Origin of the sequence: Prevotella sp. DNF00663 (assembly GCF_001553265.1) — a bacterium.
Lineage (GTDB): Bacteria > Bacteroidota > Bacteroidia > Bacteroidales > Bacteroidaceae > Prevotella.
The window spans coordinates 100,981-155,142 of sequence record NZ_KQ960610.1; the positions used below are offsets into that span (position 1 = coordinate 100,981).

Below are 54,162 nucleotides of genomic sequence, written 5' to 3' on the forward strand. Positions count from 1 at the left end.
AGATGGTTTTAAGTGGATAAGTAGACGAGTTTTGGTTTTAGTTTGTAAGTCTTTGAGTTGATAAGTCCTTTAATTGTGGGACGGGAAAGGTTCTTTTCTTTCTCCCTCCCCTCTATGGGGAGGGTTGAGGTGGGGCTTCTGTCCTTAATAAAAAAAGGTGTGCCCAAACAGACACACCCTTGTATATACTCATTCTTAAATCTTATCGAGCGCTTGCTTGATGTCATCGAGCAAGTCGTCGGCATCTTCTATACCCACAGAGAGGCGGATGAGGTCGTGAGCGATGCCTGCCTCGCGCAGCTGTTCGTCGGAAAGTTGACGGTGGGTATGACTAGCCGGGTGGAGCACACAGGTGCGGGCGTCGGCCACATGGGTCACGATGGCGATGAGTTGTAGTGAGTCCATGAACTTAATAGCAGTCTCACGGTCGCCTTTCAGACCGAATGCCATAACACCACAAGAACCATTAGGCAGGTATTTCTGGGCTTTGGCATGGTTCGGGTCGGTGGGTAATCCGGCGTAATGTACCCATGCCACACGGTTGTCGGCAGACAAGAATTCGGCTATACGCTGCGCATTGCGACAGTGTTGAGGCATACGTAGATGGAGCGTTTCAAGTCCTAGGTTGAGCAAGAACGAGTTCTGAGGACCGGGGATAGACCCAAGGTCGCGCATCAACTGTGCTACTAGTTTGGTGATATAGCCCATCTTACCGAACGCTTTGGTATAGGTGAGTCCGTGATATGACTCGTCGGGTGTACACAGTCCGGGGAATTTATCGGCATGGGCATCCCAATCGAAGTTGCCACTATCGACTACTACACCGCCCACTTGGGTGGCATGGCCGTCCATATACTTTGTCGTAGAGTGGGTGACGATGTCGCATCCCCATTCAAACGGACGGCAGTTGACGGGCGTAGCAAAGGTATTATCCACTACGAGAGGAACGCCATGAGCATGCGCAACACGTGCAAATTTCTCTATATCCAGCACATTACAGCCGGGATTAGAGATGGTTTCACCGAACATGAGTTTGGTGTTGGGGCGGAAAGCTGCACTCAATTCCTCTTCGGTAGCGTCTTGATTGACGAACGTACATTCGATACCGAGTTTCTTCAGCGTTACTCCAAAGAGGTTGTAGGTGCCACCGTAGATTTCGTTGGAAGCCACTACGTGATCGCCGGCCTCACATATATTGAAGATGGCGAAGAAGTTGGCCGCCTGTCCGCTCGATGTAAGTACAGCACCGATACCACCCTCAAGTGTGGCAATCTTCTTGGCTACGGCATCGTTAGTGGGGTTTTGTAGGCGGCTATAGAAATATCCCTCTTTCTTCAAATCGAAGAGTTGAGCCATTTCTTCAGTGTTGTCGTACTTGAAAGTGGTACTCTGTACGATGGGCAACACGCGTGGCTCACCGTTTTTGGGCTCCCATCCTGCTTGCACGCAGAGGGTAGATGTCTTCAAATTTTTCTTCATAATACAAATGATTTATAATAGTCTCTATCGATGTATGTTGCAAAGTTACAAAACAATTTGAGCCACACAACTAAATACTACCGATTTGTTTGGCATTCCGATAGACTTATGTTATTTTTGTAAACACAATCTATATCAATCAAAAACAATGAAAACCATGATTCAATCTATCCAAACATTGACACTAACCTCAATTCTATTACTAGGTTCCATGAGCTTACAAGCGTGCACTAAAGCCGCTATTGTTCCTGAAGAGAAAGGACAAAAGGGTGATAAAACATTATTTGTGGAGAATTTCGACGGTGTATCCAAGCGACCCGACCCGGCTGTATGGATGCTCTGTAAATACTCAGATACGGTATGGGGGCGCTACTTCGAGCATGCACAGAACTATGAAAACGTGCGTGTGGAGGGCGGTTATCTGAAGTTGAAAGCCGATAAACGCGACGGAATTTACCGCAATGGAGGCATCAGAACCATCAAAGGGTTCCCATGTAATACACGCGTTGAAGTGAAGGCGCGGTTCACTCATCAGGTCAAGGGAGGTTTCCCGGCCATTTGGCAGATGCCAATTAAGGGTAAAAACTGGCCTCAAAGTGGCGAGATAGATATCATGGAATGGATACAAAGCACACCCGGAGAAATCTATCAGACGGTGCATACGTCGTACAATCGAGAGCATTTGGGGCGCACCGGAGCCACCAATACACAGCCTAATCGCAACCTCGACATCACGAAAGACCACGTGTATGCGGTCGAGAGAACCGAGAAAGCACTCATATTCTATCTCGATGGATGTGAGACATGGCGCTATGAGAATCGACAAACTACCGATGAGAAAGGGAATATACAGTATCCGTTTGCCGATTACGACTTCGATATTATCTTGAATTTCTCACTCGGTGGCAAGTTCAAGGGTGAGGAAACGTGGCCCGGTGACATTGATGATGCCGATTTACCCGGTGAGATGTGGATAGACTGGGTGAAAGTTTCAAAACTCTAAATCAAGTTTTAGGTTCGTTTAAAAACAAATCTTGAAGACCGTGAGGCCGTTGCTTTCGGTCTTCAAGGAAAAACTGAAGCCATGACGGGTGAGCACTTCGCGTACGAAGATAAGGCCGATGCCTTGTCCGTTGGGCTTCGATGAATAGAACGGGGTGAAGAGATGCGACTCTGTTTCAGCAGTGATAGGGTCGCCATCATCGCTGATTTCAATGCTGTGTGAAGTGGTTGTAAGAGTTATTGTACCCTTGCCATCTATGCTTTCTATCGCATTTTTGATGATGTTTACAAACAACTGTTCCATCAAGATAGGGTCGGCTTGGAGGATGAGCGGCTCATATTGTCGACGGATGGTGATATCTTGGCAGAGTGTTTCCATCGACCTGAGACAAGTATCTAGATGCTCGCATACATCCATAGACTGTAAAGTGGGTTCTGGAATCTTCACCACATCGGCAAAACGTGTGATGAATCGACTCATGGCATAGCTACGGTCGATACACACGCGCATCAATTCCGCGATGTCGGTATCGGCTTTTAATTCCTCTGAAATACTCTCAAGACTCGACGTAATGCCTGCCACGGTGTTGTTTACCTCGTGGGCTATCATACGGACAACTTGTTTATAAGCCTTGTTCTCGGCCTTTCTCACCTCATCGGTCATCGATTCTATAAGTACGAAAGGATGCTGAAAACCATGGTCGATAAACGAAAGTCGTGCTAAACGGTAGATATGACTGTCGCTCAAATGGAGTGTAACGGTCTCTCCTTCTTGCAAGGTGGCGATGCGTTGGACTAGTTCTTGGTTGGCAAGGAAGTGCCGGGCAGCAGGATTTAGCGACGTGGTGTGGCCCTCGAAGTCCATCTGTACCACGCCCATGGGAGACGCCTCGATGAGCAAATCAAGGAAATGATTCTGCTCACGGACGCGCAATCGGTTCTCTTTCAACTGCTCCATCATGCGGTTGAAGATGTCTATGATGCGGTCGGCATCTTTTTGTCCCACGTGTCGAAGACGCGAATTGAAGTCTTGAGCCGACAGTAAATCCATGCCACTCTCAATGATTCGTCGTGGTTTGACGACGTAACGATGATAAAGACCTGCCAAGATGAGAGCCGTGAGAAGAGCTGTTGCTGCGTAAATCATGCCTTGTTGTATTTTTCTAGTCGGCGGTATAAGGCTTGCCGAGTGATGCCTAAGTGGGCTGCCACACGCGTAATGTTACCACCAAATAGCTGCATAGCCTGTTCGATACGGGCACGCTCGGCATCGGCCAGCGTACCGTTGGATTCTGAAGAGAATATCCTGTCGCCATGTTTCAGCCCCAGTTGGAAATCATTGGCGGTGAGATAGTCTTTGTCACTGATGATAATGGTGCGCTCCACAAGATTCTTCAGTTCTCTGATGTTACCCGAATAATTTTGCTCAGACAGCATATCCATTGCTTCTGGGGCAATGTCTACCGAACGAACTTGGGCTGCAAAATGGTTCACGAGTAATGGTATGTCTTCGCGACGTTCGCTGAGTGAGGGTAGATGGATGGTGATTAAGTTGATACGATAGAACAAATCTTCGCGGAATCTACGCTCGTTGATGCGGCTTGGCAAGTCGGCATTGGTGGCCGACACTACACGTATATCAACCTTACGAGGCCTACTGTCGCCCAATGGTTCGAAAGTTTGGTCTTGCAATACACGCAATAGCTTCACCTGTGAAGCCATGTCCAAGTCGCCTATCTCGTCGAGGAAGATGGTTCCTTTGTCTGCCATTTCGAATCGACCGATGCGATCTGACTGTGCATCGGTGAACGCTCCCTTGCGGTGACCGAACATTTCGCTCTCGAAAAGCGATTGTGATATGCCGCCTAGATTGACTTTGACAAAGGGCTTCTTGGTTCTACTGCTATTGCGATGGATGGCTTCTGCAATGAGTTCCTTACCTGTTCCGCTCTCTCCGGTAATCAATACGGATGCCTGAGTTTTGGCCACTCGCGCCACCATATCAAGACATTCTCTGAGCGCCCGACTCTTTCCGATGATTTCAGGAAAGTCGTTTGGTGCCTCCGTTTGTGGTATGTCGTTCATTTGTAGAGCCGTCTCAATGCGCTGTAATAGACTGGCATTGTTCCAAGGCTTGGTGATAAAGTCGAACGCTCCGGCCCTCATACCTTTCACAGCAAGGTCTATACTGCCCCAAGCTGTCATGAGTATGATCGGGATATGAGGCAAAAACAACTTCACTTGGCGTAATAATGTCAAGCCTTCGTCGCCCGATGTGGAGAGCGAGAAGTTCATATCCATGAGTATCAGTTGCAGTCTTGCCCCTTGACTCCGTATCATATCCATGGCTTCCGTGGCGTTGCTGACGGCCAATGGCGTCATTCCTGCTCGCTTCAGCATGAAATTAAGCGATGAACGTATGGTGATGTCGTCGTCAATTATCAGTATCATAACACAAAGCTATATATTTTCATGGCTTCTCACAAATTATTGCTTCAAAATCAGCATCAATGCTATTGTTTGTCGAGAAATCCCATAATGTGAGGCTACGAAGTTGATAATAGTAGTGCCAAAAGAGGTAAGTCTCGTTGATATATTGTTGTCGTGCCTCGTCTTTTCGGATTTGTGCATCGTTCAAATCAAGCGTGTTAATCTTGCCCATGACAAATGTTTCGATACTCGTTTGGTAACGCCGACGGGCTATACTGTCGGCTTCGACGGCGATAGAGAGCTGTCGTCGCTGGTTGTTGAAGTTTTCTACAAGTAGGAATATGTTCTGGTTGAAGGCTTGTTGTTGCTGACGTAGTCGGCTCTCGGTGACCTTTCGGTTGCTTTCGGCCATGCGTAATGTACCGCGACGCTTCCCCCAATCCAACAGCGGAATGGCCACACCTACTCGCACGATGGCATTATCGCGCAGGTCGCGATAGGCATTTTGCAATCGGTCGTTGGCTATTCCGCTCCATCCCATCGTCACGTTGAGCGATATATCTCGTAGGTTTCCGCGTGCTTGCGCCACCGCATAGTCGGCTTCCAATTGGCTTCTTCGGATACTTTGAACGAATGAATTACGAGTTAAAGCCTTGTCTAAGACGTCGACATAAGCAAGTTGGGGTGTGCCGGTAAGTACTTGTTGGGGTGGTGATACTACTTGTAAATCGGCCGAATCGGGCATATCGAGGAAGGCACGCAGCCTGAACAGGCTACTGTTCTTGCTGCTTTCGGCTCGCGCCAATGTCGCTTCGGCTTTGAGCAAGGATAGTTTTAGTTGCATGACATCGCTCTCGCTGACGTGCCCCATACGCCTTCTTTCGCGGGCAATATCGTATAGTCGCTGTGCATTTTCCTTGTTTTGACGGGCTATATTCACGTTTTCGTTGGCCAAAAGTAGGTCAAAGAAATATTGGATAGTCTTCATGGTGACCTCTTCGGTGGCCGAGATGAAAGCGGCTTTTGCCTCGTTATACTTCACCGGTTCAATGCGTCGGTGCCACTTATGATGGTTTACGCCGAAGAGAGGTTGCTCCAATGTGAGACTCAAAGGTACCGACATGAAGTTCCGATTGTTGGTGTCGTGGATGTAATCGAGCGATGATGTGAGCGATAACCGGCCGCCCGTGAGCCATATATTCTGCTTAATGTTGAGTGCACTCGCTAGCGATGTGGTCTCATTGCGCACATACTTATATGTTCCGTCGGCCTGTTGATAGGCGCTATAGCTTTGGTTGAACTGCGGAAGAGTGCCCACCAATGACAACTCCGGAAGCATATCGGCTCGGTAAGCACGATACTCCCAATAGGCAGCAAGCAACGAATTGCGAGCCACAGCAGCATCCAAGCTCTGCCGACGAGCCATGGCGATGGCGTCGGGGAGCGATAGTTGCAGCGTATCGGCGGCCGCAACGTACTGGCAAATGGTTGTCAAGAGCAGTAAAAACAATCGTCTCATAGTTCTCGAAGGGCTTCTGATGGTAATTCACGCGCGGCTTTTCTCACAGGAATCAAGGTGGCTAAAGTACTGATAAGTACTAAGATGACGTAGGTGATGAGCGTTGTTATACAAAGCAACCGGATGGGGTGATACATCAAATACGAGTAGTATTCTGCCAAAGATTCTTGTCTTGGACTGATATGGAACATTCCCATGGGTTGTAAGATGCTTATTGCTGCCACCCAAGCAAGACAGAATGCGAGTGTTGTGAGCATGGTAGACTCCAGTAAGTATTGCTTCATGATGCTGCGAGTGTCGGCTCCCATCGCCTTTTGTACGCCTATTTCGTCGCGTCGGTCGGCTGTTCTTAACCAGAAAGTTCCTAATATTCCAAGGAATATACAAGCCAAAAGGAAAAGCATAAAGATGCCGGCTATGCGTACAGCACTCATCAAACCGTATACTTCTAACTGGTCTTTCTGTCGTTCGATATCGTTTTTGAGCGATACGGAATAGATATTTCCGGTGCGTAATTTGGGGACAACGGTGGTTTGAAACCATTGTTTGAATGTCTCCACATCGGTATCCTCACGCAGTCGCAACGCAATATTAGTCTTGTCCCATTGGTCTTTCATATCGAAGTTGAGATTCCGGAACACCAGCAGGTTACCGTCGTTCACTTGCATAGTCTGCATGCTGACGTCGTCGAATACCCCAGCAATGGTATAAGCTGTATGTGCATCATCGCTGTATAGTATCTTCTTGCCGATGGCATTGCGTCCGGAGAAGTAGGTTTCAGCAATGTATTTGGAAATATAGACCGTGTGCGGCGAAGTGATACCATGCTCTCCCGGCTTTAACAGATGGATGGGGCGACCCGTATAGGCATCGCGAAACCGATAGAGATGGAGTTGATCTCCACCTGCCATAGGGACGATATGGAAGAATCGTGCAGGTATTTTTCTAGCAGTATCGCCTTGTACCAAGAATTGACTTACAGTTAAATTATTTCCGTAAGGAGTCGATTCTCCCGTGCCAATTACGCATTCTTCCACGTCTTGATGCTTTTGAATGAGCTGTAAAGCGTGGCGTAGCTCCTGCTCATATACACTGTCATTAGCGCATGTTTCTTTCCATCCTTCATCTTGATTGGTGTACCTATTTAACTCCACGGTATATAGATGGCGACTGTCATAGCCCTTGTCCGATTGAAACGCTGGCCATTGGAATAAGCCAAAATAAACAATAAAGAAAAGGAAGAAAGCCACAAGTGCCAGTTCAATAAACAGCCAACTGTTTTTACTACGTTGATTCCAAAGGGTTTTAAAGATAATTCTTAGCATACGGTTTTACTTTTTAAGGTTCAACGAATCTACAATATTGCGACGCAAAGAGAGGCATCCGGGGACCACGGCTGCCAATATGTTGACTGTCAAGCATACCAAGATAGTGAACAATATAATCCATGAATTGAACAGCATTTCAATAGTGATGATGGGATCGTCGCCTGTTTGGGTGAGCATCGACCGTAAGGCCGAGGCATTGGAAACCACAAGTACATAGGCCAACAAGAGGCCGATGAGCGACCCGATAGCTGTGAGTAGCACGTTCTCTACCATCACTTGCCACAGCAATGTGGACCTTCGCGCACCGAAAGCCTTTCGTATGCCCATTTCGGGAAGGCGTTTTTCCATACGACTGGAGATGAGACTGCTCAGGTTAAGCGACGGAATGACAAGTAGTCCGACTACTAATATTCCCAAAAGAATCAATGTTGCATAGTTGAATTCGTCTCCCGTCATCTCAAAATTGGCCGATTCTGCCAACATTCTTAAGTCGACTTGAAATTCTTTTTGAGAGGTATTCAAGCGTTTGAAGAAGTCGGCAATGGATTGTTGGGCTTGCTTTTTATCGCTCGTCAGTAGGTAGACATCCCATGTACCAAATAGTTTTTCGCTTGCTTTCGTGGCTTTGTTTTGGAGCATCTGTGGCGAAGCTGGCAGCCAAACTTCAGCATACGGTTCGCTAACAAAGGCCGATACGTCGGCTACTACGCCTGCTACGCGGCGCAACATGCCATTGAAGAGTATCTGTCGGCCGGCAATTTCGCTCGCTCCAAACATGCGTTTAGCCAGTGATTCACTGATAACAATGTCGCTTGATGCCCTGAGTATGTCGGCTTCTCCATAGGCTTTACCACTCAAGAACTTGAATTTGAACACGTCCCAAAAGCCTGCATCGGTGTAGACATAGGTTGCCGTGGTGGCTTGTAGATTGTTGGGAAGACTGAGTTGCCCTTTGTTCGGCTTGGTCTTGGTACCTATATAGCTCACTCCTTTCAGCGTTTTTAATCGTTCGGCAAGGCTGTAACTGAGTCTCCCCATCTGAACATTACGGTCGGCAAACTCTGCTTTGCCCGGTAATTCTATACGTAGTGAGGTCATCTCCAACATCATATTGCGTTGGTTGTAAGGGTAAAGAGGCGCCACTTTGATATAGGTTAAGATGATGACCGACATGGTTAACATCACCGAAAGAGCCGTTCCCACGATGTAAATAGTAGAGAATAGCTTATGTTGCCCTATCATTGTTCGGGCCTGACGAAGGTATATATTCATTGTCTTTTGATTTTTAATACGTTGTTTTTATACTGACCCATATCGCTCGTCACGACGGTCTCGCCCTTTTGGAGTCCGCTTTTTACTTCGACAAAGTCAAAGTTTCCAACGCCCAACTTTACCTGTCGGGCTACGAGCCTGTTCTTGCTTTCCTTTACGTATAATATATAGTCGCCTGCGCCTCGATAGAAATTACCGTTGGGAAGGCGCAGTGTGGCCGGACGAGTGGAGGTAACTACGAATACATCGGCTACCAATCCGGGACGTAGTTTCATCTTTTTCGGTTGGTTGTTGAGTTCTATCGTGAACTGTACGACGCCGTTCTGTGCCTGTGGCGTTATACTGCTAATGGTGCCGGTACATATACTTGAAGCTATCTTGATATAGGTTTTACCACCTATCATCAACTGTTCGGCGTAGTCGGCAGCTATCTCGGCGTTGATTTTAAAGTGGTTCATGTCGGCTATGACGGCTACTTGCTGCCCCTGCCCTACCTGTGCTCCCACTTGCGTTTGGATGTAAGTGAGTGTCGCCTTACGCGGAGAACGAATCTGAGCATCTTCCAATGTGCGCTTGTTTTCGGCCATAGTCTTGCCTTGCATGGCCACATCGAGCAGCTGAGCACGCATTTCTGCTTGTTGTATTCGGCGTGTATTAGCCAGTTGATGTTCCTGTTGTTGCAGTTGTAGTCGGGCTACATTGTATTCCATTCGTTTGCGTTCCACGTTGTCACGCGTACTTGAACCGATGCTGTCTAGATGTTGTTCGGCACGCAACTCTGCTTGTAGTCGATTCATTTTCATACGAGCCACGCGTATCTCCATTTCCATATTGGAGAGTGAGGTTTGTTGATTTACACGCAATTGACTAAGCCGTGCCTGTCTCATTTGTGCTTCGTCTTGTGCCCGTTGATACTCGGCTTCGGCCGCATGTAGGTCGAGTAGTAACAGCGGAGTGCCTACTTCTACTTGGTCTCCGGCTCGTTTGTAGACCTCTAAGATACGCGATGAGATGGGCGAATTGATAATTTCTTCGAACATCGGCACCACTTTGCCACCAGCCGTAACGCTTGCTACCACGTCTCCGCGGTCTACTGTAGCGAGTCTCAGCGTACTTTCGGCCACGCCGGGAGTTATCTTTGCGCGAACTATCAGCAGTGCAATGATGAGTAGAATGGATGCTCCACTCACTTTGGCAAGCCTCATCAACAGCCGACGCCGTTTCTGTTGTATGGTAATTTCTCTATCCATGAACTTCCAAATTATATAACCTGCCGGCCGTCGAAGAAGCGAATGGTGCGCGAAGTGTCGCGTGCCTGCTGCTCATTGTGTGTTACCATGACGATGGTAGTGCCGTCTTCGCGATTCAGTCGATGGAGTAGCTCCATGATATCTGCCCCCATCTTCGAGTCGAGATTACCGGTTGGTTCGTCGGCGAGGATGATTTCGGGTGCTCCGATGATGGCTCTTGCGATAGCAACACGCTGACATTGTCCACCGGAGAGTTGTGATGGCAGATGGTGCATGCGATGGGTAAGTTCCACTTTGGCCAACACCTCTTCGGCACGGTGTCTTCTTTCTTTGGCGCTCACGCCTCTATAGAGTAGCGGCATCGACACATTGTCGAGCACATCGAGCGAGTTGATGAGGTGGAACGATTGGAAAACGAAGCCCAATTTACGATTACGGAAGTCGGCCATCTGTCTGTCTCGCATGCCTACTGTGTTTATCCCGTCGATGACGATGCTACCTGTGGTGGGTGTTTCGAGCAGTCCCATAATATTGAGCAAGGTTGATTTGCCACATCCGGATGGACCCATAATACTGAGAAATTCTCCTTTTTCTACTTTGATATTGACGTTTTCCAGTGCTACGGTCTCTATATCGCCGGCACTATATACCTTACTAATGTCTGTGAGTAATATCATATTGTTTATATTATTTTTACTGTTGCGATATGAACAAGATGCATGCCAAAGTTGTAACTCGTTGATAATCAACGCTAGTTGTGTTTTGCTGGTGTACGAAAGCGGACAGTGCGTACGTTGAAAGAGGAGGAAGAGGGAGAAAGAAAAGAACCTTTCCCGTCCTACAACTAAAGAACTTATCAACTCAAAAACTTAGAAACTAAAGCCTAAACTCGTCTACTTATCCACTTAAAACCATCTCCCTCCCCTTTTGGGGAGGGCTGGGGTGGGGCTGTTGCAACGGCTTCTCAGCATCGCTGCCTCGACTTTTCAGCATTTCGGAATAGGCTTGGCAGCAAAGCTGCTGAGCCCTTGCAGTAACCTCACCTCAACCCTCTCTCAAGGAGAGGGAGATGGTTTAAAGTTGACAAGTAGACGAGTTTAGAGTAAGAAGTGAGGAGTTATGAGTGATGAGTAGGGGCGAATTGTATTCGCCCAATAACAGTTTTGATTGAGGGGGAGTACCTAAAGGCATTCAATTTTTGTATCCCTATTAGTCCGCCAGCCGTCATTTCATTCCGGCAAGCGGCTAACGCAGAGGGTAGCCATGTTGTGGCTGGTTGCTGTAGTGAGGAGTTTCTTATCCTCATTACTTGGTATTTTTCCTTAATGTGTATGTCATATATTCTTTGATATGAAGAAATGGTGTTACCTTTGTAGTTCGATTTCCTGTCGGATGAAATCTTTACAGAGGATAAAGATGCTTCTCGGACAGATGAGATGACATAACTATAGAGGTATACAGATTTTATTTTTTCACTCAATAATATTAAGGATAATGAAGAATGAATGGAGAAGTTTCGTAGGACATCAGTGGACAACCGAAGTCAATGTGCGAGATTTTATTCAAAACAATTACACAGGCTTTGACGGAAACGAAGATTTCTTGGCGGCTCCAACGGCTGCTACGGATAAGCTTTGGGGTATTTTGCAGCAGTTACAGAAAGAAGAACGTGCCAAAGGTGGTGTACTTGATATGGAGACTGAAGTCGTTTCGAGTATGACAGCTTATGGTTCGGCTTATATAGACAGCCAATTGAAAGACCTTGAAAAGGTGGTTGGACTTCAGACAGACAAACCTTTGAAGCGTGCTTTCATGCCTTATGGCGGTATTAAGATGGCAGAACAGGCTTGTACCACCTATGGCTATACACCGTCTGAGAAGTTGCATGAAATCTTTACGAAATATTGTAAGACTCATAATGATGGAGTTTTCGATGCGTATACCGACGAGATGAAGTTGGTACGCCACAATCATATTCTTACAGGATTGCCCGATACGTACGGTCGTGGACGCATTGTGGGCGACTATCGCCGTGTAGCTCTGTATGGTGTTGACTTCTTGATAGAAGAGAAGAAGAAAGATTTGAATCTCTGTGGAGACGGTACGATGACCGATAATGTCATTCGTCAGCGCGAAGAAATATCAATGCAGATAAAGGCACTCAAAGAGATGAAGGCTATGGCTGAACTCTATGGGTATGATATTTCACAACCTGCACAGAATGCTCGTGAAGCTGTTCAATGGCTTTATTTCGGTTATCTGGCTGCCATCAAGACGCAGAATGGTGCAGCAATGTCTGTAGGTCGTATTTCAACATTCCTTGATATTTATATTGAGCGCGACTTCCGTGAAGGTACTCTTACCGAAGATGAGGCTCAAGAATTGATAGATCACCTTGTGATGAAGTTCCGCATGGTGAAGTTTGCTCGCATTCCTTCATACAATCAACTATTCAGTGGAGACCCCGTATGGGCTACATTAGAGGTGGCAGGTATGGGTATGGACGGGCGTTCGATGGTGACGAAGAGCGACTTCCGCTTCCTTCACACGCTTGAGAATATGGGACCATCGCCCGAACCTAACCTCACTGTGCTCTATAGTCCGCGTTTACCCGAAGGTTTCAAGAAGTATACAGCTGCTATTTCGGTGAAGACAAGTTCTATTCAGTATGAGAACGACGAGGTGATGCGTCCGGTATGGGGTGACGACTACAGTATTTGTTGTTGCGTATCTGCTACCCAGACCGGTAAGGAAATGCAATTCTTTGGTGCTCGTGCCAACTTGGCTAAATGTCTCACTTATGCAATTAGCGGTGGTGTAGATGCTAGAACACGCGAGCAATGTGGTCCTGCTTTGCGCCCAATAGAGGGTGACGTGGTGACTTACGATGAGTTTATGCCTCGCTTCATGGATATGATGGAATGGTTGGCAGGTGTATATGTGAATACCCTCAACCTCATTCATTATATGCACGATAAATACTTTTATGAGGCAGCGGAGATGGCTCTTATTGATACCGATGTACGTAGAACATTCGCAACAGGTATTGCTGGCTTCAGCCATGTGGTCGATTCTATCAGCGCTATCAAGTATGCCAAGGTCAATATCCTGCGTGATGAGACTGGATTCCCACTCGAATTTAAGACCGAAGGCGACTTCCCCCGTTACGGAAATGATGACGATCGTGCGGATGATATTGCTGTATGGTTGCTCAAGACGTTTATCGGCATGATTAAGAAGCACCATACTTATCGTGAATCCGAACCTACTACCAGTATCCTTACCATTACTTCTAATGTGGTTTATGGTAAGTTTACCAGTAATATGCCGGATGGTCGTCCGGCCGGAACACCCCTTGCGCCTGGTGCAAATCCATCGTATGGTGCCGAGAAGAACGGATTGTTGGCATCGCTCAATTCTGTGGCTAAGTTGCCTTATGAGTATGCGCTCGATGGAATTAGCAATACACAGACTATCAGTCCCGATACATTAGGACACGATGATGAAGAACGCGCTCGTACACTTGTGGGTGTCATGGATGGTTATTTCAGTCGTGGTGCTCATCATCTCAACGTAAATGTATTTGGTGTAGATAAGTTGAAAGATGCCATGGAGCATCCTGAGAAACCTGAATATGCTAATTTTACCATTCGTGTGAGTGGTTATGCCGTGAAATTCATCGACTTAACGCGCGAGCAACAAGAAGATGTGATAGCACGTCAGGCACACGACAAGATGTAAAAACGAGAAAAACTGTAGCTTACTCTATATCAAATGAGGGAGCTATGGTCATATGCTCGGATATGAAAAAGAAACGGAGCGCCTCAACAGCGCTCCGTTTCTAATTGGCAAATAGAGAGGATAAGAAATGGAAAAGAACAAGTTAAATATACAAGAACAGAAAAAATGTATGTCGGCGAATGGCGATTTGCATGGCATTCCGGATGATATGGACAGTCCGAAAGTGGGCTTTCTGCATTCTACCGAGTCGTTTGGTTCGGTAGATGGCCCCGGTATTCGCTTCGTCATCTTCTTACAGGGCTGTCCCATGCGTTGTCGCTATTGTCATAATCCGGACTCTTGGAAAAAAGAAAAGCAGCAGAGCGTTACGGCAGAAGAGTTGCTTGGCCGTGCCGAACGCTACCGAAGTTATTGGGGAAAAGACGGGGGGATTACGGTGAGTGGGGGTGAGGCGTTGCTCCAAACCGATTTTCTGATAGAACTGTTTAGCAAAGCTCATGAGCGAGGTATCAATACATGTCTTGATACTTCTGCCCAACCATTCTCTCGACAGTCGCCCTTTTATGATAAGTTTGTACACCTCATGGAGCATACCGATTTGGTGTTACTCGATATCAAGCATATTGATAGCGAGGCTCATCGTATGTTGACAGGGCATCCTAATGAGAATATTCTTGATGCAGCTCGTTGCCTTTCAGACATGGGTAAGCCTGTATGGATTCGTCATGTATTGGTTCCGGGCATTACCGATGATGAAGATGCACTTCGAAGATTGGCTGCTTTTATTCAAACATTAAGCAATGTGCAGCGTATAGAAGTGTTGCCCTACCATGCATTGGGCATTTATAAATGGGAGAATCTGGGTATTCCCTATAGCTTGAAAGATGTGTCTACGCCTGCGAAAGAGCAGGTAGAGTGGGCTGGGAAGATACTTCGTGGTGAGCAGTAAACGTAGGTTGTGGATGCTTATCGAAGGAAGTCATGAGCCAATCTTATGCTTTCTTGGAAAGCAGATTCCTGCCCTTTAACGGTAATAAACAGGTGGACGCTACCCGGTAATACTTCTCGTCGGGCATCGACGCCTAATTGTTGAATGCGCCCGACGAAGGTTTCCCCTTGAGAACATAGAATATCGCGCTCGGCAGCAACCAATAATAGTTTTGGCAATTGTGCCAGTAATGTGTCTGAAGCCATAGAGGGTGAAACCAACGGATGGCATTCCCGACCCTTGGCGTAGGCTTGGTTGAATGCTTCCATGATACTTCCGTCTAAGGCAAATCCTTTTTGATAGGCCTTCCACGATGCCGACTGATCGTTCCAAGCAGATATTACGGGATAGAAAAGGAGCAGCGAATGGAGAGGTGATGTTCCTTTTTGCAAGAAGTTTAATGTGGTGGTGAGGGCTAAATTTCCCCCTGCGCTGTCGCCACCGATCGATATTCGGCAACTATCTGCGCCCCATTCAGAGGCTTTCTCTTTTGCCATACGCACCGCATTGATACAGTCTTGCAGTCCGGCAGGGAAGGGATGTTTGGGTGCTAACCTATAGTTGAGAGCCAATACCATCACTTCGCCTTGGGCAACCAGTTGCTGACAAAAGCGAGCACAGCTGTTGATACTGCCGAATGTCCATCCACCACCGTGCAGATAGATGAGGAGTGGGAGCGTCTTTTGTTTCTTGTTACGGGGAGTATATAGACAGAGTGTATTGCTGATGTAAGATGTTATGACCTCATTACATACTTCTGGAACTTGGTTGCGTGAATTTCTAATAGCGGCAAGTGGGGCAGTATTGCCTTCTATGGCTTTACGAATAGCTGCTGTTTGTTTTACTTGTAGTCCTTCAGGCATCTGTTGCAAGAACAAATCGGCTTCTTTCTTGAAATTATATTCAGTAGTGATATTCTTTTGTTGTGCAAAAGATGGGAGGTTGGATATCATTATCAGACAGCTTATAAATAGTAAGATACGTTGCATGATGAAACTGTTTTGAACTTCGGAATGCAAAACTACAATAAAAAGAGAAGCCAGCAAAGCTTTCATATAAATTGCCTGTAAATTTCGTTATTATCTTCTATTTACGTTATCTTTGCCTATGACTAAAGTAACAATTATGAGCGGAGATACCGAGCAAAAGAAGTTTCTGAATAAGTTTTATCTCAAAGATGTGACGTTTGTCAACCTGATGATGCGTCGTATTTATAATGTTCTCATTGTGGCCAATCCCTATGATGCGTTCATGTTGGAGGACGATGGACGCGTAGAAGAGAAGATATACAATGAGTATATGCAGTTGGGATTACGTTATCCGCCTACGTTTACGCAGGTGAGTACGATAGAAGAAGCTTCAAAAGTGCTACAGACAACGAACATAGACTTGGTGATCTGTATGCCGGGTAACGCCGATAATGATGCTTTCACCGTGGCTCATGCCATCAAAGATGAATTCCCCGCTATTCATTGTATCGTACTGACGCCTTTCTCTCACGGTATTACCCGTCGCATGCAGAATGAAGATTTGAGTATCTTTGATTATGTGTTTTGCTGGTTGGGCAATACCAATCTCATCCTTTCTATCATCAAATTGATAGAAGACAAAATGAACATAGAGCACGATATACGCGAGGGTGGGGTGCAGATGATTCTCTTGGTGGAAGACAGTATCCGTTTCTATTCGTCTATTTTGCCCAATCTCTACAATTATATCTTGTTGCAGAGCCAGCGGTTCTCTACCGAAGCGTTGAACAAACACACGGCTACGTTGCGTATGCGAGGTCGTCCGAAGGTGGTATTGGCACGAACTTACGAAGAAGCGTTGGCCATGTATGAAAAATATAAGGACAATACGTTGGGCGTTATCAGCGACGTTCGTTTCCCACGAGGCGGTGTGAAGGATGGCGAGGCTGGTCTCTCATTGTTGAGAGAAATCAGAAGCCGTAACGAGTATGTGCCGCTTATCATGGAGAGTTCGGAGTCGGCAAACCGCCAAATGGCTGAGGCTGCAGGCTTCCACTTTGTAGATAAGAATTCGAAGAAGATGAGTATAGACCTCCGTCATTTGATGGAAGAGCACATGGGATTTGGAGATTTCATCTTCCGTAACCCGAAGACACATGAAGAAGTGATGCGTGTGAGCTCGCTCAAGGAACTGCAAGACAACATTTTCAAGATTCCCGATGACTCCATGCTCTACCATGTGAGTCGCAATCACATGAGTCGTTGGCTCTCGGCGCGTGCCATTTTCCCGGTATCGGCGTTCCTTAAGAATATCACTTGGCACGAGTTGCAGGATGTAGAAGCACACCGTCAGATTATATTCGACGCCATTGTGCAGTATCGACACATGAAGAACATCGGTGTGGTAGCCGTGTTCGACCGTATGAAGTTCGACCGTTACGCCCATTTCGCACGTATTGGTGAAGGCTCGTTGGGCGGTAAAGGGCGCGGACTTGCATTCTTGGACAATGTTGTGAAGATGCATCCGGAGTTTAATGCCTACGAGAATATAAAGGTACAGATACCCAAGACGGTGGTATTGTGCACCGATGTGTTCGACCAATTCATGGAGCAGAACAACCTATACCAAATAGCTTTGAGCGATGCAACGGACGAAGTGATACTTCAACACTTCTTGCGAGCGCAGTTGCCCGACTCGTTGATAGCCGATTTCTTCACATTCTTCGAGGCTACGAAACGCCCTATTGCTATTCGTTCGAGTTCGTTGTTGGAGGATAGTCACTATCAACCATTTGCCGGAATCTACAGTACTTACATGATACCTTACTTGGATGACAAGTATGCCATGCTGCATATGTTGGCCGCAGCCATCAAGAGTGTGTATGCATCTGTGTACTATCGCGATTCTAAAGCGTACATGACGGCCACCAGCAACGTGATAGACCAAGAGAAGATGGCCGTGATATTACAGGAAGTAGTGGGAAAACAATACGGTACTCACTATTATCCGAATATCAGTGGAGTGCTGCGTTCGCTCAATTATTATCCCATTGGCGACGAAACGGCCGAAGAAGGAATCGCCTCTTTGGCTCTCGGACTGGGTAAGTATATCGTGGATGGAGGGCAGACTTTACGTGTATCTCCTTATCATCCCGACCAAGTGTTGCAGATGAGTGAATTGGAAATAGCCCTGCGTGAGACGCAGACGCAGTTCTATGCACTTGATATGGCGCACGTAAGCGACGACTTCAATGTAGACGATGGGTTCAATATCAGTCGTCGGAAAGTGAAAGAAGCCGACAAAGATGGCTCGCTTTACCTGATAGCATCGACCTTTGATCCCTACGATCAAGTGATACGTGACGGGCTATATGAGGGTGGACGAAAAATCATTTCGTTTGCCGGTGTATTGCAACAAGGAGTGATTCCGTTTGCCGAAGTGATGCAAATGTCGATGAAGTATGGCTCTGAAGCCATGCGAAGGCCGGTAGAAATAGAGTTCGCCTGCAATATTTCGGAAGATAATGCTGCCGAATTCAACCTGTTACAGGTACGTCCAATCGTCGACGCCAAGCAAATGTTGGATGAGGATGTGTGTGGTATTACCGATGAGGAATGCCTGTTGCGCTCGCATCACTCGTTGGGACATGGTATTTCGGAAGATGTTGTCGACGTGGTATACGTGAAGTACGACGACACGTTCTCGGCCATGAACAATTATTATGTGGCCGACGATATAGAGCGAATCAACCGCAAGTTCCTGACAGAAGGGAAGAACTACATCCTTGTAGGCCCCGGTAGGTGGGGTTCAAGCGACCACTATCTAGGCGTACCGGTGAAGTGGCCGCATATCAGTGCAGCCCGTGTTATTGTGGAAGTGGCGCTCAAAGATTATCGGGTAGATCCTAGTCAGGGTACCCATTTCTTCCAAAATCTGACAAGTTTCGGCGTAGGCTATTTTACCATAGATATGAATACAGAGGATGGCGGACTCATTCGGAAGGAGTTATTGGATAGCTTGCCTGCCGTGGAAGAGACGCCGTATGTACGCCATGTACGCTTCGGCCATCCGCTACGCATTCTCATGGACGGTAAGAAACAAGAGGGAGTGGTGTTGAGGTAAGTAACTGTTAATAAGCCTTTTGAAGACAATAAAAAACTAAAGAAACAGACCTTTTATCACAAAATATTTGGAAGCAATTTGTTTTCATATTATCTTTGCATCGTGTTTTTCATGGTATTAGATTTAAGGTTAACAAAGGTTGGGACTCAGCGGAGCCCCTTTTTTTATGCCCTTACGTTTGTATGGCGATTTTCTAGTATCTTATTGGCTTGGTTAGGCTTGTGAATTTCAGCTTTTTTACTTACTTTTGCTGTCAATAATACAATACGGATTGTAGTATGATAATGCTGTGCTTAATCCCTCATCTACACGGATATAATGACCGATTTTGAAAGACTTTATATCACATGGTATGCTCGTGTGAAGAACTTCGCACTTGTCTATGTGAAGTGTGAAGCCGATGCGGAGGATATAGTGCAGGATGTTTTCGCGAGAATATACGAACGTGAAGACTTGTTTAATAAGGATATAAACATCACAAGTTATCTGTTTATATCGGTCAAGCATGCTTGCTTGAATCATTTGCGCGAACGATTGACGGTGTCGGAAGCTTATTCCAAGTATTACGAAACGCAACGACTGGAGATGCAACTCATGTATGACTCGTTGGAACAGTTGGATATGAACTTCTCGGACGAGTCTATAGAGACGATGTTGGAAAATGCCATTAACCATCTACCGGATAAATGTAGGCAGATATTTATCATGAGTAAGCTCAAAGGCACGAAGCAAAAAGCCATCGCACAGGAGTTAGGTGTGTCGGTAAATACGGTGGAAGTGCAGATGAGCATTGCTTATAAGAAGCTACGAGAAGAACTCAAAAACTGCATTCCTTTGTTGGCGTTCCTGTATATGATGCCTTAGAATGGTAGCCTCGTGCCTTAGTTTGAATGTCTTACTCAGATTTCATAACTTGGTAGTCAACGGATTTTGAATTTCACCAATACGCCTTTATGGTCGGTGGGCCATAGTCCTGTGGGAAGCACAAAAGAGTCTTTGGTATCTTCCTTGAGAGCTGTTGAGCGGTAGGCAGACATGTCGGGACCGAATATCTGAGCCGATATGGGCGTCACACCTTTACCTTTATAGTAGATGAAGTCGATGCGTTCGCGCTCGTCGGCCTTTGGTGCCCACGTTAATTGTTCCATCTTTACAGCCGGATTATAGCTTGGATAAGTGAAGCCGGGATGCGTGATGGCACTGGGATAAACCTCGCGATAGGCATCTCGGAAGCCGTTTTTGTAGAGCATGGTAGACACGGTCCAAGGTACGATCATGCCATGATGGTCGTAAAGGTCTTTGGTTTGGGTAGTCCAATCCAAATGAGACGGTTCGTTGAAGTCGCCTCCGAAGACTACACAATGACCTGCTTTGATGTCATGGCGAGCCTCGTTGATAAACGTCTGTACCTCATTGTCACGCCAAGAGAGGTCGTTCAACTTCAAAAGTTCGGCCACCGACTGTGGTCGTTCGCACTCCTTCCATGTGCAACCATCGTATCCGTAAACATTGTAATAAGCACAATCAAGGTAGTCTAAATGTCCTGTATAGACGCTGACCTTGCGCCCTTGCACCTCGGCTGTGAGTTTATAGATGCTCCCATGATCCTTGTTGAGGGTTGAAACGTAAACAGAATCAAGGATAGGATAGCGACTCAAAAGGCCAGAATCGTCTGTGCGGAAAGAATAATAGGTTAGTCCTTTGGCCTTCAAATCGTTGACGAGTCGGCGCGTAAAGTTTACGTTATGGTAGTTACGCACTTCACTCAGCGTGACGAAGTCGGGTTTCAGACGGCACAACTCGTTGACGATGGCATCGTAACCGCCCGGTACCACCGTGCCTTCCTGCCATATATTCCATTGCAATACGGTAATCTCAACATCCTTACGAGCCTGAACGTTGAGGCTCATCAGTACCACTAAAAGGGTAAATAAAATCTTTTTCATTTTGTTATTTCTGCTTTGTAAGTATTAGTTTCATGGTTTATGTCGAAGCAATTGTAACCCTTGCTTCGCAGATAGGATTCGATATGGAGCACGCGTTTCCTAAAGTCGGTATAGGATGACTTGGTTCCCCAAGCTGTTTCGGCAATGGCTAAGAGACGTGGATACATCATGTATTCAACGTGAGAGGGTGTTTCTATATATTCCGCCCATAGGTTTCCTTGTATTCCATCAATGTATTTCTCTACGTTGCTTCCTTTTAGTTCGGCAGGAATAGGGTCGTAAGAATAGACCTTTTCCAAAGGTGAATAACCGCCAAGAGCCTTTGGCTGTGTTTCAGGCTTATCTTGATAATGGTCTAGATAGTAGTATTTAGATGGACATACCACAACATGATGTCCCATTTTGGAGGCTTTGATGCCACCTTTTTCGCCACGCCATGACATGACAAGTGTTTGTGGCGAAAGTGTAGTACCATCGAGAATTTCGTCCCAACCTATCATTCTGCGACCGTGAGCCGTAAGGAAACTGTCGATTCTACTGATGAGATAGCCTTGTATCTGTGCCGTATCGTTCATGTTCATACGATTGTATAGTCCGATACATTTGGGACATTTCTTCCAATAACGCATCGTCGATTCATCGCCACCGATATGGATTACTTTTGAAGGGAAGACACGCATCACCTCTTGTAAGATGTCGGTAAGGAACTTAAACGTATGCCCATTGCCCACACAAAGGTCGAACCCATCACCTTGTCCGGTACAAGACAGGTCTTTAAACACCTGCATCACCTCGTAGCTATGGCCGGGCATCTCGATTTCAGGGACGATATTGATGTATCGACTGCGTGCATACGCTACGATTTCTTTTAAATCTTTTTGTGTATAATAGCCTCCGTAAGCCCCCGGTGTGTCTTTTTTACAAAACTTACGTCCTTCGTCTATCCACTGGTCGCGACTGCATTGCGTGCGATAAGCCGCCCCGTCGGTGAGTTGTGGATACTTCTTAATCTGCATTCGCCACCCTTCGCAATCGGTAAGATGCAGATGTAAGGTGTTCAATTTGAAGTAGGCTAGAGCGTCAATCTGTTTCTTGATGAAGTCTTTTGACCAAAAATGGCGCGATGTATCAAGCATGAATCCGCGATGAGCAAAGCGCGGGCTGTCGGTTATCTCGGTACATGGAATATGCTTCTGCTGCTCCATTTGGCGTAAAGTCTGTATTGCATAGAATATACCGGATGCTGTGGAAGCCTCTATCCGAATTGTATCGAGCCCCACATTCAGTTTATATCCTTCGGCGCGAAAGGCTCCTTGGGTGAGCCGAAGTACAATGACGCCTTTTGGTTGTGCTTGTGTTGTCTGTTTGGGCGTGCCCATCAACATTGCCACCTGTTCTTTAATGTACTTCGAGTCCTTACCTTTTAAGTTGCTCACTATCTTGTAATGTCTATCGACTGCAAAAGTTCCATTACCTATTTGTTGCTGTACGGGCAATGGCAGTAGCGTCTGTGCATTGAGACCAAGGCAGTAAAAGAGACCGAGATAAAATAGAAACTGTTTCATGTTAGTATATTTATTGTACGGTAGGCGGCTTACTTAAGATGCCACCCTCATTGTATTGCTGATTATTGGGGAGTCCTTGACTTCCTATCCCTTTCTTCATAAGCTGCTTTAGGAGACTGAGATACCGTGTATAAATGTCGCGTGGAAGTGCTTGATGCTGTTTGCAGAGCGATGCTGCCATTCCTACAACCTCGCCCATCATGCCCGTTGTGCGCATGACACGAACCGAACCGAGGGCTATATGTGTCACGCTGATGTCGCGACCAGCCATAAAGAGATTGTCAATATTTCTAGAATATAGGCATCGATAAGGTACGCCATAAGGATAAATTACCTTTTGTTTCGATATGGCTTTATACTCATTGCCGGGGAAATAAATGCCGTTGAGTGAGTCGGGATAATGCAAATCAATACTCCACGTGGTGGTGAACGATGCATCTTCGTGCGAAACATGTTTTATAAGATCTTGTTCACTCAGTACATAGTCGCCTAGTAGACGACGCGACTCGCGTTTTCCGGCAACATAAGCCACCCATCCCAACTGTTCTTTCTCAAACTTTTTTCTCTTTGAATATTGGTTTTTCAGGTAGCTCCAGTTAGAATATACCACCATCAGACCGTAGTCTCTGATTCGTTCAAAGTCGGTTATCTGATTTTTGTTGAGCCCTGTCTCCCATGTCCATTCGCCCTTTTTGATGGGTTCACAACTCTCTTCGGTGAATGAGATACCATAGTTGAATGGGCGGAATGTATTGGTTTTCTTCGTTGGTTGGGCATACCATTGTACCGAAGCCCCCATGGTCATCTCGTCGGCCTGCTTCGGTGCTAATGGCTCTTCGAACTCATTGTAGGCTTCACGTCCCATCTTATAGTCGGCTCCGGCTAAATATCCCACTGTAGCATCGCCCGTACAGTCGGCAAACAGTGGCGCCTTGAAGATCAGTGGTTGCGATGTCTGTGTGTTTAGGGCTATGACACAGGCTATTTTATTACCTTCCATCTGCACCTTGTTCACGTGGTAATTGGTAAAAAGAGAAATGTTTGGTTCACGCTGAACGATGTCCATCTTCTTGTGGTCGGCATAGTTTTCGGCTGGCATGGCATTGCCCTCTTCCGTTGGGCCAAACTCTTTTTGGAGTCCACCGAGGTTTGGAAACTTTCCTGTTTCGATTCTTCCACCTAGATGGACTCGCACTTCTGAACTGTTATTGCCACCCAAGATGGGGCGATCTTGCACCAAAGCTACTCGCATTCCTAGTCGGGCTGCTGATACAGCCGCGCTGATTCCGGCCACACCACCGCCTACAACAACAAAATCGAATGTTCCTGCCGAAGGGGCAACGCTAGGTAGTTGGAGCAGTCGTTGGCGCATATTGGCTAATGCTAGCGAGTCATCGGACGGTAAGTTGTTGCCAGTTGTGAGATAGATGGCATCACAGCGACCGTCAAATCCAGTTAGGTCTTTTAGTCGGAGCGTTGCTTTTCCTTTTTTCAGAGTCACCTTACCGGCCTTTTGCCACATCCATTGTGTGCCGATATTTCCAAGTGTTGGCGACAATCTCTTACCATTAATCCATAGCGAGAAAGCCCCTGCACCCTGCCCATGATGCCACGGTGATGTCCAGTTATAGGTTCTAACGAATGCATAGTATGTGCCATCGTGTGGCACGGTGATGTGGGTTGATGCGTCGGCAACAGGCACTCCCATGCCGTGGGCGATGAGATAAGGCGACCCCATTTGGTCCATAAACTGTTGGTCGACCGCCCATCCGCCTTTTACTTCAAAGCTCTCTGCCTCTACAAGTATGTCTGCGGCTAGTGCTGAAGTTGTGACGAGTAGGGGTAATAAAAGGGTTGATAGAATTTTTATCATGCGTATGTATTAGTATAATATGATTTCGTTTTTCTCGGCATTGTGGCTGATATGGAACGGATATACCTTCGAAATAAGCTGTAGAATCGACGTAACACCATCGTGTAGACGGAATTTTCCTGTGTATTCTTGTTTGGCAATATCGTCGTTTTTGATGATGATGTCGACATGGTAATACTGGTGTAGGCGTTCGGCCACTTCTTGCATGCTGGCCGACTTAAACGAGATGATGCCATCGCGCCATAGTATATCGTCTTGGTCTACGGCTAGAATCTTTTGTTGGTTGCCGGCTATAATGAGTTGCTGATGGGGCGTTAGTATTGTTCCTTGAGCTTCCTTGCTAGGTTGATAGACTCTGACCGAGCCTTCATAGAGGGATACGTCTAGTGTAGTGGGGGTATAGCAACGCACGTTGAATTCCGTACCAAGCGCTTTTACCTGTCTATTGCCTGCTTGAACAATGAATGGATGACTCTCGTCTTTGGCTACATCGAAGTAAGCTTCGCCATGCAGCAAGACGGTTCGTTCGTCCCCAAAGGTCGATGGATAAGTGATAGTAGAACCGGAGTTGACCCATACCGAGGTGCCGTCGGGAAGTGTAATCTGTGCCCGTTGTCCCTCCGGTACATTTAGTTTCTGATAAGCTATGGGTTGCTGAGAACCTATGTGGTATTTGAAGATAGCGGCTGTACCGATGATGCCAAGTATCAATATGGCTGCGTAGCGAAGCAGTTGTCGAGCCAGCAATTTCATGGTATCTCTTTTTTGAGCCTTCTGTCTCTGTAGTAGACTTTCTCTGCCGGCTTCCTCATTGGTGAGATCGGGGTGGAGAGATATCAGTGCTTTCATATTGATAGCACGGGTTAGTTCGGCCTTTAATGTTGTCGACGACTGTGCATCTTGTAATAGCTGTTCGGTATCTTGGCTATTGAGAGTTCCTTCCAAATATTGATTGATGCGTTCATCCATTTGTTCCTGTTTTTATGATATAGACAAGCAAATATAAGAAAACCACTAAACAAAAGAGCTAGAAAATGTATCTAATTTGCTATAATTTACTCTTTTGTGGGTAGATTGGGTGTTTTAGACGAATATAGTTTACCTTAGCGACATGAGATAATTGATACTTTGAGTATTTAAATGAGTCATGAGTTATCTCAAGTGTCCATCTTCTTAAATTGCTGCAAGGCTCTTGCAGTAATGTTGAATGGGCCATGCAGCATTACTGCCAAGTTGAGACAGAAATGTTGCCTAGCCTAGGCAGTAAACACAAAAAAAGAGAGACAGCGTGTCACCACGCCATCTCTCGTGTCTAATATAACCTTAACGTCGTATATTTGAGTTCAAAGAGGCATCTTCGGCAGGGTAAGGTAGGTAGATGCTCTTGTCTCCATTCCATGTCACATTATCAGGAATGAGGACGTTTTCTTTTTCCATTACACCTGTTGTAATTTCGATAGGAGCATTCTTCTTGCGATAGTTGAAGAGCGATTCCAAGCGGTTGAGACGGAACAAGTCTTGACGTCGGCAAACCAAAGCAGGCCAATATCCAGCAATTTCCCAACCATGCTCCTTCACACAAGCTTCGGCAAACTCGTTTCCTGACATGCCTGTTGGGAGATTCTCCAGACCTGCTCTGTGCCTAACTTGGTTGATACAGTCGTAAGCTAAAGCGTTGGGAGTACCCTCTGAACGGGCTTGTGATTCGGCATACCACAGCAATACTTCAGCGTAACGAACCAAGCGATGGCGATGGCTATTGGTGCTTTTGCCACCTGCTGGTTTTGTATAGTCATAGTCGGTGAAGCCGGTTCCAGTGAGTAGATTGCAGTACATGGGGTGCTTCTCCTCTACTTCCCACCAGTCTATCAGTTCTGTTTCGCCGTTTCGCCCGTTATTTTTAACTATTTTCGGACTAATGGTGGCGTCTTTACGAGCGCCTGCGGGGAAGTCTTTCCAGAACTTGTATTCGCTCCAACCATCGCCCCATCCACCGAGAGATTCAAACAAATCGCTGACAGCCATCTCGGAATCTTCGTCCCAAACATACGAGCCATTGTAGTTGATACCTACGATGGTCTCGTTGGTATAGTTGTGGCTGGGAGCATAGACCATGTTGTAGCTAGGCTCAAGCATGTATTCATACTTGCCGGCTTTTACTCCGTCGATGACAGCTTTTGCACTGGTGGCCGCTTCTTTGTAATATTCGGTCTTGTTAAGGGGCCATCCTGCCATTCCCATATAGACTGCTGCGAGTACAGATTGTGCTGCTTGCTTGGTGATATAGATATTGGCTCCATTCATCTTCCGGGGTGCTTTGGCGTAAGAGGTGGGCAATATCTCGACACAATCTTTCAAGTCTGCGACAATTTGATTATATATTTCTTCGACCGAAGCAAGAGGACGCGAATAGTCAACTTCACCGCTTAGGTTCATAGGAACGGGGCCAAATACTCTTACAAGTTTGAAGTAGCTCACGGCACGCCAAAACTTTGCTTGTCCGATAGCAATGTTTACTTCCTCTTGAGTAGTCGGAGTTTTCTCTGCATTGTTGATGAGATAGTTGGCAGCCTTAATCACTTTATATCCCGAATTCCATACAGCTGCAGCGCCTTTATTGCCGTCTGTGGGGTGGAAAGCATCTACATCAGCATACGCTTGCTTGTTGCTTCCGGGGTGTGTAGTGATGTCGTCGCCTTGCCAAGCAATGATTAATGGGTTGGTGTTGTTTTGAGAATTCATTACTTGGCGGTACAAAGCGTAGGTGCCCATGTCTAGTTCTTCTTGGGTAGAAAAGAATGTATCGGCAGTCAACCTACCCTTAGGATCTTCGTCAAGGAAGTTTTGGCATGAAGTCATCAGTGCCAAGCAGGCACTTAATCCGGCTATAATATAAGTCTTTTTCATATTGTCTGTGTCTATTAGAAGTTAACTTTCAATCCAAATGTTACGGTTCTTGATAAGGGGTAAGCACCCATATCGATACCATCATTGAGGTCGGTGCTGCCCAATTCAGAACTCATGAATGAGACACCGGCAGGATCCATACCTTTATATTTGGTAATGGTAAACAGGTTTTGAATGCTTAATGAGAGGGTGGCATCGGCAAAACGAAGCACCTTCTTGGGTAGGGCGTACGACAGAGATAGATTGTCCAACCTGAGATAATCGGCGTTCTCCAGCCATTTAGTAGATGCTGCCTCGTAGTCGTTGTCGGTGACTGTGACTGATGGGTATATGGGGTTAGCGCTCTTTCCAAATGAGTTGTAGTAGGCATCACGCAGAGTGATGAATTTAGAGTTGCCATTGAAGGAGGCTGCCGTATAGCGAATGAGGTTTAGACGCTGTACACCTATGGCTCCGGTGAAGAACGCGCTGAGAGTCCAGTTGCGCCACGTGACGGTGTTGTTCCATCCGAAACTGAAGTCGGGAGTAGCTTTGCCGGTCACAATTTTGTCGCCTTCGGAGAGCGTACCGCTGTTATCATAGTCGGCATACGTATCATGTCCATTTGCATCGATGCCTGTCCAGTCGTAAAGGAAAAACGAACCGATGGGGTAACCTACCTTTACGCGCGATACAGCTCCGACCAAACCATAGGCTGGAGTGTTTCCGGCGATGAATGGGATGTTGTCTAATGAAGTGACCTTATTCTTCAAGAAGGTGCCTGTAAAGGCTGAGTTCCATGAGAAATCTTTCGATCTGAGGATATCGGCATCAATAGTAAAGTCTAAACCACGGTTGGTTACCTCGCATGCATTGACCCAGTAAGAACCTCCACCGTCGTAGTTGGGCATGTTCTTGCGTAGCAATCCATCTTTCGTAAACTTTACAAAGTAATCGAATGTGAACTTGATGCGACTGTCAAGGATACCGAAGTCAAGACCAGCGTTGAATTGATGAGTTTTTTCCCAAGTCAAGTCGGGCGTAGGAACATTGGTTCCAGTCCAGTAACCGGTGTACTTGGAGTCGCCACCAAAAGCGATAGTGGTTTGAGACATTAAGCCTAATGTCTCGTACGGATCAATAGCCTGACTACCTACGATACCATAACTGAGTCGTAGTTTGGCATTCTGGATAACGTTCTGGTGTTGCATGAAATTCTCATTACCAAGTTGCCAAGCCAAAGCAAGAGATGGAAAATAGCCCCATTTCTGATTAGAGAACTTGGAAGAACCGTCGGCACGGAATGTTCCGGTGACCAAGTAGCGATCGTTGTAGTTGTACATCAAACGGCTCACATAAGAAAGAAGCGACCACGAAGAGTAACTGTTGTTGTCTTGACGACTTTTGGCTAGTGTAGAATTCCACCAACCTACGCTCTCTGTTAAGAGATTATCGCCTGAAATTTTCATGAATCTGGTTTTGGAGAATGAAGATTCAAAGACACCGGTAGCTGTGAGAGAATGCAGTCCCCATTGCCCATGATAAGTCAGGTTGTTGGTGGTTTGTAATGCCATTCGTTGGGTATCGGCATTCGACATACCGTTATTGATGTTGACGGAAATCTTCTTTGAGTTGAAATAATAATATTTATAGTCGTTGTAGTCTACTCCATTAGTAGAGGTGAACGTAAGGTTTGGCAGGATGGTAAACTTTAAATCTACTCGCGCATTGAGAATGTCGCGACGATTTTGCGACCTACTTTCCTTCAAAGTTGCAACAGGATTATACTCTGTAATAGCGCAATAACGGTCGGGATTGTAGCCTCCGTTGGCATCGTATATGTCTGTTACGGGAGAGTAGTTGAGCATAGCCCACAGCACATTGTTTTTAGATGCGGTGAAGTTATGGCTCTTATCAGCACTGTGAGAGAAGTTGATGTCGGTGGTAAGACTTAGCCACTTCGATACGTCGGAAGTCATATTGGCTCTGAACTGGTAGCGATTGTAGTTGTTTTCGATGACGGTGCCTGTCTGTCCTATATAGTTGGCAGAGACATAATATTGTGTCTTATCGTTGCCATTAGACAATGCTACTTTGTAATCTTGGGTGATACCGGTCTTGAAGACTGCATCTTGCCAGTCGGTTCCAGTTGTTCCGTTTTGGAAAGAAGATAGCTGGTTGCTGTCGAAAGTATTGGGATGAGCTTCGTTGTAAGCCACTGCGAACTCATAAGGACTAAGTGTATCGTAACGTTTTGCCACATTGCTGACACCCAGTTTGGCATCGAAAGTGATGAGTTGTTGGTTGGCTTTACCGGTTTTAGTTGTGATTAAGATGACACCATTGGAGCCTCTTGAACCGTAAATGGCTGTTGCCGAAGCATCTTTGAGGACTTGCATGGACTGTATATCTTCCGGATCTAGACCGGCAACACCACTCTCTCTCACGATACCATCGACTACATATAGCGGGTCGTTGCTACGATTAATGGAACTGGCACCGCGTACCCTGACTTTGATAGTGCCTCCGGGAGCGCCACTATTGGTAACCGAAACACCAGCAACACGACCTTGTAACGCATCTGTGGCATTGACAATGGGCTGATCTCTGTACGATTTGCTGTCGAGCACAGCGATAGAACCGGCCAAATCTGCTTTTTTTACGGTGCCATAACCGATGACGACGACTTCATCGAGGGCCTCTATATCGTCGGTCATTGTTATCTGCATACTTTCGCTAGCTTTGATTTCTTTATCCTTGGCACCTATATATGAGACGAGCAATGTGCTTCCTTTGGGGGCATCGATTTCAAAGTTACCATCCATATCGGTAATTGTTTTGTTCTGTGTACCTTTCTGTATGATGGTAGCACCGATGAGTGGTTCCCCTTTTTCATCTGTGATATGTCCGGTAAGTTTACTTCCTTTAGTACTTTGTTGGTGTGTTTCGACAGCCTTCTTTCTAAATACTACATATTTATTTTGTGTAATATCATAATTGAGATGAAGTTCAGAGGCGAGGTGAGAAAGGAAATATTTCAGGTTGCCCTTGGTTTGTGTAAACGTAATCTTGGCGTTTACATCGACGTCTTTATCGCTGTAGACGAGCAAAAATCCTGTGGAATGTTCGATTTGAGCAAATAGTTTACCCACAGAAAGGGTTTTGGTAGGAATCTCAAGGCTTTTGTTTTGGGCAAAAGTTTGTGGTGTTGATAAGAGTAAGAAAAGGAAGAGTAGGAGTCTCATCGGATGTAAATAAGAAGAAGGTGAGCTCTTCCGACATTTAGATAAATAACGATTCATAGGTTTTATAGTTAGAATTAATAAAGTCTTTAATGGCATATTGGTGCATCGCCCTTATTGCATGGCGTGCATAGATTGTTTCTCTGGTCATATTCTCATAGGCGTTTTTCTTATAAGTTTTGTTATTATAACACAGCAGAATAAAAAATCCACTAAGAGCAAACAGAAAAAAATAGGATATATTGCCATAAACTTTATTATTGTTTTAAATCTTTTTTGACATTGTGATTTGGCACTTATGTATAAAAACTCTATATTTGCAACATAACCAAGGGTGTTGGTTCGCCTGCCCTTTTAATCGATACTAGTTATGGAAGTAAGTAAAATCTTGAATGATTTGGAGCGAAGGCATCCGGGTGAAAAGGAGTATTTGCAAGCAGTAAGTGAAGTCCTTATGTCTATTGAAGACGTGTATAACAAGCATCCGGAGTTTGATCGCATGAAGATTATGGAACGTTTGGTGGAGCCGGAGCGCATCATTACGTTTCGTGTACCATGGGTTGACGACCGTGGAGAGGTTCATGTGAACTTGGGCTACCGCGTGCAATTCAACAGTGCCATAGGTCCTTATAAGGGTGGACTGCGCTTCCATCCGTCGGTAAACCTGTCGATTTTGAAGTTCTTAGGGTTTGAACAGACATTCAAGAATGCGCTCACCACGTTGCCAATGGGTGGCGGTAAAGGCGGAAGTGACTTCTCCATACGTGGTAAGAGTGATGCCGAAGTGATGCGATTCTGCCAATCTTTCATGCAAGAACTCTATCATTATATCGGCCCGGACGAGGATGTTCCCGCCGGCGATATAGGTGTTGGAGCCCGCGAGATAGGCTATCTCTTCGGCACATATAAGAAGCTGACGCATCGTTGGGAAGGTGTGTTGACCGGTAAAGGCGTTGAGTGGGGCGGCTCGCGTATTCGTCCTGAGGCAACTGGATTTGGTGCTTTATACTTCGTCAATCAAATGTTGCAGATCCACGATATAGACATCAAGGGCAAGACTGTGGCTATTTCGGGTTTTGGAAACGTGGCTTGGGGAGCTGCTAAGAAGGCTACTCAACTCGGTGCAAAGGTCATAACGATTAGCGGACCGGATGGATATATCTATGATCCGGACGGTATTTGCGACGAGAAGATAGCTTATATGCTTGAGCTAAGAGCCTGTGGCAACGACGTATGTCAGCCCTATGCCGATGAATTTGAGAGTGGTCGGTTCTTCGAAGGACGCAAACCTTGGGAGCAAAAAGCCGATATTTATCTGCCATGCGCTACCCAAAATGAACTTAATGGAGAAGATGCCGACCGCATATTAGCTCATAAACCGCTCTGTGTGGCAGAGGTTTCGAATATGGGATGCACTGCCGAGGCGGTGGAAAAGTTTATCCAAGCGCGACAACTATTTGCTCCCGGAAAGGCCGTAAACGCCGGTGGTGTGGCCACATCGGGACTTGAAATGACGCAAAATGGTATGCGCCTATCATGGTCGGAAGAAGAAGTAGATGCACAATTACATCGTATCATGCACTCTATACACGACCAGTGTACGCTCTATGGTAAGCAGGCCGACGGCTATATGAATTACGTGAAGGGAGCTAACATTGCTGGATTCATGAAAGTAGCCAAAGCTATGATGGCGCAAGGTGTTGTGTGATAGCATGTGGTGTTAGTAGGAGTTAATGGGAGTTAGGCTCGCGTTGCTCATTGGGGGTTAGGTCAAATGTCTATAGATGAGACAAAAAAAACAAATGGCTTTTAACTCCGAGGCTGTCGAAGATAGCCTTAACTCCTGCTAACTCCTTTTAATAACTTAATATATAACGAGTGGAATATCGAAGAAGCGTAATCCTTTTAATATGGTTATGTGCCTTTACCACGATGTTTGCACAGCAAACCGGGAAGGCATCCTACTACTCTAAGAAGGCTACAGGAACCCGTACGAGTAGTGGAGAGAGGCTACATCATGATAGCCTTACGTGTGCTCACCGTACTTATCCGTTCGGTACGTTGCTGAAGGTGAGAAACCTTAGCAACGACAAAACGGTCATTGTACGAGTTACCGATCGTGGCCCATATGGTCGCGGCCGTGTTATTGACCTATCATGGGCAGCAGCCAAAGAGCTGGGAATGCTTGCCCAAGGAGTGACCGGCGTTGTTGTTGAAGTGTATGCTGAGGCTCCTGCTATTCCTTACAAGCCCGATGAAGAGGTGTATATGCCGAGTTTAGATTTCGGAGTTGCTGAAAGTGGCTCTAGTTTTGTGAGCGATTGGGTTGAAGATGCTGCCCAAGAAGCCAAGAAACTTCCCCAGAAAGCTAAGGCTGTCAAACCTGTACGGCGTAAGCAGAAGGTGCAATATGCTCCCTCTAAGCAAGCTCCCAAGACTAATAGTTGGAAGAATATATTCAATAAATTCTTAGAGTAGAGCAAAAAACTCTACTCTTTTTTTGTGCCATCAAACAGCCTTTAAAGAGTTGGAACTAGCAATAAAAATGTCGACAGAAACCCCGCCTTCACCGTTATGGCTGTGACTCTTTAGTAAGAATCAGCTGAGTATCTGTCGACAAATATATGGAATTGTACGCTTATGTACTCTTTCCAATGTTTTTAAGACAAAGCTATCATTATTTCTGTGTGGGAATATTAAATTCGCTTACTTTTGAGATAGCTTTGTTACCCTGTACCACCGAGATACAGATTTTGGCCGTTCCTGCTTTCAACTTGTTATCAGCTTTCACTACGGCTGTATATCTTATGCCCTTTCCGGGGAGTATTTTCTCGATATGGATGCTAGGCGAAACGTAGAGATGTCGGTTTCCGTCGGCCTCCACCACCATCGGTTGAACGTCTGATATAGTTTCTTTACCACGGTTGTAAACCTCAAAGATGACTTTGCAAATTTCACCTCGACTAATCTTATTGTCTTGATTGGCATCTACAAATCGGGCATTACTAATCTCTATCGTGGGACTGTACTTATATCCATTGGCCAATTCTTCTACGCTAGAAGATAGTGGCATGTTGGTAGTAGGTTGTTGAGCGCTGTAGTTTCCTGTATAATCCGTACCGTCGAAGTCATAGATTCTGTCGTCACCACTGTTGGTTTGATCAAATCCACTGTTGTCCGATGTGTCGGAATATGGATAATCGTCAGTGCCTTGATAGTCGCGGTTGCGTATCTTATCGCGCACTCGCTCGTAGCGGTCGTGGCGCACTGGAGCGTCAGAATAGACACGTTCTTGTGCACGTTGGTCGGCCGCGTTGCCGATAGCGCCTCCTATCACGGCACCACCCACCATTCCTACGATGGTTCCTAAGTCCGAACCGCGTGGTCCATCGCTTATTCCACCAACGGCAGAACCCAGTATCGATCCCAATGTGGCGCCGGTATAAGCGCCGGTTCCTGTATAGGTGTCACAGCTACTTGCCATTATAACGGTGCTCATTGCTAATATCGTAAATCTCTTCATGACGAATTTTGCTTTTTAATCTTGTTTCTGTCGCAAAGATACGGTATTTTTCCCCGCTCTTCAAGATTGTTTCCCTACAATGTGATAGGAAAAATCCTATTTCCCCAGTTCTACCACTATATATATTAGAATTTGCATCAGTAGGTTATTACTAGGGCGAAGTTGGTTTTCGCCCTAGCTATCAGTGTGTAGTTATTTGGCATGAGCAATTCACCCATCTTGGTGAGCGAGTATTCCATGCGAGTCGATATTTCGGGATAGACGTTGCTATTTACTCAGTGGTAATGTTCCTGATTCTTCTATGTTTATGATAGCATTTTCTGTAGACAGTAGCTTCTCCATGATCGCTAAAAGATGTGATGATTGCGGAAAAATTCTTTTAAAAGGCTGTGTTCTTGAATATTTTTCGCATATTTGCACTTGTAAATCATATACGACCGAATGGATTTAAAAGCATATTATAGCAGCCATGCCGAATCATTGGCACTCGAAATAGCGCAACTTAAAAGAAAAGGAAATACATTAGTGATAGCCCAAATAGCATTCTTTGTGCTGTTTGTGGCTTTCATTGTTTTATATACGGTGGTGTCGTGGGGCTGGCCTTTATTGGTCGGTTCGGCTCTGTCGCTGTTGGCTTATGCCCTCGTGAGGCGTATAGATGGTCGAAATTCCGACTTGTTGCAGCGTAAGACTGATTTACAACAAGTGTTTTTGCACGAGCAGGCTTCTCTTGACGGCGACTTTACGGCATTCGATGATGGCCGTCGTTATGTCGATGCTCGTCATGAATACACGTTCGATTTAGACGTCTTTGGGCCGGAGTCGTTGTTCCAGCGCATGAATCGTACGGTTACATCGGGCGGTAGTGATCGACTGGCTCGGCAGTTATCGCAATTGGAATATGATGAGAAAGGAGCGGAAGCCATCGCTGAGTTGGCCGTCAAGGATGCTTGGCGAGCTGAATTTATAGCCCTCGGACAGCAGCGACGATTGGATACCAACGAGGTGATGCGGGTGGTGTCGTTGATGCGCGAGACCCGTATTCCGAGTTTTGCACAGAGTAACGGGGTGCGTATCTTGGCGTTTTTGGCCATCGTCGGCTGCTTGTGTGCTTTCGGCGCAGCCTCGTTTGGTATGGCAAGTTGGAATCTTCCGATATGGTGGGTCATCTTGCAATTCGGCCTTGTGTTCCTCTTTACGTCCGGCTCATTGAAGCGAGTAGGGAGCGTGGTAGACCGGTTGCACGAGCAGATGGGTACTTATATTAAAGTGGTAAGGCACATCGTAGACGAATCTTTTGCCACTTCGTTGAACACAGCTGACAGTAAGATGCTACGCGAAGCTATCGACTCGTTTGCCCAACTGGAGCAGATATTGGGCGGACTCGACCGTCGCGGTAACATTCTAGGGCTTTTCTTTGCCGATGGACTGGTGTGGAGCGATTTCTTCCTCTTGCGCCGTTTTGCCTTGTGGCAGCGTGATTATGCCGATGAAATGGGCGAGTGGATGGATACGGTAAGCCGTATGGATGCCCGCATATCAATGGCTACGTTCAGCTATAACCATCCCGAAGCCTGTCCGGCAGAGGTGTTGGACGATACCAAAGAGCTGGTATATGAGGCGCAAGGGCTGTTCCATCCATTCCTTGGAGCTAAGGCCGTGCGCAACGATTTCTGCATCGTAGACCACCATTATTATATTATCACTGGTGCCAACATGGCGGGTAAGAGTACTTTCCTGCGTGCGGTGGGCATCAATTATATCTTGGCCATGAACGGTATTCCTGTGTTTGCTGATGGTTATCGGGTGTCTGTGTTTCACCTATTCAGCAGCATGCGCACCACCGACGACCTAGCCCACGGCATCTCTTACTTCAATGCCGAGCTCTTACGCTTACAACAATTGCTGCAATACTGTCGCGATTGTCATCCTACACTCATTATTCTCGACGAGATATTGAAAGGTACCAACTCGCTCGATAAGCTCAATGGGTCGCGCATGTTCTTAGAGGCAATCAGTCATCTCGACGTTACCGGCATCATAGCCACCCACGATTTGGAGCTCTCGAAGATGCAAAGCGACCGATTCCATAACTATTGTTTCGAGATAGAATTGGGTGCTCATGTCACTTATTCATATAAGATTACCTCCGGTGTGGCGCGTAATCAGAATGCTACCTATCTGCTTCGCCGTATATTGGAAGGGGAATAAAAGGTGAAATACCGTTTATTCCGGTTGGGTAGAGATGGTATGTATACCGTCTCTTTTTTGTATAAGCCTTCGCAATAGAACGTTGTAGGGACGCGACATGTCGCGTCCGTAGACCGTATATATACTAAAAGAATGGCATCAAGAGATTGTAAATTCCACCGCGGACGCGGCATGCCGCGTCCCTACAGGAGTCCCACCCCGTCCATTATCTCCCTCGTTTTCTGTCGTACCGACTGAGCCGAAAGCGACTACTCGGTCGATGACCGGTGGTTCCCCAAAGGGGGAGGGCGAAAGAAATAGCCCTTCTCCGTCCCATAACTAAAGAACTTATCAACTCAAAAACTTACAAACTAAAGCCTAAACTCGTCTACTTATCCACTTAAAACCATCTCCCTCCCCTTTTGGGGAGGGCTGGGGTGGGGCTGTTGCAACGGCTTCTCAGCATCGCTGCCTCGACTTTTCAGCATTTCGGAATAGGCTTGGCAGTAGAGCTGCCGAGCCCTTGCAGTAACCTTACTCCGGCCCTCTTCCAAAGAGTGGGAGATGGTTTTAAGTTGACGAGTAGATGGATTTAGAGTGAGAAGTGATGAACTATGAGTGATGAGTAGGGGCGAATTGTATTCGTCTAATAGCAGCTTTGGGGTGAGGGGAGTACCTAAAGGTGCTCGACTCTCGTATCTCTAGCAGTCCGCCAGCCGTCGTTTCACTTCGGCAAGCGGCTAACGTGAAGGGTAGTCACGTTGTACAGTTCTTCTTAAAACGGCACGATGAATGTTCTGAAATAAAGGACGATAGGAGTAAAATATGCAAAAAAGGGTAAAGAGTAGTTGTGACCTAAAGATAATTTACTTATATTTGCGTTGTCTAACGAAACGAATCACCTCTTTTAAAAAGAGTTATATGAAAAAGTGTTTAGCAGAAATGATTGGCACGATGGTGCTGATTTTGATGGGTTGCGGCGTTGCTGTGAGCCTGAATTGTTCTTCAAATTGTGCGGATGTAGCTAATGCCGGTACGGTTATTGGTACGGCTATGGCATCCGGTTTGTCTGTTGTAGCGATGGCTTATACCATTGGTGGTATTTCCAGTTGCCACATCAATCCGGCTATTACGCTCGGTGTTTACCTCTGTGGAAGAATGAATGCCAAGGATTGCGGTATGTATATGCTGTTCCAAGTCATCGGTGCAATCATCGGTTCTGCCATCCTTTATGTGTTGACCATGAATGCACGCTCTATCGGCCCGGCTTTGTTCCAAGGTGGTACGGCGCTTGTTAACCTCTGGATCTTCATTGTAGGTCCGTTCGTAGGTGCAGCTTGTGCAGCCGGTATTTGGAAAATGATAGACCCTGCAACTAAGTAATACCATCAAAAAAATAATCAAGGGAATTGGTAGCGATACCATTTCCTTTTCTTTTGTCTGCTTGTCGACTGTGAAAATGCAGTCGGTATAAGTAATAAATGGAGGCGGGTGAATCGTGTGACGTCTCCAGAGTGTGTCATCCAATAATCTATATGAAGTAGTGAAAATTCAGCAATTTGAAAATCAGGGTGGGGAGCAAGGGGGCTTATTGACTGGTAGTCGTGCTTCGTTGACAGCGAAACAGTATGTCGTTCCGTTTATTCTGATAACGACCTTATTCTTTTTGTGGGGCTTTGCCCGCGCCATATTGGATGTGCTGAACAAGCATTTCCAAAACGAATTCAGTATCTCTATCACTCAGTCGTCGTTTATTCAGGTGACTACCTATTTGGGATATTTCTTGATGGCGATACCTGCCGGCATCTTCATCAATAAGTACGGATATCGCAAAGGAGTAGTTTTCGGACTCCTGCTTTTCGGTATTGGTGCCTTGTTGTTCATTCCCGGCTCGGCTTCGGGTACGTTCAATGCCTTTCTAGGTGCATTGTTTGTCATTGGTTGCGGGCTTGTATTTCTAGAGACTTCTGCTAATCCTTATGTTACGGAATTAGGTGATAAGTCGACAGCTACGAGCCGATTGAACCTCTCGCAGTCGTTCAATGGCTTGGGAAGTTTGTTTGCTACGTTCGTTGTAGGGCAGTTCTTATTCGGCAATTCCATTGATGGTGGCGACGTAGCCGTTCCTTATACCATACTGGGTGTGCTGGTGTTGATGATAGCAGCGGTCTTTGCCAAGGTGAGACTACCGGAAATTAACCATGGTGAGGAGCCTGCATCGGGTGGTGGATTGTGGAGCGATATACGTGGACTGTGGCAACATAAGGTCTTTGTCTTTGGGCTCATAGCTCTCTTGGCCTACGAGGTGTCAGAGATTTCCATCAATAGTTATTTTATCAACTTTGTCACCGGACAAGGGTGGATGGACGATAGCGTGGCGGCAGTGGTACTTACTTGTGCGCTGGCCTTCTTTATGGTAGGTCGGTTCTTAGGCAGTTGGATTATGCGATATGTCCGTCCGGAGCGTATGTTGTTTATTTGTGCGGTGGGCAGTGTGTCGTGTCTTTCGCTTGTATTGCTCGATATTCGTATCGTCTCTTTGGTGGCGTTGATAGGCAACTATCTGTTCGAGGCCATCATGTTTCCGACCATATTCTCACTCGCATTGACCGGTTTAGGGCGATTGACCAAGAGTGCTTCGTCGCTATTGATGATGACTCCGATAGGTGGATGCGGCTTTTTGTTGATGGGATTGATAGCCGATAACGTGAGTATTGTGGCTCCGTTCCTCGTTCCGCTCGATGGTTTCATCATCGTATTGCTCTATGCTTACAAGTTGTTGAAACACAGTTGTAAGAGTGAGGAATGATGAGTTAGGAGTTAGGAGTGAGGAGTTTTGTAATAGTATAAAACTTGCCATTTAGACTAAATTAACCCTATAGCAACTTCAAAAAAACGGAACATGTTTTCTTATTCAAAAAGAAAATGTTAATTTTGCATGCAGTAGGCGTGCCCATGTGGGCTCTCTTCGTTAGCGCCTATTTAGCTATAGGCTATTCACATATAAACATAAATAAATTATGGCAGTAGATTACAAAAAACTAGGCTTGGTAAACACTCGCGAGATGTTTAAGAAAGCCATCAATGGAGGTTATGCTATTCCGGCATTCAACTTTAACAACATGGAGCAGTTGCAGGCTATCATCAAGGCTTCTTCAGACTTGAAGTCACCTGTAATCCTTCAGGTTTCTAAGGGCGCTCGCAACTATGCTAACGCTACTTTGCTTCGCTATATGTCACAGGGTGCAGTAGAATACGCAAAGGAATTGGGTTGTAACCATCCCGAAATTGCTGTTCATTTGGATCACGGAGATTCTTTCGAGACATGTAAGAGCTGCGTAGATGCAGGTTTCTCTTCTGTAATGATCGACGGTTCTTCTCTTCCTTACGATGAGAACGTAGCTTTGACCAAGAAGGTTGTAGAATATGCACATCAGTTCGACGTAACTGTTGAAGGTGAACTTGGTGTATTGGCAGGTGTAGAGGATGATGTTGTTGCAACAGAATCTCACTATACAAAGCCTGAAGAAGTTATCGACTTCGTTACAAAGACAGGTGTTGACTCACTGGCTATCTCTATCGGTACTTCTCACGGTGCTTATAAGTTCACTCCGGAGCAGTGTACTCGTGACCCGAAGACTGGTAAGCTTGTTCCTCCTCCATTGGCATTCGACGTGCTCGATGCTATCATGGAGAAGCTCCCCGGATTCCCAATCGTGCTCCACGGTTCTTCTTCTGTACCACAGGAGTATGTTGATATGATCAACCAGTACGGTGGTAAGTTGCCTGATGCAGTAGGTATTCCTGAGGAACAACTTCGTAAGGCTTCTGCTAGTGCAGTATGTAAGATTAACATCGACTCTGACTCTCGCTTGGCATTTACTGCTGCTGTTCGCAAAGTATTTGCTGAAAAGCCGGGCGAATTCGACCCACGTAAATACTGTGGACCTGCTCGTGATTTGATGACAGAGCTTTATAAGCACAAGATTAAGGAAGTGCTGGGTTCTGACAACAAGATTGCTCAGCTCGACTAATCCGCATTAGTATATATAAATAAAGGTGGAACTCTTCGATAGAAGGGTTTCACCTTTATTCGTTTAGGGGCAGTATGAATGTTCTGTTTTTTTTGAAATTTTACATTTAAATGCAAAATTTTGTAATAAAGTTTTGCAATCTAGATTTCTTTCGTAACTTTGCATTTCTGCAAAAACTATTATTATCATGAAAACAGACAGACGTACTTTTCTCAAAACAGCAGGTGTATTGGGACTATTTACTATCGTTCCGCGCAGGGTATTGGGTGGTAATGGGTTCATAGCACCTAGTGATCAACTTACAAAAGGCATTATTGGAGTGGGAGGTATTGGTAAAACCTCTAACCATTTCACAAGCAACCAAGCTTGCCGACTCACTGCTGTTTGCGACGTAGATTCCAAACATTTACAACAAGCAGTGAATTTAGGGAAGAATAGGCTTGGTGAAGATTTGAAGACTTATCATGACTTTCGTGAATTGATTCATCAGTCAAACGTAGACATTGTGCATATTGCAACACCGCCACATTGGCATGCGCTGATGGCTGTAGAGGCCGCTAAGGCAGGGAAAGACATCTGGTGTGAGAAGCCAATGACACGTACTATCGGTGAAGGAAGAAAGGTTGTGGAAGCCGTTCAGCGTTATAAGCGTGTATTTAGACTGAACACTTGGTTCCGTTTTACCGATACATTCTATGGATTAGGGACAACTGTGACTCCATTGAAGAAACTGGTGGACAGCAAAATGTTGGGTTGGCCGCTCAAGGTTAGGGTGTCTGGCGCTACCGGTTTCACTTGGAAGTTCTACTGGGTAGGCAAAGATCATCTCAACGTACAGCCTGTTCCGCGTGAGCTTGACTATGATATGTGGCTCGGACCGGCTCCATTTAAGCCTTATAGCGCTCATCGTGTGCATCAGACATTCCGTGGCTATTGGGATTATGATGGTGGTGGACTCACCGATATGGGGCAGCATTATCTTGACCCGGTGCAATACTTGCTGGGTAAAGACAATGAATCGCCTGTCAAGGTAGAAGTGGATGCTCCTCAACAGCATTGGGATGCCGTAGGAATATGGCGTAAAATCACTTATACTTATGCCGATGGATGCCAAATAATACTTGAAGGTGAGGGTTACGAGAGCAAAGGTAAGGTTCCTTACATCGAGGGTCCTGAAGGTAAAGTGTATAAGGGATTTGAGTGTACTATCCCCGATGTGATGAACAAATTGGCCGAATTGCCCGACCCGGAACCGCAGCGTACCGACTTCTTAGATTGCGTTCGTACACGTCAGAAGTTTGCTCTGAACGAAGAAAATGGGCATTGTAGTTGTACATTGGTCAATATGGCGACAGTGGCATTACGTCTACACCGTGATGTTTTAAATTATGATCCAAAGAAAGAACAGTTTATTGATGACGATGCTGCAAACGCTTTGGTAAATCAACCTATGCGTGGTGGTTGGACATTGTAGTACTTATATAAATATAGCATACCAGATGAAAACATTGAGATATTCATATATTATATTATTATTGTGTTGTTTGTGCTTCCACACAAGTATGCGTGGGCAAGACGCACGAAACCGTGTGGCATCGACAATCATAGCCGATGGTTTGGCACAATTGCCAGCCAAGAACAGCGCGGTGTACAATGAAGTCATGGACGAGATAGCTCGTACCGGTGCAGAAGGAATGACTTCATTGGTAGGAATGCTCGTGCCGGAAGGCAAGGGCAACAACGCGCCATTTGAATATGCCATTAGTAGTGTCACGGATTATGTCACACATCCTAGCAAAGCAGGTTTGCGTGACGGTGTGAAGCAAGGACTTATCAAGGGACTTGCTGCCTGTCAAGATAACGCTAATAAGGCTTTCGTGCTGGCACAGATTCAGAAAGTGGCAACACAGGCAGACATTCAGCTCTTCATGGGATACCTTGGTGATACTTATTTGCAGTCGCATGCCCTCGCTGCATTGGCTACCGTGCCGGGCGTAGATGCTACACTTGTTGCCAAGATGGGTGGTATGAAGGTGTCGAAAGAAGGAATTGCCCATTTGATAACCATGCGTAAGCTCACAGACCCTGTCTTGGAAGAAATGCTTTTGTCGTGGATTCCCGGCGCCGATGTCGCTACTTTGAAGAGTGTTTACGATGCTTTGACCTATTGCGGTGGTTTGAAATCGATGAAGGCATTGGCTGTTGCGGCCCAGAAAACGGGTTTCAAATATGAGGGAACACAGGCTACAGACGCTTATATGAGACTATTGGAGCGTCTAGCTTCGACTCATGGCAAGAACGTAATGAAAGCATCGAAGCAACTGATAGCACAAGGTGATAGAGCCGTAAGATGCAATGGACTGGGCTTATTGTTGCAGTCGGCTGGGCCAAAGGCAGGTGCTGAGGTGCTGAAAGCGCTGAAAGATGGTGATATTCAGTATCGTAACACGGCATTAGAGATGGCTGAAAGTTGTGCCGGTGATGGTATTTACGCTCAAGTATTGCGCAGTTTTGCTAAGTTATCTCCTACAGCTCAGTGCGATGTTGTGCGTTGGTTAGGTAACAACCATGTATCGTCGGCTATCGAAACAGTGAGCAATGCGATGAATAATGCCGATGAGAACTTGGCTAAAGCAGCTATTCAGGCTGCCGGAAAGATCGGTGGTGAGCGTGCATTGGAGGCTCTTACCGGTCAGTTGAGTGGTAAATATGCCAAGGAAGCCATGAGTGCCTTACTCGCATTCAATGGAAATGTGAATACGGCAGTGGTAGGTTTGTTGGCAGATAACAATCCATCAACTTTGACACATGCACTAGGTCTTGTTTCCAAACGTCATATTTACTCTGCTTACGATGCTGTTCTGCGCTTGTTGGATAATTCTGATAATGGTGTAAAACAAGCTGCTTATGGTGCTTTGGTAGGTATTACGAGCCCCAAACAGTTTGAACAATTGAGTGATATGCTTGAGAAATCAGATGCCACAACGGCTTCCAAACTCCAGAATGCACTCCTTTTTGCATTGCATACTATGTCTCCTGACCAACAGTTCAAGCTGGTTAGTGGTCGTATGGTTGCTAGTAAGCGTCCTCAACTTTATTATCCTCTGTTGTCTCAGGCAGGTAATATGGAGGCACTTCAGTTGCTGCAAAGTGAATATAAGAAGCCTTCTACGCAGGCAGATGCCTTTGCTGCCTTGTTGAAAGTGAAGAATCCGGAAGCTATTTCTACTCTCTATGCTATAGCATCTACCGACAATAAGCGTAAAGATACAGCTCTGACGAGCATGTTGGCCTTGCTGAAAGCATCTCCGAAGAATGCAATGGGTAGATTGATGGAGTATGAGAAAGCTCTCGCTTTAAATCCTTCTGCAGCGGTAAAGAATGCTTATCTTGGCGCTGTAAGTAGTATCTATGAGTTGCCGGCATTGTCGTTGGCAGTCAAATATCTCGCGGATAACACCACATCATTTGCAGCTGCAACAGCCGTGAAGACCATTATTGGTAAGAACAGTGGCCTGCAAAAGGGCGAAATGACGCGTGGATGGTTAGAAAAAGCATTGCAAGTGTTTGCCGGTATGACCAATAATGCCGATGCAGGATATTCTGTTGATGAAGTAAAAGGCATCTTGGCGAAGTTTGGTACCGGTGGTTTTGCTCCGGCCATGAATGATGGTAAGACGCAGAAGGGTGTTAGCTTGAATGCTAAGAAGAACTATGAGAACTTTGAGTTGTACGCAGAATGGCGTGCCAACGAGAAGTCTGAATTGTGGCTGAGGTCTCAACCTGCTATCGCATTGAATAAGAATGGCGAGGTGGAAATTTTGGCAACAACTTCAAAGGTAGCCACTCCTGTTGTCCAAAGTGCTGCTCCCGGAGAGTGGAATGTGCTTTATGCAAAGTTGGTTAACGACCGTTTGATGGTGGTTTCTAACGGTGTTGTATTGAACGATAATGCCGTATTTGCTCCGCAAGATAGTAAGAAAGCAGCGACTGTTAGTGGACTTATTAAGTTTGTTGGTGCTGCAGATGGACTTGAAGTTCGTAACTGTTACGTGAACGAATTGCCTTCAACACCTGTCTTTACGCTATCTAAGGAAGAGAAAGCACAGGGGTTTGAAGTGCTCTTCGATGGTAGATCGCTCGACAAATGGCAAGGTAATTTCAACAACTATGTGCCTGAAGATGGTAGTATTTATGTGAAAGCACACTTTGGAGTGGGTGGTAATCTCTATTCAAAGAAGACCTATAGCGACTTCGTATATCGTTTTGAGTTCTGCTTTGTCAATCCCGGTGTAAACAATGGTATCGGTATTCGTACCAAACTTAACACCAATGCGGCTTACGAAGGCATGGAGATTCAAGTGTTAGACCATGATGATCCTATTTATAAGGGACTTCAAGACTATCAGCAGCATGGCTCTGTTTACGGCATCATTGTACCCAAACACGTGAAGTTTGGAAAGCTTGGTACTTGGAATACCGAGGAGATTAGAGCCGTAGGCGACCGCATCACGGTTACAGTAAATGGTGAAGTAATCCTCGATGGCAATATCAGAGAGGCATGCCAAGGCCATAATATTGCCCCTGATGGTGGTAAAGACAATCCTTATACGGTTGACCATAGAAACCATCCCGGCTTGTTTAATAAGGAAGGCCACATCAGTTTCTGCGGACATGGTGAGGGTGTGAAGTTTAGAAACCTGCGAATCCTTGATTTAAGTAAGAAGAAAGGCCGTAAATAGTTCGTCTGTTCAGTTATACAATGCTTTTGTAAGCATATCATTATTAATTGCATTTGGTGGGTCGGTTTATACCGGCCTGCCAAATGTTTTTTAATGGTTTTGTTGTCGGAAGAGGCATCTCTATCAAAAAACAAGATAATGTTTGCTATTGTCAGTCAATTCCATTACTTTTGCATGTAGAATCAAATACATTATTAATATGTCAGCACTCATTGCATTTATATTGTTCGTTGTCGTGGCATTGGTAGGCTGGGGCATTGCCGAACTGAAGAATAAGAGTTGTACTTACACACATTCCGAAGAGGAACGTGAAGAAGCTGAGGTGCTTCACAAGATTTTGGAAGACCGCAACTTCAAGGAGTTGAACCTGAAAGACTTGTTGGCTCACAACAGTACGAAAGGTTACGATGCAGTATAAGTAGACCGCTTATAAGCAAAAAGCCAAGGCAGAAGCAATCTGTCTTGGCTTTTTCTGTATATGAAGGCTGGGTTATTTCAGTTCAAATGTAGCCTTCAAAGGTAAATTGTCAGAGGCATTTCCTACGAGCGCTTCAAACTTTCCGGGCTCTGCTTTCCAGTCTCGCGACTGCTCATCGTAGAATGATAAAGCGCGTTTGTCGATGCTTATCTCTACATCGCGACTCTCTCCCGGCTTGAGATTTACCTTTGCAAAGCCTTTAAGCTCTTTATAAGGACGGTCTACAGACGACTTTATGTCGTGTATATAGAGCTGTACCACTTCGCTACCTGTGCGACTTCCAGTATTCTTAACGTTCACGGTGAAGGTCAAAGTACCGTCAGCCGACATGCTATTGGCGGAGCTTCTAAGGTTTGAAATCTTGAATGTTGTATAGCTTAAACCGTGTCCGAAGGCAAAGACCGGTTTCGTTTTCTCACGGTCAGCCCAGCGGTATCCCACGTAGATACCTTCTTTATATTCTATGTCAATGATGTCTTTCTTGGGGCGCCATGTACCGGGATAAGTGTTAAGAGCATGTGCACCAACGTCTTGAAGACTAGCCACCCATGTGAAAGGAAGTTTACCTGAGGGGTTGGTATCGCCTACAAGTACCGAAGCCAACGCTTCTCCTGCCACGCTTCCGATGTACCATCCTTGTACGATGGCAGGTACCTTGTCTTTCCAAGGCATGGATACGGAGTTACCGGAGATATTGACAAACACAAGATTGGGATTCACCTTGGCCAGTGCTTCTATCACTTTATTCTGATGATAGGGTAGATCGTAGGTTTTACGGTCGTGGCTTTCGCAGTCTTGATAGTCGCTCTTGTTGAGTCCACCGAAGAAGATGACGTAGTCGGCCTTGCGTGCTTTCTCCACTGCATCAGCGATGAGTTGTTCCTCACTGCGCTTATCTGCCAAGTCTTGCCCAGTGGTAACACCGTTGTAAGCACCTGTGATGTCGCCCACATATCCACGTTCGTATTCCACGTTGATGCCCGGAACGCGCTGTTCTAACAGTTTTTTGAGTCCATCGAGTGGTAGTGTTTCGCGTTGTGCTTTCAGCGAAGAGCTACCTCCCCCCACTGTCATCATCTTGATGGCATTCTCGCCTACAACCAATATACGGCGTGCTTTATTGAGATTGATGGGCAGTATATTGCGCTTATTTTGTAGCAATACGATACCCTCGGCGGCGATTTGGCGAGCTGCATCATAATGAGCTTCCGAGCACATGCTGCCTTTCTTTCTGTCAGTCATGGTTGTTCTGAAGAACAAACGAAGTATGCGGCGCACCTTATCGTCTAATTCCTTGGTGGTATATTTTCCTTCTTGGATGCCTTTCAGGTACGGTCTAGCTAGAAAATATTGTTCGTATGCATTGCCTGCACCACTGTGTAGCCCATCAGTCCATGTGCCAAATTCAAGGTCAAGTCCGTTCTTTACCGCCTCATCTGTGTCGTGGGTAGCTCCCCAGTCGGATACGACGACACCGTCAAATCCCCATTCTCCCTTCAAAATTTTGTTGATAAGAATGTCGTTGTGACTGCTATGTTGGTTCTTATAGAGGTTGTATGCCCCCATGATACCCCATGCATGGCCTTCTTTTACGGCCGCTTCAAAGGCCGGTAAATAGATTTCGCGCATGGCTCGGTCGCTGATGATGATATTGTCTTCGCTACGGTTTTCCTCGTCGTTGTTCATGGCATAGTGCTTCACACAAGCAGCTACTCCATTGCTTTGCAGACCTTGAACATAAGGTACTACCATCTTTGAAGCCAAGAATGGGTCCTCGCCCATATATTCAAAGTTACGACCATTGAGCGGTGTGCGGTATATATTCACACCTGGACCGAGCACCATGTCCTTGCGCCTGTACAGTGCTTCCTCTCCAAGATTCTTTCCGTAGAGCATCGCCATTTTAGGATTCCACGACGATGCAAGGCAAGTGAGTGCCGGGAAGGCCGTACAAGAGTCGTTGGATTGGCCTGCCTGATCCCATTGATCCCACAATACTTCGGGGCGAATACCATGAGGACCGTCGTCAGTCCAGAAGTCGGGGAAGCCCAATCGGGGTACTCCAGCCGAAGAGAATTTGCTCTGTGCGTGTAGAACTCTGATTTTTTCTTGCAGCGTCATGCGGTTCAATGCATCCTCAATGCGTTGCTCAATGGGTTTACTCTCGTCCAGATAGACCGGTACTTGGGCGTAGCTGCCCAGTGTTGTGAGCAAGGCTATCCCCATGACGATTGTTTTTCTGATTTTCATGTTTAGGTATTATTCGTTTGTTTAATATCATACAAGAACTTAATTCTTGTATGATGCAAAGTTAATAAAAACGAGCTAGATGGAAGTTTAAATATAAATAAACATGGTGGAAATCTTGTTTTAAGTGGTAATTGTGTGTAGATAAAAGAAATTCCCATTCAACATATTGATTGTTGAATGGGAATTTTTCATCAATATATGGCCTAGCCTATACCGTCTTATTACCCTAACGTGGGTACCACGGCAAGATAGACGACGTCGTGGTCGGTGCAGTTTTCAAACCAATGCTTGTGCCCTTCCGGACAATAATGCATCTGTCCGATACGTGCAACCTCCGTATGACCATCGTAATGCACTGTCAGTTCACCACTAATCACATACATTACCTCAAACGAACCACGATGTTCGTGCTCGCCACTACTGGCTCCCGGTCGTAGGGTGGAATACATAATACGGGCTTTGTCGTCGACGACGGCACGCATATCCAGTTTCCCTTCTCCGCCTTTAAAACCTTCGATATGCTCTTCTTTGAGCTTGTCAAAATCGATAATCATAATGTTTGATGTTGTTAAATGGCCGAACGCTATTACTTCTTGAGGTCGAATCCCATACGCATGCCGTCGTAGTTCTTGCACAATGTGCTGATGGTTTGCAGGCTGCTGTTGCCACTAAGCTGTGCACCGGTTTGGAAAAGTTTCAGCAATTTGGTCGACTCGAAGAGCAAACTCAGCCCCGATGTCGACTTCTGTACGTAACAAGGGAGGCTTACCAAGGCAGTCTTCAACGTCAGTTTAGACGTTCCGGGGTCGTAAGTATAGGTACCGCTGAGGCTTTTCCCACGCAGTTTTCCGGTGAAAGTCTTATCATTATTGAAAGTAAACTGGGTGTTGCTGCCCTGAATACCCACTTTGCTGAAACTGCTTTTCAGTTTCGATTTAGCCGTACTGGCAGCCACTTGACCGCCAGCTTTAGCCAATACGTTCTTGCTAGTGAATGCTACCCCCGGCTGATTGTACTTCCATGTGCCCACCAAGTCGCTTTCGCTAGCTTTGTTGGTACCCAATACGCTCGACAGGATATTGCCCGCTGCGTCACCGGTAGTGCTGCTGGTGGCAGCACTCTTTGCCTTGCTTAAGATTTTATCGAACTGTGGTGTGGCAGCCGATGCTGTCAATGTCATGGCTGCAAAAGCCATACTCAATATACTCATCTTTCTCATTTGGTTCTCTCTAATTGATTAAATGTTTCTATTTCTTTATGTTATGCTCCGTGGAACAGATACTCTGTCTGTATGTCTTGAGCCAATCTCGTGAAGAGTTCGTCCTGTAATTCCTCGGCCACAACCAAAGCTTCGGTCAGTACTTTGTCCGAGAATGCCTGCAATAATTCTTGTGCATGCATGGGCTGAGTCTTGTAAATGGCAAGATATTGCTCCTCCATCTCGCGCTGATATTGTGCGGTTTCGGCCTCGAAACGGGCGTAACGCTCTTGGATAATGGGCGCATAACGGTTGAAATTGACCATACCCAGTGTCATTACCTTGCGGAATTTCCAATAAGCTGAATCCTTGTCGGCGTGGTCGTTACCCACGGTGTAGGCTTTCGGATAGCTCTTGACACCTTGATACAAGGGCACGAACACGCCTAGCGCAGCCATACCTTCGGCCATATAGTCTACACGCCCGATGGCTGTAGGCAACTCCGGACGTACGTGCAAGATGTGGGTCTGCGTGGTACGGAAGATGGATACAGGGCGGAAACGCTCCTTGGGATTGTTATTTAAGTATGGGTCGTGTTCCGTACCATTATAGTGGAAGCGGAATGCGCGACGCATATCGTCGAGCGATAGTGGATGCTCTGCCTTGGCAAACACGGGGAATGTATTCTGTGTTACATCGTTTTTGATGGCCGGACTGAATAAGCCTTGCAAGCCCCATACGCGAGGATAGTTGTATGTGGTATCTAGTTCCACGTCGCGAGCGTATGCCTCGTGGAAGTCGAATGGTTCTCCCTTGTTTGGATCGTACAATCCGTTGGCCACTGCATGTTCTATCAAATCGGCCGAAGCCATGTAGTTTTCGGTGTCCTGAGGGTCGTAGGTACGGAACCGACTCTGGTTTCCCGTCACGAAATATTGGTCGTCGGGGATGCGTGTAGCCAACCAACGATGACCACCGGCGTTCTCTAAATACCATGACTCTTGGCTGTCTACGAGTCCGATGGCGAATCCTTCGGCTGAGCCATATTCTTCTATCAGCTTGCCGATACGAGCCACACCTTCGCGTGCAGTGCTCACATAGGGCAACACAATATTATATATACAGTTCTCGGCCACGCCGGTTTCTACGAGTGGATCGGCCGCCAACGCCTTGTCATTGGTGAATATTGTCTCCGTTGCACTTATGCCTACGCCCACGGTATTGAATCCTGCGCTGCCCCAATGTCCATGTAGGTGGAAAGGCGACAGAGCCGAATAGCCGAATGCTTTCTTCGGAAGTGGGCAGCGGAACTTACTGTCTCGTGCCACAAACTCCTCTGGTCCGTTGTCGGTATCTTCAAATATCTGTAGATTTTTAGCTACCATGCCGTCCCAATCTTCCGACCGGGCGACAATCATACTACCGTCGTTTGTCATCTTTTTACCCACGAGGATGGTAGTACACTCTGAAGGTAGCGTTGTTATTGTTTTCATATTGTATGTCTTTTAATCTCTCCCGTCCCCTCCCAAGGGGGGAGTGCCAGCGAGAGGTTGATTCTTTTGTAGTCCCTTCTGGGTATATTTTGTTTTTGTGTTGAAAGGATTTGCCAGCGTTTTCCACCTTGTAGCTCGCCATTTTATACTCAATGAGACGGTGTACACACCGTCTCTACTGTAGCTGATACATTTTCCATCCCTTTATGAAGAGGTTTAATATCCATCTCCCTCTCCTTGGGAGAGAGTCGGGAGAGGTTTTAATGGTCAATAGCTTTAGCCCAATGAGACGGTATACACACCGTCTCTACCGTAACAGAAACATTTTCCCATCCCTTTATGAAGAGGTTTAATATCCATCTCCCTCTCCTTGGGAGAGGGTCGGGGAGAGGTTTTATATCTTTCTCCCTCCCCCTTTTGGGGAGGGTAGGGGTGGGGCTCTTCCTACTCCCTATTCCCAAATATTCTCAGCAAATAGAGGAATAAATTGATGAAGTCTAGGTACAATGACATCGCACCCAGCACTGCTAGTTTCTGCGAACGCTCGCTTAAATCCTCAGCCTGTGCCATCATCACCTTGATACGTTGGCTGTCCCATGCGGTCAATCCTACGAATATGAGGACACCGATATAACTTACGATGAGGTCGAAACCGGTGCTCTTAACGAGGAACACATTCACCAGCGAGGCGATGATGAGTCCAATGAGCCCCATGGTCAGCAGTCCGCCAAGTTTCGTCAGGTCGCGTTTGGTCGTGTAACCATAAATGGCTGTAGCAGCGAAAGTGCCGGCCGTGATGAAGAACACTTTGGCAATGGTCGTCATGGCATAAGCCAAGAAGATGAATGACAAAGTGGCACCGTTGAGGATAGAGAACAAGGCGAAGAGCAAGGTTGCCGTTGTAAGCGACATCTTATTGATGCCGGCGTTGATAGCCAGTACCAATCCCAGTTCGCCAAGGAGCAGACCCCACATTACAAAACTGTTGTTGGCGATGAGCGCCAGCAGGTTGGGCGAGGTCGCAACACCGTAAGCTGTGACTCCACTGAGCACCAATGCCAATGTCATCCATACATATACTTTGCGCATGAGAGCCGGAAACGCTGCCGAAACAGCCATGTCGATACCGGCCTCGTGTTGCCTAATCATTCTTTCAAGTTCTTTTACGTCCATATCATTTCTTTTTATAATGGTTGATAATCATGTGATTGCAAAAATACAATATAAATATGAATATACAAAGAGAGTGCCAAACTGTTCTTGACATTTCGACAATTTCTCGCAACCGACTATGTTGCTTAGTCCTTATAATTAGAGGTTTGTAGGGACGTGACATTTCGCGTCCGCAAGTATTCCATGATTCTTAATGATGAATAAAATGCCCTGTGAATGCTGCCGTTATTTTCCTACGGACGCGATATATCACGCCCCTACAGATAATATCTTTTGTTGGTCGATGCTAATCTTGTATCAAGTAGGATTCTATTGTTTCTTTGTTCTAAATCTCAACTAGGCTATTTGCCAACTTGAAACCATCTCCCTCCCCTTGGGAGAGAGAAACTTATAAACTCAAAAACTTACAAACTCTAATCGTTGCAGCTGCTTGCCAGCATTGCTGTTCGGTCGTTTCAGTTTTGCTGCCTAGCCAATACAGCGATGCTGCTATGCCTTTGCAGCACAGGACTTTAGAACTTCTTATAGATATAATCAATTTGTGTATAGTTTTTATCTGTTGTGGTATCGTGAAATAAGGGTTATCTTTGCAGCGTAAACAAAAATAAAACGACAATTAAAGAAAGGAAAGTGAATATGAGAACTTTAGATTATTTACAGTTGAATGAGAATAAAGTGAATGTAGTGGTAGAATCTTTGAATGGCTTGTTGGCCGATTTGCAAATTTTTTATAGCAACTTACGTGGGTTGCACTGGAATGTGAGAGGACGCGGATTCTTTGCCCTGCATGCCAAATATGAAGAATTGTATAATGGTGTAGCCAATCAGGTAGACGAGGTGGCAGAGCGTATTCTGCAATTAGGAAGTAAGCCTGAGAATCGTTATAGCGAGTATCTGAAAGTAGCACGCCTGCAGGAAGATGGTTTTGAACCTATGGGACGTGCCGGTGTTCAGAAGGTTTTAGACACGTTGGCAGTGCTGATTGGCGAGGAAAGAGAAATTTCGGCAAAAGCTGCTGAAGCCGGTGATGAGGTGACGGTAGCTCTAGTGGGTGACTTCTTGCGAGGCCAAGAAAAGTTGGTTTGGATGCTTTCTGCCTTCTTGGCAAGGAAATCGGAAGTTGAAATGGAGAAATAATCGAGTAGAGGAATCTCGGTAGGGGCGAATGATATCTGCCCTCTCTTTTAGTAATATTGTAAAACGAAACAAGGGGAAACCAATTGCTGGTTTCCCCTTGTTGATGCTGGTTAGTATCTATTTAGTTCTTTGTTCTTATAACCAAGAATTTACTTGTGCTCCAGAATTCATCGGGATTGGTGATGCGCAGTGTGTACTGTTTGTTGGCATCGCGTGTAAGTGTGTAACTGCCGGCTGGGTGAGTGGTCAACAACTTCGCATAGTTGGAGGCTAAGTTGAATTCTTGTCTTTCGCGAATATCAATTCTTTCAAAGTAGCTGCGGTTGAAAGTATTGCGCAGAATCTTACCATCTACCCAAATGCGTTTTTGTTTCAACTCTTGCTTGGTGCCGAAGAGTACGTAGCCAGTATGCAACTCTTTGTCTTGTTGGCTGATGGTCTCGCTCTTTTGCTGACTCTCGGTAGTAAGGTTGCTTACGTTGGTGTTCAGGTCGGTGATGGTAGAATCTAGTTGGGCAATGTGGATATTCTTTTGTGCTAATTCAGCTCTCAAAGATTCCAATTCCTTATTTTTCTCCTCTAACTGTGCTTGTAGATTGTCGATGGTCCTTTGTAAAGCGGTTCCTTTGAACGAACTTTTAGACAGTTGTGCTTGTAATTCTTTGATGCGTTCGCGGTTCTTCTGCATGGTCTCAGAAATCAACTTGATGTTTTCTTTGATGACTTGTGTGCGATTAGACCTTTCTCCGAGTTTGGCAACCGTTACGCGGTTTTGAGCTGCGTTGATAGCTTGGAATCCTTCTTGAATGTCGTTGAAGTTCTCCATCATACCATTGATTTCGGTGTCTCTTTCTGCAATGATAGCTTGTAGAGAATCGATGCGTTCATTGGTAGCAGTGTTGGCCTGTTGATTGTTGCATGCTGTCAATGTTGCAAAGATAGCTAATGCCATAAATACTAATTTTTTCATAAATCTCAAGTTTTTGGGTTAAACATATAGCAAGGTAATTCGCGATAGACAGTTATGTCGGTTTAGGACGTCTTCCTTGCTTTTTTAGAAAACTGCTGGTAAAGAAACGAATATATTTTCTAAATGAAATCAACTTGCAAATTAAAAAATCCCATATTTATTTTATTTTGCGTTAACTCTACAAAAATTAAAATCTGATAGATTTATTTCGAAGTGCCTTATATATATTATGGTGTAAAGAGTGTTTTTTAATTGATTTTGTAATGTTTGTTGAAAAGATGCAATAAAAAACGATTTTTCTTCTTAAAACACTTGGCTGGTATTCTAAATCTTATTACTTTTGCATCCGCTTACGAGAACA

Annotated in this window: 37 protein-coding genes; 15 read left to right on the forward strand and 22 right to left on the reverse strand. The window is 45.8% G+C overall.

The genetic code is table 11. From position 1 onward, the window contains the following. Nucleotides 1-195 precede the first annotated feature (195 nt). Nucleotides 196-1,479 (reverse strand): O-acetylhomoserine aminocarboxypropyltransferase/cysteine synthase family protein, encoded by a 1,284-nt coding sequence (locus HMPREF3034_RS04450; RefSeq protein ID WP_036896577.1) that lies wholly within the window; start codon nucleotides 1,477-1,479, stop codon nucleotides 196-198. A gap of 148 nt (nucleotides 1,480-1,627) precedes the next feature. Between HMPREF3034_RS04450 and HMPREF3034_RS04455 the strand changes: the two genes are divergently transcribed. Beyond that, entirely contained in the window at nucleotides 1,628-2,482 is an 855-nt protein-coding gene (locus tag HMPREF3034_RS04455; protein ID WP_052052776.1) for a glycoside hydrolase family 16 protein, read from the forward strand. Between the two features lie 18 nt (nucleotides 2,483-2,500). Here HMPREF3034_RS04455 and HMPREF3034_RS04460 read toward each other — a convergent pair whose 3' ends face one another. From HMPREF3034_RS04460 to HMPREF3034_RS04490, 7 genes are read right to left on the reverse strand one after another with little or no spacing between them, the layout of a single operon-like run. Beyond that, complete coding sequence (locus tag HMPREF3034_RS04460; RefSeq protein ID WP_036896578.1) at nucleotides 2,501-3,628, reverse strand: sensor histidine kinase; 1,128 nt, start codon at nucleotides 3,626-3,628, stop codon at nucleotides 2,501-2,503. Further along, entirely contained in the window at nucleotides 3,625-4,932 is a 1,308-nt protein-coding gene (locus HMPREF3034_RS04465) for a sigma-54-dependent transcriptional regulator (protein WP_036896579.1), read from the reverse strand. The genes HMPREF3034_RS04460 and HMPREF3034_RS04465 overlap by 4 nt, the downstream gene beginning before the upstream one ends. 19 nt (nucleotides 4,933-4,951) lie before the next feature. Then, entirely contained in the window at nucleotides 4,952-6,430 is a 1,479-nt protein-coding gene (locus tag HMPREF3034_RS04470; RefSeq protein ID WP_036896580.1) for a TolC family protein, read from the reverse strand. Next, a complete protein-coding gene (locus HMPREF3034_RS04475) occupies nucleotides 6,427-7,755 on the reverse strand; it encodes an ABC transporter permease (protein ID WP_036896581.1) in 1,329 nt (442 codons plus the stop codon). Before HMPREF3034_RS04475 ends, HMPREF3034_RS04470 begins: the two co-directional genes overlap by 4 nt. Nucleotides 7,756-7,761: 6 nt before the next feature. Further along, on the reverse strand, nucleotides 7,762-9,030 hold the full coding sequence (locus HMPREF3034_RS04480; RefSeq protein WP_082721688.1) for an ABC transporter permease: 1,269 nt from the start codon (nucleotides 9,028-9,030) through the stop codon (nucleotides 7,762-7,764). Then, nucleotides 9,027-10,280 (reverse strand): efflux RND transporter periplasmic adaptor subunit, encoded by a 1,254-nt coding sequence (locus HMPREF3034_RS04485; RefSeq protein WP_036896583.1) that lies wholly within the window; start codon nucleotides 10,278-10,280, stop codon nucleotides 9,027-9,029. Before HMPREF3034_RS04485 ends, HMPREF3034_RS04480 begins: the two co-directional genes overlap by 4 nt. An 11-nt stretch (nucleotides 10,281-10,291) precedes the next feature. Continuing rightward, complete coding sequence (locus tag HMPREF3034_RS04490) at nucleotides 10,292-10,957, reverse strand: ABC transporter ATP-binding protein (protein ID WP_036896584.1); 666 nt, start codon at nucleotides 10,955-10,957, stop codon at nucleotides 10,292-10,294. 817 nt (nucleotides 10,958-11,774) lie between these two features. Between HMPREF3034_RS04490 and pflB the strand changes: the two genes are divergently transcribed. Then, entirely contained in the window at nucleotides 11,775-14,021 is a 2,247-nt protein-coding gene (gene pflB / locus HMPREF3034_RS04495) for a formate C-acetyltransferase (RefSeq protein WP_036896586.1), read from the forward strand. 208 nt (nucleotides 14,022-14,229) lie between these two features. Next, nucleotides 14,230-14,970 (forward strand): pyruvate formate-lyase-activating protein, encoded by a 741-nt coding sequence (gene pflA, locus HMPREF3034_RS04500; protein WP_062433573.1) that lies wholly within the window; start codon nucleotides 14,230-14,232, stop codon nucleotides 14,968-14,970. A gap of 17 nt (nucleotides 14,971-14,987) precedes the next feature. Here pflA and HMPREF3034_RS04505 read toward each other — a convergent pair whose 3' ends face one another. Continuing rightward, a complete protein-coding gene (locus HMPREF3034_RS04505) occupies nucleotides 14,988-15,962 on the reverse strand; it encodes an alpha/beta hydrolase (RefSeq protein ID WP_231725605.1) in 975 nt (324 codons plus the stop codon). A 154-nt stretch (nucleotides 15,963-16,116) separates the two neighbouring features. Between HMPREF3034_RS04505 and HMPREF3034_RS04510 the strand changes: the two genes are divergently transcribed. Continuing rightward, nucleotides 16,117-19,101: a PEP/pyruvate-binding domain-containing protein gene (locus tag HMPREF3034_RS04510; RefSeq protein WP_369796362.1), complete on the forward strand. Its 2,985-nt coding sequence runs from the start codon at nucleotides 16,117-16,119 to the stop codon at nucleotides 19,099-19,101. A 318-nt stretch (nucleotides 19,102-19,419) separates the two neighbouring features. Further along, entirely contained in the window at nucleotides 19,420-19,965 is a 546-nt protein-coding gene (locus HMPREF3034_RS04515; RefSeq protein WP_062433520.1) for an RNA polymerase sigma-70 factor, read from the forward strand. A gap of 56 nt (nucleotides 19,966-20,021) precedes the next feature. On the opposite strand, the gene HMPREF3034_RS04520 is transcribed toward HMPREF3034_RS04515, so the two are convergent. The 6 genes from HMPREF3034_RS04520 to HMPREF3034_RS04545 all read right to left on the reverse strand — a co-directional run bounded on the left by HMPREF3034_RS04520 (nucleotide 20,022) and on the right by HMPREF3034_RS04545 (nucleotide 30,673). Further along, complete coding sequence (locus tag HMPREF3034_RS04520) at nucleotides 20,022-21,047, reverse strand: endonuclease/exonuclease/phosphatase family protein (protein WP_062433523.1); 1,026 nt, start codon at nucleotides 21,045-21,047, stop codon at nucleotides 20,022-20,024. Further along, entirely contained in the window at nucleotides 21,044-22,612 is a 1,569-nt protein-coding gene (locus tag HMPREF3034_RS04525) for a beta-N-acetylhexosaminidase (RefSeq protein WP_062433526.1), read from the reverse strand. Before HMPREF3034_RS04525 ends, HMPREF3034_RS04520 begins: the two co-directional genes overlap by 4 nt. A gap of 10 nt (nucleotides 22,613-22,622) precedes the next feature. Next, a complete protein-coding gene (locus HMPREF3034_RS04530; protein WP_156431036.1) occupies nucleotides 22,623-24,485 on the reverse strand; it encodes an FAD-dependent oxidoreductase in 1,863 nt (620 codons plus the stop codon). Between the two features lie 9 nt (nucleotides 24,486-24,494). After that, complete coding sequence (locus HMPREF3034_RS04535) at nucleotides 24,495-25,454, reverse strand: FecR family protein (protein WP_062433529.1); 960 nt, start codon at nucleotides 25,452-25,454, stop codon at nucleotides 24,495-24,497. Nucleotides 25,455-25,808: 354 nt separating this feature from the next. Beyond that, nucleotides 25,809-27,392: a RagB/SusD family nutrient uptake outer membrane protein gene (locus HMPREF3034_RS04540; protein WP_062433532.1), complete on the reverse strand. Its 1,584-nt coding sequence runs from the start codon at nucleotides 27,390-27,392 to the stop codon at nucleotides 25,809-25,811. A gap of 14 nt (nucleotides 27,393-27,406) precedes the next feature. Further along, complete coding sequence (locus tag HMPREF3034_RS04545; RefSeq protein WP_062433535.1) at nucleotides 27,407-30,673, reverse strand: SusC/RagA family TonB-linked outer membrane protein; 3,267 nt, start codon at nucleotides 30,671-30,673, stop codon at nucleotides 27,407-27,409. A 310-nt stretch (nucleotides 30,674-30,983) separates the two neighbouring features. On the opposite strand from HMPREF3034_RS04545, the gene gdhA reads away from it, so the two are divergent. Both gdhA and HMPREF3034_RS04555 read left to right on the forward strand, forming a co-directional pair. Then, entirely contained in the window at nucleotides 30,984-32,321 is a 1,338-nt protein-coding gene (gdhA, locus tag HMPREF3034_RS04550; RefSeq protein ID WP_036896593.1) for an NADP-specific glutamate dehydrogenase, read from the forward strand. Between the two features lie 224 nt (nucleotides 32,322-32,545). Continuing rightward, nucleotides 32,546-33,091: a septal ring lytic transglycosylase RlpA family protein gene (locus HMPREF3034_RS04555; protein ID WP_062433538.1), complete on the forward strand. Its 546-nt coding sequence runs from the start codon at nucleotides 32,546-32,548 to the stop codon at nucleotides 33,089-33,091. 199 nt (nucleotides 33,092-33,290) lie between these two features. Here HMPREF3034_RS04555 and HMPREF3034_RS04560 read toward each other — a convergent pair whose 3' ends face one another. Further along, complete coding sequence (locus HMPREF3034_RS04560) at nucleotides 33,291-34,136, reverse strand: glycine zipper family protein (protein ID WP_036896594.1); 846 nt, start codon at nucleotides 34,134-34,136, stop codon at nucleotides 33,291-33,293. A 441-nt stretch (nucleotides 34,137-34,577) separates the two neighbouring features. Here HMPREF3034_RS04560 and HMPREF3034_RS04565 point away from each other — a divergent pair, with 441 nt between their 5' ends. The 7 genes from HMPREF3034_RS04565 (at nucleotide 34,578) to HMPREF3034_RS04595 (ending at nucleotide 45,520) form a co-directional block, all read left to right on the forward strand. Next, nucleotides 34,578-36,347, forward strand: coding sequence for a MutS-related protein (locus tag HMPREF3034_RS04565; protein WP_062433541.1), 1,770 nt, complete (start codon nucleotides 34,578-34,580; stop codon nucleotides 36,345-36,347). 900 nt (nucleotides 36,348-37,247) lie between these two features. Further along, complete coding sequence (locus HMPREF3034_RS04570) at nucleotides 37,248-37,709, forward strand: MIP/aquaporin family protein (protein WP_062433544.1); 462 nt, start codon at nucleotides 37,248-37,250, stop codon at nucleotides 37,707-37,709. Between the two features lie 208 nt (nucleotides 37,710-37,917). Continuing rightward, nucleotides 37,918-39,135 carry a sugar MFS transporter gene (locus HMPREF3034_RS04575; protein WP_036896602.1) on the forward strand — a complete coding sequence of 406 codons (1,218 nt, stop codon included), beginning with the start codon at nucleotides 37,918-37,920 and terminating at the stop codon, nucleotides 39,133-39,135. A gap of 211 nt (nucleotides 39,136-39,346) precedes the next feature. Continuing rightward, complete coding sequence (locus HMPREF3034_RS04580) at nucleotides 39,347-40,360, forward strand: class II fructose-bisphosphate aldolase (protein ID WP_036896603.1); 1,014 nt, start codon at nucleotides 39,347-39,349, stop codon at nucleotides 40,358-40,360. A 187-nt stretch (nucleotides 40,361-40,547) separates the two neighbouring features. Continuing rightward, complete coding sequence (locus HMPREF3034_RS04585; protein ID WP_036896604.1) at nucleotides 40,548-41,834, forward strand: Gfo/Idh/MocA family oxidoreductase; 1,287 nt, start codon at nucleotides 40,548-40,550, stop codon at nucleotides 41,832-41,834. An 88-nt stretch (nucleotides 41,835-41,922) separates the two neighbouring features. Beyond that, complete coding sequence (locus HMPREF3034_RS04590; RefSeq protein ID WP_062433547.1) at nucleotides 41,923-45,102, forward strand: 3-keto-alpha-glucoside-1,2-lyase-like domain-containing protein; 3,180 nt, start codon at nucleotides 41,923-41,925, stop codon at nucleotides 45,100-45,102. A 199-nt stretch (nucleotides 45,103-45,301) separates the two neighbouring features. Beyond that, nucleotides 45,302-45,520: a hypothetical protein gene (locus tag HMPREF3034_RS04595; RefSeq protein WP_036896605.1), complete on the forward strand. Its 219-nt coding sequence runs from the start codon at nucleotides 45,302-45,304 to the stop codon at nucleotides 45,518-45,520. A gap of 72 nt (nucleotides 45,521-45,592) precedes the next feature. On the opposite strand, the gene HMPREF3034_RS04600 is transcribed toward HMPREF3034_RS04595, so the two are convergent. The 5 genes from HMPREF3034_RS04600 to HMPREF3034_RS04620 form a co-directional block, all read right to left on the reverse strand. Then, the gene (locus tag HMPREF3034_RS04600) at nucleotides 45,593-47,830 is read right to left on the reverse strand and encodes a glycoside hydrolase family 3 C-terminal domain-containing protein (RefSeq protein ID WP_036896606.1); all 2,238 of its coding nucleotides are present in this window, start codon (nucleotides 47,828-47,830) and stop codon (nucleotides 45,593-45,595) included. Between the two features lie 221 nt (nucleotides 47,831-48,051). Continuing rightward, the gene (locus HMPREF3034_RS04605; protein WP_062433550.1) at nucleotides 48,052-48,384 is read right to left on the reverse strand and encodes a cupin domain-containing protein; all 333 of its coding nucleotides are present in this window, start codon (nucleotides 48,382-48,384) and stop codon (nucleotides 48,052-48,054) included. Between the two features lie 32 nt (nucleotides 48,385-48,416). Further along, on the reverse strand, nucleotides 48,417-49,049 hold the full coding sequence (locus tag HMPREF3034_RS04610) for a DUF4923 family protein (protein ID WP_062433552.1): 633 nt from the start codon (nucleotides 49,047-49,049) through the stop codon (nucleotides 48,417-48,419). Between the two features lie 41 nt (nucleotides 49,050-49,090). Then, nucleotides 49,091-50,521, reverse strand: coding sequence for a C69 family dipeptidase (locus HMPREF3034_RS04615; protein WP_062433555.1), 1,431 nt, complete (start codon nucleotides 50,519-50,521; stop codon nucleotides 49,091-49,093). Between the two features lie 444 nt (nucleotides 50,522-50,965). Beyond that, nucleotides 50,966-51,694 (reverse strand): Bax inhibitor-1/YccA family protein, encoded by a 729-nt coding sequence (locus HMPREF3034_RS04620; RefSeq protein WP_062433558.1) that lies wholly within the window; start codon nucleotides 51,692-51,694, stop codon nucleotides 50,966-50,968. Between the two features lie 636 nt (nucleotides 51,695-52,330). Between HMPREF3034_RS04620 and HMPREF3034_RS04625 the strand changes: the two genes are divergently transcribed. Next, nucleotides 52,331-52,831: a Dps family protein gene (locus HMPREF3034_RS04625; RefSeq protein WP_036896610.1), complete on the forward strand. Its 501-nt coding sequence runs from the start codon at nucleotides 52,331-52,333 to the stop codon at nucleotides 52,829-52,831. A gap of 121 nt (nucleotides 52,832-52,952) precedes the next feature. On the opposite strand, the gene HMPREF3034_RS04630 is transcribed toward HMPREF3034_RS04625, so the two are convergent. Next, a complete protein-coding gene (locus tag HMPREF3034_RS04630) occupies nucleotides 52,953-53,801 on the reverse strand; it encodes a Cbp1 family collagen-binding glycoprotein adhesin (protein WP_062433562.1) in 849 nt (282 codons plus the stop codon). Nucleotides 53,802-54,162 lie beyond the last annotated feature (361 nt).

Coding starts and splice junctions, on each gene's coding strand:
- HMPREF3034_RS04510 (WP_369796362.1), top strand. CDS start 16,117: ATGACTAAAGTAACAATTATGAGCGGAGATACCGAGCAAAAGAAGTTT.
- HMPREF3034_RS04540 (WP_062433532.1), bottom strand. CDS start 27,392: ATGAAAAAGACTTATATTATAGCCGGATTAAGTGCCTGCTTGGCACTG.
- HMPREF3034_RS04570 (WP_062433544.1), top strand. CDS start 37,248: ATGAAAAAGTGTTTAGCAGAAATGATTGGCACGATGGTGCTGATTTTG.
- HMPREF3034_RS04515 (WP_062433520.1), top strand. CDS start 19,420: ATGACCGATTTTGAAAGACTTTATATCACATGGTATGCTCGTGTGAAG.
- HMPREF3034_RS04455 (WP_052052776.1), top strand. CDS start 1,628: ATGAAAACCATGATTCAATCTATCCAAACATTGACACTAACCTCAATT.
- HMPREF3034_RS04565 (WP_062433541.1), top strand. CDS start 34,578: ATGGATTTAAAAGCATATTATAGCAGCCATGCCGAATCATTGGCACTC.
- gdhA (WP_036896593.1), top strand. CDS start 30,984: ATGGAAGTAAGTAAAATCTTGAATGATTTGGAGCGAAGGCATCCGGGT.
- HMPREF3034_RS04525 (WP_062433526.1), bottom strand. CDS start 22,612: ATGAAACAGTTTCTATTTTATCTCGGTCTCTTTTACTGCCTTGGTCTC.
- HMPREF3034_RS04520 (WP_062433523.1), bottom strand. CDS start 21,047: ATGAAAAAGATTTTATTTACCCTTTTAGTGGTACTGATGAGCCTCAAC.
- HMPREF3034_RS04490 (WP_036896584.1), bottom strand. CDS start 10,957: ATGATATTACTCACAGACATTAGTAAGGTATATAGTGCCGGCGATATA.
- HMPREF3034_RS04545 (WP_062433535.1), bottom strand. CDS start 30,673: ATGAATCGTTATTTATCTAAATGTCGGAAGAGCTCACCTTCTTCTTAT.
- pflA (WP_062433573.1), top strand. CDS start 14,230: ATGGACAGTCCGAAAGTGGGCTTTCTGCATTCTACCGAGTCGTTTGGT.
- HMPREF3034_RS04615 (WP_062433555.1), bottom strand. CDS start 50,521: ATGAAAACAATAACAACGCTACCTTCAGAGTGTACTACCATCCTCGTG.
- HMPREF3034_RS04475 (WP_036896581.1), bottom strand. CDS start 7,755: ATGCTAAGAATTATCTTTAAAACCCTTTGGAATCAACGTAGTAAAAAC.
- HMPREF3034_RS04590 (WP_062433547.1), top strand. CDS start 41,923: ATGCGTGGGCAAGACGCACGAAACCGTGTGGCATCGACAATCATAGCC.
- HMPREF3034_RS04450 (WP_036896577.1), bottom strand. CDS start 1,479: ATGAAGAAAAATTTGAAGACATCTACCCTCTGCGTGCAAGCAGGATGG.
- HMPREF3034_RS04465 (WP_036896579.1), bottom strand. CDS start 4,932: ATGATACTGATAATTGACGACGACATCACCATACGTTCATCGCTTAAT.
- HMPREF3034_RS04535 (WP_062433529.1), bottom strand. CDS start 25,454: ATGGATGAACGCATCAATCAATATTTGGAAGGAACTCTCAATAGCCAA.
- HMPREF3034_RS04630 (WP_062433562.1), bottom strand. CDS start 53,801: ATGAAAAAATTAGTATTTATGGCATTAGCTATCTTTGCAACATTGACA.
- HMPREF3034_RS04505 (WP_231725605.1), bottom strand. CDS start 15,962: ATGATATCCAACCTCCCATCTTTTGCACAACAAAAGAATATCACTACT.
- HMPREF3034_RS04580 (WP_036896603.1), top strand. CDS start 39,347: ATGGCAGTAGATTACAAAAAACTAGGCTTGGTAAACACTCGCGAGATG.
- HMPREF3034_RS04555 (WP_062433538.1), top strand. CDS start 32,546: ATGTTTGCACAGCAAACCGGGAAGGCATCCTACTACTCTAAGAAGGCT.
- HMPREF3034_RS04460 (WP_036896578.1), bottom strand. CDS start 3,628: ATGATTTACGCAGCAACAGCTCTTCTCACGGCTCTCATCTTGGCAGGT.
- HMPREF3034_RS04585 (WP_036896604.1), top strand. CDS start 40,548: ATGAAAACAGACAGACGTACTTTTCTCAAAACAGCAGGTGTATTGGGA.
- HMPREF3034_RS04610 (WP_062433552.1), bottom strand. CDS start 49,049: ATGAGAAAGATGAGTATATTGAGTATGGCTTTTGCAGCCATGACATTG.
- HMPREF3034_RS04620 (WP_062433558.1), bottom strand. CDS start 51,694: ATGGACGTAAAAGAACTTGAAAGAATGATTAGGCAACACGAGGCCGGT.
- HMPREF3034_RS04625 (WP_036896610.1), top strand. CDS start 52,331: ATGAGAACTTTAGATTATTTACAGTTGAATGAGAATAAAGTGAATGTA.
- HMPREF3034_RS04595 (WP_036896605.1), top strand. CDS start 45,302: ATGTCAGCACTCATTGCATTTATATTGTTCGTTGTCGTGGCATTGGTA.
- HMPREF3034_RS04480 (WP_082721688.1), bottom strand. CDS start 9,030: ATGAATATATACCTTCGTCAGGCCCGAACAATGATAGGGCAACATAAG.
- HMPREF3034_RS04560 (WP_036896594.1), bottom strand. CDS start 34,136: ATGAAGAGATTTACGATATTAGCAATGAGCACCGTTATAATGGCAAGT.
- HMPREF3034_RS04485 (WP_036896583.1), bottom strand. CDS start 10,280: ATGGATAGAGAAATTACCATACAACAGAAACGGCGTCGGCTGTTGATG.
- HMPREF3034_RS04600 (WP_036896606.1), bottom strand. CDS start 47,830: ATGAAAATCAGAAAAACAATCGTCATGGGGATAGCCTTGCTCACAACA.
- HMPREF3034_RS04470 (WP_036896580.1), bottom strand. CDS start 6,430: ATGAGACGATTGTTTTTACTGCTCTTGACAACCATTTGCCAGTACGTT.
- pflB (WP_036896586.1), top strand. CDS start 11,775: ATGAAGAATGAATGGAGAAGTTTCGTAGGACATCAGTGGACAACCGAA.
- HMPREF3034_RS04605 (WP_062433550.1), bottom strand. CDS start 48,384: ATGATTATCGATTTTGACAAGCTCAAAGAAGAGCATATCGAAGGTTTT.
- HMPREF3034_RS04530 (WP_156431036.1), bottom strand. CDS start 24,485: ATGATAAAAATTCTATCAACCCTTTTATTACCCCTACTCGTCACAACT.